The sequence below is a fragment of the Vibrio barjaei genome, from assembly GCF_001639065.2.
GTDB classification, from domain to species: domain Bacteria; phylum Pseudomonadota; class Gammaproteobacteria; order Enterobacterales; family Vibrionaceae; genus Vibrio; species Vibrio barjaei.
Map to the genome: position 1 here is coordinate 310 of NZ_LQXO02000008.1, position 57,671 is coordinate 57,980.

Annotated in this window: 49 protein-coding genes and 1 rRNA gene (2 of these 50 only partly in view); 28 read left to right on the top strand and 22 right to left on the bottom strand. The window is 45.6% G+C overall.

Annotated elements, in window-relative coordinates; all coding sequences use genetic code 11:
* The 5 genes from rrf to AWH66_RS04080 all read left to right on the top strand — a co-directional run.
* A 5S ribosomal RNA gene (gene rrf, locus AWH66_RS04060) occupies nt 1-32 on the top strand (it extends 78 nt beyond the left edge of the window).
* Nucleotides 33-197: 165 nt separating this feature from the next.
* On the top strand, nt 198-755 hold the full coding sequence (locus AWH66_RS04065; RefSeq protein ID WP_063604249.1) for an AAA family ATPase: 558 nt from the start codon (nt 198-200) through the stop codon (nt 753-755).
* A 14-nt stretch (nt 756-769) separates the two neighbouring features.
* The gene (locus AWH66_RS04070) at nt 770-1,717 is read left to right on the top strand and encodes a virulence factor BrkB family protein (protein ID WP_063604250.1); all 948 of its coding nucleotides are present in this window, start codon (nt 770-772) and stop codon (nt 1,715-1,717) included.
* Complete coding sequence (gene dtd, locus AWH66_RS04075) at nt 1,689-2,123, top strand: D-aminoacyl-tRNA deacylase (protein WP_006073346.1); 435 nt, start codon at nt 1,689-1,691, stop codon at nt 2,121-2,123. Before AWH66_RS04070 ends, dtd begins: the two co-directional genes overlap by 29 nt.
* A 37-nt stretch (nt 2,124-2,160) precedes the next feature.
* Complete coding sequence (locus tag AWH66_RS04080) at nt 2,161-3,081, top strand: bifunctional GNAT family N-acetyltransferase/hotdog fold thioesterase (RefSeq protein ID WP_063604251.1); 921 nt, start codon at nt 2,161-2,163, stop codon at nt 3,079-3,081.
* Nucleotides 3,082-3,100: 19 nt separating this feature from the next.
* Here AWH66_RS04080 and AWH66_RS04085 read toward each other — a convergent pair whose 3' ends face one another.
* The 4 genes from AWH66_RS04085 to hslR form a co-directional block, all read right to left on the bottom strand.
* Entirely contained in the window at nt 3,101-5,011 is a 1,911-nt protein-coding gene (locus AWH66_RS04085) for an AsmA family protein (RefSeq protein WP_063604252.1), read from the bottom strand.
* 109 nt (nt 5,012-5,120) lie between these two features.
* Nucleotides 5,121-6,749 (bottom strand): phosphoenolpyruvate carboxykinase (ATP), encoded by a 1,629-nt coding sequence (gene pckA, locus AWH66_RS04090; protein ID WP_038223898.1) that lies wholly within the window; start codon nt 6,747-6,749, stop codon nt 5,121-5,123.
* A gap of 348 nt (nt 6,750-7,097) precedes the next feature.
* A complete protein-coding gene (hslO, locus tag AWH66_RS04095) occupies nt 7,098-7,973 on the bottom strand; it encodes an Hsp33 family molecular chaperone HslO (protein WP_063604253.1) in 876 nt (291 codons plus the stop codon).
* 15 nt (nt 7,974-7,988) lie between these two features.
* Nucleotides 7,989-8,375, bottom strand: a complete 387-nt coding sequence (gene hslR, locus AWH66_RS04100) for a ribosome-associated heat shock protein Hsp15 (protein ID WP_006073354.1) — start codon at nt 8,373-8,375, stop codon at nt 7,989-7,991.
* Nucleotides 8,376-8,666: 291 nt separating this feature from the next.
* Between hslR and gspC the strand changes: the two genes are divergently transcribed.
* From gspC to AWH66_RS04160, 12 genes are read left to right on the top strand one after another with little or no spacing between them, the layout of a single operon-like run.
* Entirely contained in the window at nt 8,667-9,593 is a 927-nt protein-coding gene (gene gspC / locus AWH66_RS04105; protein WP_143081460.1) for a type II secretion system protein GspC, read from the top strand.
* Nucleotides 9,594-9,624: 31 nt separating this feature from the next.
* The gene (gene gspD / locus AWH66_RS04110) at nt 9,625-11,649 is read left to right on the top strand and encodes a type II secretion system secretin GspD (protein ID WP_063604254.1); all 2,025 of its coding nucleotides are present in this window, start codon (nt 9,625-9,627) and stop codon (nt 11,647-11,649) included.
* A gap of 2 nt (nt 11,650-11,651) precedes the next feature.
* Nucleotides 11,652-13,145, top strand: a complete 1,494-nt coding sequence (gspE, locus tag AWH66_RS04115) for a type II secretion system ATPase GspE (protein WP_063604255.1) — start codon at nt 11,652-11,654, stop codon at nt 13,143-13,145.
* A complete protein-coding gene (gene gspF, locus AWH66_RS04120; RefSeq protein WP_063604256.1) occupies nt 13,146-14,375 on the top strand; it encodes a type II secretion system inner membrane protein GspF in 1,230 nt (409 codons plus the stop codon).
* Between the two features lie 59 nt (nt 14,376-14,434).
* The gene (gene gspG, locus AWH66_RS04125; protein ID WP_063604257.1) at nt 14,435-14,878 is read left to right on the top strand and encodes a type II secretion system major pseudopilin GspG; all 444 of its coding nucleotides are present in this window, start codon (nt 14,435-14,437) and stop codon (nt 14,876-14,878) included.
* Nucleotides 14,879-14,928: 50 nt separating this feature from the next.
* Nucleotides 14,929-15,534, top strand: a complete 606-nt coding sequence (gene gspH / locus AWH66_RS04130) for a type II secretion system minor pseudopilin GspH (protein ID WP_063604258.1) — start codon at nt 14,929-14,931, stop codon at nt 15,532-15,534.
* Nucleotides 15,482-15,874 carry a type II secretion system minor pseudopilin GspI gene (gene gspI / locus AWH66_RS04135; protein ID WP_063604259.1) on the top strand — a complete coding sequence of 131 codons (393 nt, stop codon included), beginning with the start codon at nt 15,482-15,484 and terminating at the stop codon, nt 15,872-15,874. The genes gspH and gspI overlap by 53 nt, the downstream gene beginning before the upstream one ends.
* A complete protein-coding gene (gene gspJ, locus AWH66_RS04140) occupies nt 15,864-16,559 on the top strand; it encodes a type II secretion system minor pseudopilin GspJ (RefSeq protein WP_063604260.1) in 696 nt (231 codons plus the stop codon). Before gspI ends, gspJ begins: the two co-directional genes overlap by 11 nt.
* Nucleotides 16,560-16,567: 8 nt before the next feature.
* Nucleotides 16,568-17,581, top strand: coding sequence for a type II secretion system minor pseudopilin GspK (gene gspK / locus AWH66_RS04145; protein WP_038222770.1), 1,014 nt, complete (start codon nt 16,568-16,570; stop codon nt 17,579-17,581).
* A complete protein-coding gene (gspL, locus tag AWH66_RS04150; protein WP_063604261.1) occupies nt 17,550-18,791 on the top strand; it encodes a type II secretion system protein GspL in 1,242 nt (413 codons plus the stop codon). The genes gspK and gspL overlap by 32 nt, the downstream gene beginning before the upstream one ends.
* An 8-nt stretch (nt 18,792-18,799) precedes the next feature.
* Nucleotides 18,800-19,294 (top strand): type II secretion system protein M, encoded by a 495-nt coding sequence (locus AWH66_RS04155; RefSeq protein ID WP_063604262.1) that lies wholly within the window; start codon nt 18,800-18,802, stop codon nt 19,292-19,294.
* Nucleotides 19,295-20,053, top strand: coding sequence for a type II secretion system protein N (locus AWH66_RS04160; RefSeq protein ID WP_063604263.1), 759 nt, complete (start codon nt 19,295-19,297; stop codon nt 20,051-20,053). It abuts the gene before it with no gap.
* 77 nt (nt 20,054-20,130) lie between these two features.
* On the opposite strand, the gene cysQ is transcribed toward AWH66_RS04160, so the two are convergent.
* The 4 genes from cysQ to AWH66_RS04180 all read right to left on the bottom strand — a co-directional run bounded on the left by cysQ (nt 20,131) and on the right by AWH66_RS04180 (nt 23,087).
* A complete protein-coding gene (gene cysQ / locus AWH66_RS04165) occupies nt 20,131-20,949 on the bottom strand; it encodes a 3'(2'),5'-bisphosphate nucleotidase CysQ (RefSeq protein WP_063604355.1) in 819 nt (272 codons plus the stop codon).
* A 10-nt stretch (nt 20,950-20,959) separates the two neighbouring features.
* Nucleotides 20,960-21,517 carry an ADP compounds hydrolase NudE gene (nudE, locus tag AWH66_RS04170; protein WP_063604264.1) on the bottom strand — a complete coding sequence of 186 codons (558 nt, stop codon included), beginning with the start codon at nt 21,515-21,517 and terminating at the stop codon, nt 20,960-20,962.
* Nucleotides 21,518-21,702: 185 nt separating this feature from the next.
* The gene (nfuA, locus tag AWH66_RS04175) at nt 21,703-22,290 is read right to left on the bottom strand and encodes a Fe-S biogenesis protein NfuA (RefSeq protein WP_063604265.1); all 588 of its coding nucleotides are present in this window, start codon (nt 22,288-22,290) and stop codon (nt 21,703-21,705) included.
* Nucleotides 22,291-22,406: 116 nt separating this feature from the next.
* Nucleotides 22,407-23,087: a ComF family protein gene (locus AWH66_RS04180; protein WP_240495596.1), complete on the bottom strand. Its 681-nt coding sequence runs from the start codon at nt 23,085-23,087 to the stop codon at nt 22,407-22,409.
* A gap of 61 nt (nt 23,088-23,148) precedes the next feature.
* Between AWH66_RS04180 and bioH the strand changes: the two genes are divergently transcribed.
* Together bioH and AWH66_RS04190 are read left to right on the top strand one after the other, a co-directional pair.
* The gene (gene bioH, locus AWH66_RS04185; RefSeq protein ID WP_063604267.1) at nt 23,149-23,940 is read left to right on the top strand and encodes a pimeloyl-ACP methyl ester esterase BioH; all 792 of its coding nucleotides are present in this window, start codon (nt 23,149-23,151) and stop codon (nt 23,938-23,940) included.
* A 149-nt stretch (nt 23,941-24,089) separates the two neighbouring features.
* The gene (locus tag AWH66_RS04190; protein ID WP_063604268.1) at nt 24,090-24,539 is read left to right on the top strand and encodes a hypothetical protein; all 450 of its coding nucleotides are present in this window, start codon (nt 24,090-24,092) and stop codon (nt 24,537-24,539) included.
* A gap of 67 nt (nt 24,540-24,606) precedes the next feature.
* Here the strand turns inward: AWH66_RS04190 and AWH66_RS04195 are convergent, their stop codons facing one another.
* Entirely contained in the window at nt 24,607-26,928 is a 2,322-nt protein-coding gene (locus AWH66_RS04195; protein WP_063604269.1) for a Tex family protein, read from the bottom strand.
* A gap of 273 nt (nt 26,929-27,201) precedes the next feature.
* Here AWH66_RS04195 and AWH66_RS04200 point away from each other — a divergent pair, with 273 nt between their 5' ends.
* Nucleotides 27,202-29,091: a putative ATP-dependent zinc protease gene (locus AWH66_RS04200; RefSeq protein ID WP_063604270.1), complete on the top strand. Its 1,890-nt coding sequence runs from the start codon at nt 27,202-27,204 to the stop codon at nt 29,089-29,091.
* Between the two features lie 61 nt (nt 29,092-29,152).
* Here the strand turns inward: AWH66_RS04200 and AWH66_RS04205 are convergent, their stop codons facing one another.
* On the bottom strand, nt 29,153-30,283 hold the full coding sequence (locus tag AWH66_RS04205) for a CNNM domain-containing protein (protein WP_063604271.1): 1,131 nt from the start codon (nt 30,281-30,283) through the stop codon (nt 29,153-29,155).
* A 318-nt stretch (nt 30,284-30,601) separates the two neighbouring features.
* Here AWH66_RS04205 and hupA point away from each other — a divergent pair, with 318 nt between their 5' ends.
* On the top strand, nt 30,602-30,874 hold the full coding sequence (gene hupA, locus AWH66_RS04210) for a nucleoid-associated protein HU-alpha (RefSeq protein WP_006073404.1): 273 nt from the start codon (nt 30,602-30,604) through the stop codon (nt 30,872-30,874).
* A 207-nt stretch (nt 30,875-31,081) separates the two neighbouring features.
* A complete protein-coding gene (locus tag AWH66_RS04215) occupies nt 31,082-31,774 on the top strand; it encodes a DUF1481 domain-containing protein (RefSeq protein ID WP_063604272.1) in 693 nt (230 codons plus the stop codon).
* Nucleotides 31,775-31,856: 82 nt separating this feature from the next.
* Here the strand turns inward: AWH66_RS04215 and purD are convergent, their stop codons facing one another.
* A complete protein-coding gene (gene purD / locus AWH66_RS04220) occupies nt 31,857-33,146 on the bottom strand; it encodes a phosphoribosylamine--glycine ligase (protein ID WP_063604273.1) in 1,290 nt (429 codons plus the stop codon).
* 85 nt (nt 33,147-33,231) lie between these two features.
* Nucleotides 33,232-34,824 carry a bifunctional phosphoribosylaminoimidazolecarboxamide formyltransferase/IMP cyclohydrolase gene (gene purH, locus AWH66_RS04225; RefSeq protein ID WP_063604274.1) on the bottom strand — a complete coding sequence of 531 codons (1,593 nt, stop codon included), beginning with the start codon at nt 34,822-34,824 and terminating at the stop codon, nt 33,232-33,234.
* 287 nt (nt 34,825-35,111) lie between these two features.
* Between purH and zntR the strand changes: the two genes are divergently transcribed.
* From zntR to AWH66_RS04245, 4 genes are all read left to right on the top strand, one after another.
* Complete coding sequence (gene zntR / locus AWH66_RS04230; RefSeq protein ID WP_006073412.1) at nt 35,112-35,507, top strand: Zn(2+)-responsive transcriptional regulator; 396 nt, start codon at nt 35,112-35,114, stop codon at nt 35,505-35,507.
* A 172-nt stretch (nt 35,508-35,679) separates the two neighbouring features.
* Nucleotides 35,680-37,272, top strand: a complete 1,593-nt coding sequence (cadC, locus tag AWH66_RS04235) for a lysine decarboxylation/transport transcriptional activator CadC (RefSeq protein WP_063604275.1) — start codon at nt 35,680-35,682, stop codon at nt 37,270-37,272.
* Nucleotides 37,273-37,684: 412 nt separating this feature from the next.
* Nucleotides 37,685-39,031: a cadaverine/lysine antiporter gene (gene cadB / locus AWH66_RS04240; RefSeq protein WP_062461656.1), complete on the top strand. Its 1,347-nt coding sequence runs from the start codon at nt 37,685-37,687 to the stop codon at nt 39,029-39,031.
* A 102-nt stretch (nt 39,032-39,133) separates the two neighbouring features.
* The gene (locus AWH66_RS04245) at nt 39,134-41,272 is read left to right on the top strand and encodes a lysine decarboxylase CadA (protein ID WP_063604276.1); all 2,139 of its coding nucleotides are present in this window, start codon (nt 39,134-39,136) and stop codon (nt 41,270-41,272) included.
* 149 nt (nt 41,273-41,421) lie between these two features.
* On the opposite strand, the gene AWH66_RS04250 is transcribed toward AWH66_RS04245, so the two are convergent.
* The 10 genes from AWH66_RS04250 to AWH66_RS04295 form a co-directional block, all read right to left on the bottom strand.
* Nucleotides 41,422-43,065: a methyl-accepting chemotaxis protein gene (locus AWH66_RS04250; RefSeq protein WP_063604277.1), complete on the bottom strand. Its 1,644-nt coding sequence runs from the start codon at nt 43,063-43,065 to the stop codon at nt 41,422-41,424.
* Nucleotides 43,066-43,352: 287 nt separating this feature from the next.
* Nucleotides 43,353-43,649 (bottom strand): DNA-binding transcriptional regulator Fis, encoded by a 297-nt coding sequence (gene fis / locus AWH66_RS04255; RefSeq protein ID WP_006073423.1) that lies wholly within the window; start codon nt 43,647-43,649, stop codon nt 43,353-43,355.
* A 23-nt stretch (nt 43,650-43,672) separates the two neighbouring features.
* Nucleotides 43,673-44,641 (bottom strand): tRNA dihydrouridine synthase DusB, encoded by a 969-nt coding sequence (gene dusB, locus AWH66_RS04260; protein WP_063604278.1) that lies wholly within the window; start codon nt 44,639-44,641, stop codon nt 43,673-43,675.
* A 200-nt stretch (nt 44,642-44,841) separates the two neighbouring features.
* Entirely contained in the window at nt 44,842-45,723 is an 882-nt protein-coding gene (prmA, locus tag AWH66_RS04265; protein ID WP_063604281.1) for a 50S ribosomal protein L11 methyltransferase, read from the bottom strand.
* Nucleotides 45,724-45,829: 106 nt separating this feature from the next.
* The gene (accC, locus tag AWH66_RS04270; RefSeq protein ID WP_063604283.1) at nt 45,830-47,173 is read right to left on the bottom strand and encodes an acetyl-CoA carboxylase biotin carboxylase subunit; all 1,344 of its coding nucleotides are present in this window, start codon (nt 47,171-47,173) and stop codon (nt 45,830-45,832) included.
* Between the two features lie 15 nt (nt 47,174-47,188).
* Nucleotides 47,189-47,656 carry an acetyl-CoA carboxylase biotin carboxyl carrier protein gene (accB, locus tag AWH66_RS04275; RefSeq protein ID WP_063604286.1) on the bottom strand — a complete coding sequence of 156 codons (468 nt, stop codon included), beginning with the start codon at nt 47,654-47,656 and terminating at the stop codon, nt 47,189-47,191.
* Between the two features lie 61 nt (nt 47,657-47,717).
* A complete protein-coding gene (gene aroQ / locus AWH66_RS04280) occupies nt 47,718-48,167 on the bottom strand; it encodes a type II 3-dehydroquinate dehydratase (RefSeq protein WP_063604288.1) in 450 nt (149 codons plus the stop codon).
* A gap of 275 nt (nt 48,168-48,442) precedes the next feature.
* The gene (gene acs / locus AWH66_RS04285; protein WP_063604290.1) at nt 48,443-50,392 is read right to left on the bottom strand and encodes an acetate--CoA ligase; all 1,950 of its coding nucleotides are present in this window, start codon (nt 50,390-50,392) and stop codon (nt 48,443-48,445) included.
* Nucleotides 50,393-50,576: 184 nt separating this feature from the next.
* The gene (locus AWH66_RS04290) at nt 50,577-51,203 is read right to left on the bottom strand and encodes a 3'-5' exonuclease (RefSeq protein ID WP_063604292.1); all 627 of its coding nucleotides are present in this window, start codon (nt 51,201-51,203) and stop codon (nt 50,577-50,579) included.
* A 24-nt stretch (nt 51,204-51,227) separates the two neighbouring features.
* Nucleotides 51,228-53,054 carry a putative nucleotidyltransferase substrate binding domain-containing protein gene (locus AWH66_RS04295; protein WP_063604293.1) on the bottom strand — a complete coding sequence of 609 codons (1,827 nt, stop codon included), beginning with the start codon at nt 53,052-53,054 and terminating at the stop codon, nt 51,228-51,230.
* Between the two features lie 232 nt (nt 53,055-53,286).
* On the opposite strand from AWH66_RS04295, the gene AWH66_RS04300 reads away from it, so the two are divergent.
* Both AWH66_RS04300 and AWH66_RS04305 read left to right on the top strand, forming a co-directional pair.
* Nucleotides 53,287-54,474 carry a 3-phenylpropionate MFS transporter gene (locus AWH66_RS04300; protein ID WP_063604294.1) on the top strand — a complete coding sequence of 396 codons (1,188 nt, stop codon included), beginning with the start codon at nt 53,287-53,289 and terminating at the stop codon, nt 54,472-54,474.
* A gap of 71 nt (nt 54,475-54,545) precedes the next feature.
* On the top strand, nt 54,546-57,671 hold the 5' portion of the coding sequence (locus AWH66_RS04305) for a hybrid sensor histidine kinase/response regulator (RefSeq protein ID WP_063604295.1). The gene runs 300 nt beyond the window's last position; 3,126 of the gene's 3,426 nt are visible here — the first part of the coding sequence; its start codon is at nt 54,546-54,548; its stop codon lies off the right edge, out of view.

A 57,671-nucleotide genomic window follows, 5' to 3' on the forward strand; every position in this document is an offset into this window, starting at 1 on the left:
ACTTTTTTTCTACGCCCCAGCAATTGCTGGGGCGTTTTCGTATCTATTACCTACCAAGTATCATACTCCCTTCAAGTTCGTACCAGTGCCGTTTAGATTTATTGTTTAAGTCCGTCTATCTTCTTAAAACTGCTAGCTTTTATCAAATCAAAACAGTGTTAGACTCGTTACTATCTTTATCTACCAGTAATATTACGATGGAACGACATAGTCCTTTTATTATTACAGGCGGGCCAGGATCCGGTAAGACAACTCTGCTTGATGCTTTAGCCGCTCGTGATTATAAGACGTTTGAAGAAGTACCTAGAAAGCTCATAGCGGAGCAGTCCAAACTAGAAAATGGAATACTTCCTTGGAATCAATTAGCTGCTTTTGCTGAACTATGCTTTAAGGATATGATGAATCAAAAGCAGACAGCGTCGACAAGCGATCAACTGAGCTTTTTGGATCGTGCTATTCCGGATATATGTGCCTATTTAACCTTTGGAAACGAGGCGGTTCCGCCACGAGTAACGGAACAAGCTAAGGTAGGATATCAGGCCCTAGTTTTTACTTGCGAACCTAACACTTCGACATACGTTCAAGATGACGTTCGACCTTATCCGTTTGAAGAAGCATTAGAGATTCATCGACAATTGATAGAGCAATACCAGTCTCTAGGATACCGCTGTATATCAGTGCCTTTTTTAAAACTAGAGCAACGAGTAGAGTTTGTTTTGGCCGAGTCTTATGCTCATTTGGGCCAGACAGGATAGCAAGGATTAATTAGATGCCAATCAAAAGCCCAGATGTGGTTATTAAGAGACTGTTATTTGTTGGGCAAGAAACCCTAAATTTCTCCCGTTATTTAGCCCAAAGAATGTCTCACGATAGGATTAATGTGAATGCAGGTTATCTTGCCTATATCACTTTGCTATCAATCGTCCCTCTTTTGACGGTACTGCTTTCCGTACTGTCCTCATTTCCTGTTTTTTCCAATACGGGAGAAGTGCTTCAAGACTTCATTATTCAGCATTTTGTTCCTGCTGCCGGAGATGCTGTGTACTCTGCGTTAGTCGAGTTTGTATCAAATACCGGTAAAATGACGGCAATAGGTAGTGCTTTTTTATTTATCGCGGCTCTCATGTTGATTTCTAATATTGATAAGAATCTCAACTATATTTGGCGTGTCAGAGTTAAGCGCCGCATGGTTTTTTCATTTTCGATGTACTGGATGATACTAACCCTTGGACCAATTTTAATCGGTGCAAGTATAGTTGGTACTTCCTATGTGACCTCTTTGAAAGCTCTAGAACATAATGTGGTTAGCGGTGCTTTTAGCCTCTTCATCGCGTGGTTACCAGCAATAATGGCGTTCTTTGCGTTTATCGGGCTGTACATGTTAGTTCCAAACAAAAAAGTACACTTCAGTCATGCTGTTGTTGGCTCAATAGTCGCTACCTTATTGTTTGAAATAAGCAAAAAGGGGTTTGCTTATTACATCACGCAGTTTCCGTCATATCAGCTTATCTATGGTGCTTTAGCGGCGATACCAATCTTATTCCTGTGGATCTATTTGTGTTGGTTTATTGTACTTATCGGTGCGGAGTTCACGGCTGCGATGGGGGAGAAAGAACACTGGCTACCCGATTCGGGCATGTTACAATCTGAAGCTGTGACTGAAACGCGTGAGAACAAGGAAACCATAAGTGATAGCACTAATTCAAAGAGTGAGTGAATCGGCGGTAAAAGTTGACGGCGAAGTCGTCGGAGAGATCGGCAAAGGTTTATTAGTGTTACTTGGTGTAGAAAAAGACGATGATGAAGCGAAAGCAAAACGTTTGGTCGAGCGAGTCACGACATACCGTGTTTTTGAAGACGAAGATGGAAAAATGAATCTCAACGTCAAACAAGTCGGTGGTAGTGTTTTAGTCGTATCGCAATTTACCTTACCTGCAGATACAAAGAAGGGAACAAGAGCTGGGTTTTCGCGAGGGGCTCACCCTACTGATGCAGAGCGTCTGTATGATTACTTTTCAGATCATTGTTCTGAAGTTTTACCGACTGAACGTGGCCGTTTTGCTGCTGATATGAAAGTGTCATTAGTCAATGATGGGCCTGTTACCTTCTGGCTACAAGTATAATCGAGTAGAGCATTAGTTTGCATGCGAAAGGATATCTATGTTTAAGCTTATTACTCCTAAAACTGACAACCAGTTAGCTAAGTACTACCAATTTAGATGGCAGATGCTAAGAGAGCCGTGGCGACTACCAGTTGGTTCTGAACGTGATGAATACGATGAAATGAGTCATCACCGTATGATAGTGGATGGTCGAGGAAGACCTATGGCTATCGGACGTTTATATATTACGCCTGATAACGAAGGCCAAATTCGTTATATGGCGGTAAAAAGCAATCGCCGTGATAAAGGGATGGGCTCTCTTGTTTTAGTAGCATTGGAATCATTTGCACGTCAAGAAGGGGTGAAGCGCTTAGTCTGTAATGCCCGCGAAGATGCAATTTCATTCTACGAGAAAAATGGATTCACTAGCCAAGGTGAACTTAATGATCAGAAAGGTCCTGTTCGTCACCTACAAATGGTTAAACAGCTTGACCCTTTGGCTAAAGTATTAAGAAGACCTGAATGGTGTGCTGAGCTGCAAGAGCGTTGGGAGCAACAGATACCAATCAGTGACAAAATGGGTATTAAGATTAACCAATATACCGGTTATCGTTTTGAATGTGGTGCGCAGCTTAACCCAAATCTTAATCCACACAATACCATGTTTGCAGGTTCAGCTTTTACTCTTGCAACACTGACTGGATGGGGAATGACTTGGCTGCTTATGCGCGAGCGCGGTTTACACGCTGACATAGTGTTGGCAGACAGCCGCATTCGCTATCGTCATCCCGTTGAAATGAGCCCAGTATCGGTGACTTCTCTCGATGGTATCAGTGGAGACCTTGATCGATTGGCGACAGGCAGAAAGGCACGCATCATCATCAATGTTACGATCTACAGTGGCGATGTGCCGGCCGTCGAGTTTGTCGGTACTTATATGCTGCTACCAAACTATAAAGACACGCTACTTTCCACATAACAATCTCAATCGCAGCAGGTTATGGTTGAGCCTGCTGCGTTTTTTGAACTGCACATTTCACTTTTTCAAGCTCGACGTGACCAGTTAACAACTCAACATGATATTGAGATCCGCACTCGGAATGCAATGTTAAGTGAAGTGAACGTAGTGGGTCCTTTCTCAGGTCGATAGTGCTCTCTGTTTTCCCATTCCATTCTTGGCTCGAGACCTCGAATGCGGCAAGGGTCAGTTGCCCTCTATCTGCACTTAACTTAAATGGTGATAGAAAAACGTTATTAGTATCGGTTTCTTCAGTTGTCATCTTAGTGTTGTAGAAATTGGCTTCAAGAGAGCCCGATAAAGTGTGCTGTAACGATAACTTGTCTGCCGTAAGAGCATTTACTGACAGCGCCACATCGGCTAAGCCGGAAATTTGTATTTGTTTACTGTCAGTTAAGTAATTGAGTAGCTCGACAGGGGCTGAATATGCTTCAGCATCAATTCGTAAAGGCTGACTTGGCGCAGCAAAGTCAAGTTCTGCAGAGGCGCTGATGTATCCTTTGTCATAAGGGATAAACAGCCGGTTGAGTTGCCACTTTCCATCAGTGCTTTTGGTTTCAACGGCCACTTGGTTGGCGATTGTTTTATCGATACTAGCGCTATTAGCTGACGCAATAGCACTTCCCTGCCAAAAGCCCCAACGATAATCTTTTTTGATAAGTAGCTCTTCAGCTTGTAGGTTTAGACCAGTGACTTGCCAATAAGGCTTTCGAGCAAGTTGAATCCATTGACTACGGTTGATATTCAGCGAGTCGATAGAGAGCTGTTTAAGATCGCTGAGATGCAAGTGAGCAAACAGATCCGTTAAAGAGTGATTTTGCTGTTCTTGGTAATACTTGATGCCATCTAAATCGACTTTGTTCAATGCTATTGAATTTGGTGTTAACGTACCTGCTATTTGAATCCGACCTTGTTCAAGATTGGTATCGAGATCTTTGATGTCGAGTTTATTTGGTGAAAAGCTGAGCTCTAGAGTTGGCTCTATGAAATCAAATTGTTGCCATTGAAGCTTGTCAGCATCGAGTGAGAGATACGCTTGACTTTGTGTCCATATCGAACGAGTGAGGTCGATGTTTTCTAACGACGCACTGACGTTTTCTGCATGCGCTCCTTGGTAGGTAATATCAGAGTTTAAAAGATCCAAACTGTTAATATGGCCAATCACAGACGTGAGTGTACTTAACGGTCCTTGGCTGAGTTCTGACAAATCGAATTTTAGCTTATTGATAGTGGTGTTGACTAAAGACCAATGACCATTCTCAATTTGCGCTTGAGTGGTGACTTGCGCCTCTTTCCATGTGAATGAGGCGCCATAGATTTTCGTGTCGTCGCCTGCTAGAGAGCCATCAACGAGAAGCTCATTAATAGCTTCGCCTTGATAGTAAAGCTGGGAAGCACGAACTTGAAAGTCTGCTTTAGTACTTTCGATTGATGTACCCGCTTCAAGGTTTCTTAGCTGAAGCTGTAGATCATTGATGATCACGTCATGTCCAGAATAATCCACATGATCAAGAGCGATGTTGTTGATCTGGTAATCGGCTAATGCATCTAGGCCCAACGTAAAGTTTGATAGGTTGGCACCACTAACATACAACTCGTTAATGTGTAGTAACTTTGATGTCGACGTTGGTAGTGAAAACCACACCGATAGTTTGTTGACACTAATGGAGTCGTGCTCAGCTTTTGAAAAGTTGGCATTCGAAAAATCGATTCTATTAGGGTAGTGATAGCTTATCGCCTCACTATCCACGTTGATGTTCAATGTTTGCTGCAGAGCATAGGTGATAATGGGTTTGGCATACTGTGTATGCAAGACACCAAAAACGATCAAAACCGAAAGTAAGCCAAGCGCAAGCAATGCTATCCAAAGCGCAATTATCTTTCTTATCACGAAGTTATTTTCCTACCTTCCAACATAAACAATAATTTAGCGTGAATAACACGAAAAAGCCCCTCAAAAAGAGGGGCTAGGGTTAAAAAGTTGAACGTTTATCTAACAATTAGTCCAATTGAGGGCCTGCGGCTACCAATGATTTACCTTCTGCATTATCAGTATACTTGTCAAAGTTATTGATAAAGCGTTTCGCTAGATCTTCGGCTTTGCTCTCCCATTGTAGTGGATCTACATAGGTGTCTCTTGGGTCCAAGATAGTTGGATCTACGCCCGGAAGCGAAGTCGGTACCTCTAGATTAAACACAGGAATACTCTTGGTTTCTGCTTGTTCAATAGAACCATCTAGAATCGCATCAATGATACCGCGTGTATCTTGAATCGAGATACGTTTGCCACTGCCGTTCCAACCTGTATTCACAAGATAAGCTTCTGCGCCTGCTGCTTCCATACGCTTCACTAGAACCTCGGCGTACTTAGTTGGATGTAGCGTAAGGAATGCTGCCCCGAAACATGCTGAGAATGTTGGTGTTGGCTCTGTAATGCCACGTTCAGTACCAGCTAACTTCGCTGTAAAGCCTGAAAGGAAATGGTACTTAGTTTGCTCAGGTGTCAATTTAGAAACTGGTGGAAGTACACCGAACGCATCTGCCGACAAGAAGATGACTTTATTCGCATGACCACCTTTCGATACTGGCTTCACGATATTTTCGATATGGTGAAGTGGGTAAGAGACTCGAGTGTTCTCTGTCTTCGAACCATCGTCAAAGTCGATAGAGCCATCGTTGCGAACAGTAACGTTCTCTAACAGCGCATCTCGACGAATCGCGTTGTAGATGTCTGGCTCAGCTTCTTTCGAAAGGTTGATTGTTTTCGCATAACAACCACCTTCGTAGTTGAAAATACCGTCATCATCCCAACCGTGCTCATCGTCACCGATCAGTGCGCGTTTTGGATCGGTTGATAGCGTTGTTTTACCCGTACCTGATAGGCCAAAGAAGACAGCCACGTCACCTTCTTCGCCCATATTCGCAGAACAGTGCATGGATGCGATATCTTTTAGAGGAAGGAAGTAGTTCATCATTGCGAACATACCTTTCTTCATTTCACCGCCGTACCAGGTACCGCCGATAAGCTGCATTCTTTCCGTTAGGTTGAATACAGTGAAGTTTTCAGAGTTGAGTCCTTGCTCTTCCCATTTTTGGTTAGTGCACTTAGCACCGTTCATTACAACGAAGTCTGGCTCAAACGTAGCGAGCTCTTCTTCTGTTGGACGGATGAACATGTTCTTAACGAAGTGAGCCTGCCAAGCCACTTCTGTGATAATACGAATGCAGAGTCGAGTGTCTGGGTTCGCACCGCAATATCCGTCAATGACGAATAGGCGTTTGTTAGAAAGTTGACCTGTAACGAGCAGTTTTAGGTCATCCCATGCCTCTTTAGACATAGGTTTGTTGTCATTTTTGACTTTATCGGATGTCCACCACATGGTGTCGCGAGTTGTGTCATCATTAACGATAAATTTGTCTTTTGGTGAGCGACCAGTAAAGATACCCGTATCTACAGCGACGGCGCCAAGTTCAGTGACTACGCCTTTCTCGTAGCCTTCTAGACCTTCGCGAGTTTCCTCTTCAAATAACTGTTCGTAGCTTGGGTTGCGTACAATGTCAGTTACGCCAGTGATTCCGTACTTGGTAAGATCGATTTGTGCAGCCTTATTAATGTCCATAACGGTCATAGGTGCTCCTTATTGGATTTTTGTAGGGATTTTAAAATTTTTTTGTAATTCGTTATTTATTATTTGTTTTTTATTTTGAACTCCATGCTAGCAACGGCGACCCGAGAAAACAGGGATATAGTTCAAAAATTACTCATCAGTTATTGATGGTTTTAAGTGTTTTGTCACATATTGAAATTAGGCTAATTCTCCCCAAAGCAAACCTTTGCGTTAGATCAAATGTAACACATGATTTACGTCTTTTGTTAGTGCATTTGCGTTAATAATTTGCGTATTTGTTAAATAAAACGAACAAAAAAAGCCAGATCACATCTGATCTGGCTTTTATTCATTTTTACACTCTAAAAATTAGTGTACGGTCTTGTTATCCGATTGGGCGTCTGCGTAAAGTGCTTTGATTTCTGGCTCGTCAAATGCGTAGGTTGAACCGCAGTAATCGCAGTGCAGGGCAACTTCGCCATCTTGAGCCAAAATGTCAAAAATTTCTTCCTGAGCGACAGTGACGATAGCTGCGCCACTACGTTCACGTGAACAACCACAGAAAAATTCCACTTCTTTTGGTTCGAATAGCTGTACTTTATCTTGGTTATATAGACGGTAGAGCAACTCATTGGCTTCTAAACCAAATAACTCTTCATCTTTTACAGTATTCGTCAGCTGCTCTAGATGCTCGAAATCTTCTGGCGAACCGGTACCATCAGGCATAACCTGAAGAAGCATACCCGCTGCATGCTTGTGACCAGCAACTTCACCAGTACGGATCCATAAACGAGTCTTCAACTGTTCAGAACGCTCGAAATAGCCCTCTAGTACTTCTGACAAATTGTCACCTTCCAATCCGACAACGCCCTGATAGCGCTCGCCTTGATCTGGAGTAATGGTGATAACTAGGTAGCCTTTACCCATCATGTCGTGGATTGAAGCATCATCAGCGATCTCACCTTCCCAGCGAGCAACACCACGTAGTTTTTGGTTGTGGTCCCCATTAATCACCGCTAAGGAAACAGGGCCATCTCCTTGCAACTGCATGGTAATTGAACCTTCGAATTTCAACGTTGCTGTTAGCAGACTTGTCGCAACAAGTAACTCACCTAGAAGAGTTTGCAGTGGAGCTGGGTATTCTTTGCTGGATAGTATCTCCTGATAGGCGCTATCCAATTGCACGAGCTCTCCGCGCACTGATAGCTCTTCAAAGAGGTAGCGATTTAATGTGTTGTTAGCCATTTAGGAAACTCCAGCTTATTGATGTTTAAACTTAATAATGTCGCGACGCTGTTTCTTATCAGGTCGGCGCTCAGGGCTTGGGTTGTGAGCATTTAGTTTTCTGCGCAACGCGTTATCTTCTCGTTTGGCAATACTCTCTGATGTTTCGGAGTAGAGAGTTTGGGCTTCCGGTGCACCTCTGCGCTGATCTGAAATACGCTCAATAGTCACTGTCTTTTCTTCATTGCCTTGTCTAAGGGCGATGACAGCGCCTAATTCTACAATTTTACTTGGTTTAGAACGTTGTCCATTATAGTGGACTTTGCCACCATCGACCATGTTGCGAGCGATGCTTCTTGTCTTGTAGAAGCGGGCGGCCCACAGCCATTTATCGAGGCGAACGGCTTTTTCTTCGGAACTCATACTGAATCCTGCTATCTAACTCAATACCAGTGCTCTTGTGCCCAATAAACTGACAGTTTTAAGTAATTACTGACAAATTGAGGAGAGCTGCTGATAGGTTTATCATGCTAATATTCCTCTAAATGGAGTTTAGATCTAATTATTTCAACCCCATTCCGCGGATTGCACTACAGTCATAACAGATATGCTATAGTCAGATGATTAACCATACAAAAAACGATTGCTGATAATTTAGCAATAACAATTAATTACACAGTCAGTAAATGTTTAGTAGGGCAGGAAGTTAGGAGAGTGAAAGGAATATCCATATCGGCTGCGAGTATCAACACCGCTTCTATATCTTCATTTTTTCGTCGTTGTCTGCAGTATCAATCTCAAATTAGCCTAACGCTTACTCTAACCATGTTAGTGGTGTCCGCTTGGATTGCTGGCGTTTTACTGTGGCAATTGTTTCCTCAAACTCACTCTGTCAGTCAATGGGTTGCGCCCGTTGCTGTTAATAACCAAGCGCAAACTCAATCTAATAATTTGCACTCTTCCGATATCAACAAAGCTAATATCTTTGGACAGTACAATCGCGAGCAAAAAGTAGTACAGGCGCCAGTGGTGACTGATGCACCCAAAACACGTTTGAACGTGGTTTTAGTAGGTTCGGTAGTAAGCAGTAATCCTGACTTGAGCCTTGCAGTGGTTGCCAATCGAGGCAAGCAAGGAACATATGGGATTGGAGAACAGATTGAAGGCACGCGAGCGACGGTGAGCGCCGTGATGATAGATCGAATCATTATTTCCAACTCCGGACGTGATGAAACGGTGATGTTAGAAGGCTTGGAATATAAAAAACTTGAGTTGAAGACGGCGCCACAGGTGGCTGCCTCCAATATCGCGGGAAATAATCCCATAGATTCAGAAGAAAAGCTGACAGCAATCCGAAGAGCGATCACTCAAGATCCACAACAGATTTTTCAGTATGTCCGACTTTCCCAAGTGAAAAGGGATGGTCAGGTAAAAGGTTACCGAGTCAGTCCTGGACGAGATCCAGAGTTGTTTAATGCCGTAGGACTTCAAAATGGTGATATTGCCGTTGCACTTAATGGTGCCGATCTCACTGACCCCGCTGCGATGGGGAAAATTTATCAGTCCATTTCCGAGCTTACCGAACTTAATTTAACGGTAGAGCGTGACGGGCAACAACATGACATATTCATTCAGTTTTAGTTATGCGTAAGGCATTACAAGGGAGCAACAAGTGAAAAGTTGGCTTAAAACAAGTACCTGGTTATTGATGGGGAGCCTGATGGCTGCGCCAGCGGTATCAGCCAATGAATTCAGTGCCAGTTTCAAGGGAACTGACTTACATGAGTTTATCAATATCGTTGGACGCAACCTCGATAAGACCATCATTGTTGACCCATCAGTGCGCGGTAAAGTCGATGTGCGTAGCTATGATGTTCTAAATGAAGAGCAATATTACAGCTTTTTTCTTAATGTCCTAGAAGTCTATGGTTTCGCTGTCGTAGAGATGGACAACGGAATTCTAAAGGTTATCAAAGCAAAAGATGCTAAGACCTCCGCGATTCCCGTAGTCGGTGATTCCGATAACGTCACAGGAGACAGTGTCGTGACACGTGTTGTTGCGGTGAAGAATGTTTCGGTAAGAGAGCTTTCTCCTTTGTTGCGCCAGCTAAATGATAATGCTGGTGCGGGTAATGTGGTTCATTATGACCCTGCGAACATCATTCTTATTACTGGCCGAGCCGCGGTTGTTAATCGTCTGGCAGATATTATTCGCCGTGTAGACCAAGCGGGTGATAAAGAAGTGGAAGTGGTTGAGCTAAAGAATGCCTCAGCTGCAGAAATGGTTCGTATTGTTGATGCTCTGAACAAAACCACAGACGCCAAAAATACGCCCGCACTCTTACAACCCAAGCTGGTGGCGGATGAGCGAACTAACTCTATCTTGATATCTGGTGACCCTAAGGTTCGTGAACGCCTGCGTCGTTTGATTAATCAACTTGACGTTGAGATGGCGACCAAAGGTAACAACCGAGTTCAGTATCTTAAATATGCCAAAGCTGAAGAACTTGTGGATGTCTTAAAAGGGGTGTCTGATAACCTGCAGAAAGAGAAGCAGTCTGGTTCTACGTCAGGTAGTGGAGCAAACCGCTCTGAAGTGATGATCAGTGCACACCCGGATACCAACGCGCTTGTGATTACTGCGCCGCCAGACATTATGAAAGCCCTGTTAGAGATCATTAAGCAGCTAGACATACGTCGTGCGCAGGTTCTAATTGAAGCGCTGATTGTTGAACTTGCAGACGTTGATGGCGCTAACCTTGGCGTGCAATGGGGTAATGCTTCGTCTGGAAGTGTGGTTCAGTTCTCTAATACTGGAGCGTCCATAGGCAATGTCATGATCGGTATGGAAGACGCAAAAGATAAAACAACGACGGAAACACGTACCGATGCCAACGGTAATCCATATAACGTAGAGACTAAAACATCTGGTGATTATACCAAGCTTGCTAGTGCACTCAGCGGTGTCCAAGGTGCCGCTGTGGGTATTGCTCTTGGCGATTGGACGGCTCTTATTACTGCCGTTTCCAGTACCTCCAACTCAAACATTCTGTCTTCTCCTAGCATTACCGTTATGGATAACGGCGAAGCGTCGTTTATCGTTGGTGAAGAAGTGCCAGTATTGACTGGCTCGACAGCAGGTTCAAACAACAGTAACCCATTCCAAACGGTTGACCGTAAAGAAGTGGGTATCAAGCTTAAAGTGGTCCCGCAGATCAACGAAGGTAACTCGGTTCAGCTTAATATTGAGCAAGAAGTATCGAACGTTCTTGGCGCGAATGGTGCGGTAGACGTACGCTTTGCTAAGCGTCAGCTAAACACTTCGGTGATGATCCAAGATGGCCAGATGTTAGTTTTGGGTGGTTTGATTGATGAACGTGCCGCTGAAAGTGAATCGAAAGTCCCTTTCTTAGGCGATATTCCTTATTTAGGTCGTTTGTTCACTTCCACTAGTACAACGGTTGAGAAAAAGAACCTAATGGTCTTCATTAAACCTACGATTATCCGTGATGGCATGACGTCTGATGGTATCACTCAGCGTAAATATAACTACATTCGTGCAGAGCAGTTATTCAAAGCGGATAAAGGCTTGAAGCTGATGGATGACGGCTATATTCCAGTATTACCTGAGTTCAATAATACCACGCGCTACCCATCTGAAATTCAAGCATTTTTTGATCAGATAGAAGCGAAGTAATTATGGACACTATCCAGCATCGCCCTTTGGTGACTCGCCTGCCGTTTAGCTTTGCTAATCGCTTTAAGGTGGTGTTCGAATCTCTTGAATCAGACGCCGTGCTCTACTATGTAGAGCCACTGGCGCTGAATGCATTGCAAGAAGTTAAGCGAGTGTTCCGTCAACCTTTTTCCTTACATGCTCTTTCTTCTGAGGAGTTTGATTCAAAGCTTACTCAAGCTTATCAGCGCGACTCGTCTGAGGCTCGTCAGTTGATGGAAGATATTGGTGCTGACAGTGATGACTTTTTCTCTTTAGCTGAGGAATTACCACAAGATGAAGATTTGTTGGAATCGGATGACGATGCACCGATAATCAAGCTAATCAATGCCATGCTTGGAGAGGCCATCAAAGAAGGTGCCTCGGATATTCATATTGAAACCTTTGAAAAAGTACTGTCGATTCGATTTCGTATTGATGGGGTACTGCGTGATGTGTTGGCGCCAAGTCGTAAGTTGGCACCGCTGTTGGTGTCACGTGTCAAAGTTATGGCGAAACTGGATATTGCGGAGAAGCGAGTTCCCCAAGATGGTCGTATTTCATTACGTATTGGCGGTAGAGCAGTAGACGTTCGTGTCTCTACAATGCCATCGTCACATGGTGAGCGAGTGGTGATGCGTCTACTAGATAAAAACGCGACGCGCCTAGATTTGCATAGTTTGGGTATGACACCAGCTAACCATGAAAACTTTAGACACCTGATTAAGAGACCACATGGCATCATTTTGGTGACCGGTCCAACTGGTTCTGGTAAATCCACTACTCTGTATGCGGGTCTGCAAGAGATCAACAGTAATGAGCGCAACATACTGACCGTTGAAGATCCTATTGAATTTGATATTGATGGTATCGGTCAGACGCAGGTTAATCCCAAAGTAGACATGACCTTCGCTCGAGGTTTGCGTGCCATTCTACGTCAAGACCCCGACGTGGTGATGGTGGGTGAAATTCGAGATCTTGAAACGGCCCAAATTGCTGTTCAAGCTTCATTAACGGGTCATTTGGTGATGTCTACACTGCATACCAATACGGCTGTTGGTGCGATTACGCGAATGCGTGATATGGGCATCGAACCGTTTCTGATTTCCTCTTCTCTACTCGGTGTTCTTGCGCAGCGCTTGGTCCGTACCTTATGTAATGACTGTAAAGCGCCTTATGCAGCGGATGGCGCGACTAAGCAGTTATTCGGGCTGGACGAGCATGAAGAGCTGGTGCTACATAAGGCAGTCGGCTGTGAGAAGTGTAACCACAAAGGCTATCGTGGGCGTACTGGTATCCACGAACTATTGATGGTTGATGAAACAGTACAGACCCTTATCCATGATGAGGCGGGCGAGCAGGCGATTGAAAAAGCGGTACGCTCACATACTCCGAGTATACGAGATGACGGTTTCCATAAAGTAAAACATGGAATTACCTCTCTTGAAGAAGTCATGCGTGTGACCAAGGAAGCGTAAGTGGCAGCGTTTGAATATAAGGCTCTGAATGCCAAAGGAAAGCAAGTAAAAGGGTTAGTCGAAGGAGACAATGCTCGCCAAGCTCGCTTACGCCTGAAAGAGCAAGGTATGATTCCTATCGATATTGTCGAAGCGAAAGGCAAGTCGAGCAAAAGTGCCAATGGTGAAACGTCAAAACCAGCCTTTAAGAGGGGCATCAGTACGCCTGATTTAGCGCTTATTACACGTCAGTTATCGACACTAGTTCAATCGGGAATGCCGTTAGAAGAGTGTTTAAAAGCCGTATCAGAGCAATCAGAGAAGCCACGAATTCGTAGCATGCTTGCTGCAATACGCTCTAAAGTCACCGAAGGTTATACCTTGTCAGACAGTTTAGCGGAGTATCCGCATATCTTTGATGAGCTATTTCGTTCCATGGTTGCGGCTGGCGAAAAGTCGGGTCATCTAGACTCTATCCTTGAGCGTTTAGCCGATTATGCGGAAAACCGTCAAAAACTTCGCTCCAAACTGCAACAAGCAATGATCTACCCTGTGGTACTGGTGGTGTTTGCCGTTGCCATAGTGGCGTTCCTCCTAGCGGCAGTGGTGCCTAAAATTGTCGGTCAGTTTGTTCAAATGGGACAAGAGTTACCTAAGTCGACGCAGTTCTTGCTCTCTTCTAGTGACTTTGTACAGCAATGGGGCATTGTCGTTGTCGCGGGATTTCTGGTGCTGTTCTACCTATTCAAAGCTGCATTGAAAAGACCAACAATACGAATGAGTTGGGATACCAAGGTGCTTAATCTCCCGTTGATTGGCAAAATAGCACGTGGTCTTAATACCTCTCGCTTTGCTCGAACATTGGCAATCTGTACCTCGAGCGCGATTCCAATTCTTGAAGGCATGAAAGTGTCAGTGGATGTGATGACCAATCATTTTGCTAAGAAGCAAGTGTCTAATGCCGCCGACAATGTACGCGAAGGCGCAAGCCTTCGTAAAGCACTGGAACAAACCAAACTGTTCCCTCCTATGATGCTGCATATGATTGCTAGTGGTGAGCAAAGTGGTGAGCTCGAGAGCATGTTAACGCGTGCCGCTGACAATCAAGATCAGAACTTTGAATCGACTATAAATATTGCTTTGGGAATTTTTACTCCCGCTTTAATCGCACTTATGGCTGGCTTGGTACTATTTATCGTAATGGCGACATTGATGCCAATTTTAGAAATGAACAATTTAATGTCTGGATAATCTAATCAGATAATGAAATCACAACCCTCTGTCTAGAGGCGTTTTCTTTGGAGTGAGAAATGAGAAAAACAAACAGAAAACAGGCTGGCTTTACGTTACTCGAAGTAATGGTGGTTGTCGTTATCTTAGGTATTTTGGCAAGCTTTGTTGTTCCTAACCTACTAGGCAACAAAGAGAAAGCGGATCAGCAGAAAGCCATTACCGATATTGTCGCGTTAGAAAATGCGCTTGATATGTACAAGTTAGACAACAGCGTTTATCCAACAACGGATCAAGGTTTGGAAGCACTAGTGACTAAACCGGGCAATCCAGAGCCGCGTAACTACCGAGATGGTGGTTATATTCGTCGTTTACCTAATGACCCGTGGGGCAATGACTATCAATATTTGAGCCCTGGTGACAAAGGCACTATTGACATCTTTACGTTAGGTGCTGATGGCCAAGAGGGTGGTGAAGGCGTAGCAGCCGATATTGGCAACTGGAACATTCAAGATTTTCAGTAATAGGTAATCAGTAGGGCGAGTTTTCGCCCTACCTTTTTCAGTGGTACGTCATGCGCTCTCTCATGCGACAACATCATCAAGGCTTCACCTTACTGGAAGTGCTCCTAGTATTGGTGTTGTTATCCATCAGTGCCGTCGCTGTCATTTCGACGTTACCTCAGCCGCAAGACGAACAAGTGAAACAACAAGCTCAGCGCTTATTTCAAAGGCTTCAGCTCTTCAATGAAGAGGCCATGTTAGCTGGAAAGGACTTTGGAATACGGGTTGATGAAGATAAAAAGCAGTATGTGTTTCTGGAGCTCCAAGCTGACGGCTGGCAAAGAGTGTCATTGAATCAGATTCCTGAAGAAACCACGCTGCCGGAAGATATGAATGTCAAACTCGATTTGAGCAATGGTGTCTGGGGTAGTGACGACCGATTGTTTGAACCCGGCACTTTGTTTGATGAAGATATGTTTGCTGACGTCGAGAAAAAGAAAAAAGTAGAAAAACCGCCACAAGTTTTTATTCTTTCGAGTGGAGAAATTACGCCTGGTGTCTTTGTTTTAGCGCCAGTAAATCGAGCGCTTAAAGCGCAGTCTTGGTATGTACAAATCCAAGATAATGGTTCGTTGCAGCTTATGGACGACAAGGACTGGAATGAAATCAAACGCTAGAGGAATGACCCTACTTGAGGTATTGATTGCCCTTGCTATCTTTGCAACGGCGGCCATTGCGATCATTCGTTCCGTGAGTCAGCATATCAATACCTTGAACTATCTAGAAGACAAAGCCTTTGCCGCAATGGTGGTGGATAATCAAATGGCCAAAGTTATGCTGGATACGTCTGCGCTTAAAGCCCAAAAAGGGAGCGAGAAATTGGCGGGACGCGAGTGGTTTTGGAGCGTCACTCCCGTAAAAACATCCGATAATTTACTTAAAGCCGTTGATGTGAGTGTTGCACTAGACAAAAAAGCCAGTCCCATCGTGACGGTGAGGAGCTACGTTGATAGGTAAGCGTTCTCAAGGCTTTACACTGATTGAAGTATTAGTGGCTATCGCCATCTTCGCCAGTCTTAGTGTTGCCGCTTATCAAGTGGTTAACCAGGTGCAGCGCAGTAACGAACTCTCACAGGAACGCAGCGCTCGTTTGCAAGAAATCCAGCGAGGGTTTGTCTATCTAGATAGTGACTTCAGGCAAATGGCGCTTAGGCAGTTTAGACACGAGGGAGAAGCACCGTTAAATCGCTTGATCTTGTGGCAGCAAAACTTATTGGAGTCTGAAGGAAAAGGGTTACTTTTTACTCGCCTAGGGTGGCTCAATCCGCAAAATCAATTTCCGCGTGGTGAAGTAGCGAAAATTGGCTACCGACTAAAACAGGGTAAACTAGAAAGAGTATGGTGGCGCTACCCTGACACGGCAGTGGGTGAGCCTCCTGTGGTACTCCCTATCTTTAGCGGCGTAGAAGACTTTGACATGCGTTTTTACAATGGGGAAACGTGGCTTAAGGAGTGGCAAGCTGACTTGTCACTGCCATTAGCTGTGGAGATTAAACTTACCTTCGAAGATTATGGCGAGATAACCAGGATTTACCTGACTCCGGCAGGTACCATCAACGCATCATCGGCACCTAATAATGGTGATGGGAATCAAGATGGCAGTGGGAATCAAGGTGGTAATAACCAAGGAGGCAACTCGTGAAGAGAGTGATGCCTAACTCCCAAAAAGGGGTTGCCTTGATTGTTATTCTGCTGCTTTTAGCCATCATGGTATCAATAGCCGCTACGATGTCGGAGCGCTTGTTTAGTCAGTTCACTCGAGCCTCGAATCAGGTTAATTATCAACAGGCCTATTGGTATGCCATTGGTGTTGAGGCCTTGGCCTCTGTTGCGATAAAAGAGAGCTACAAAGATAACAAAGACAGTATTAATCTGAATCAGCCTTGGGCTCTTGAGGAGCGCACTTATCCCCTAGATTATGGTCAAGCAACTGGCTACATTCGAGATATGCAGTCATGCTTCAATGTAAATGCTCTGGCGAATGTGACACCGAATGCTAATAGCGCCACTAAGCCATTTTTGGTGCGTTTCTTTCAGCGATTGCTGGAAGAAAGTGAAGTAGAGAATTACCAAGCCGAACAAATTGCTGATTCGACATGGGAATTTATCAATAAGGAAACGACAGTTCGCTCCGTGTCTGGAGTTGGAGACAGTTACTACGAGTCTTTGTCGCCAGCGTACGTTGCCGCTAATGGCCTAATCGCTGACAGTTCTGAGCTGAGAGCAATTAATCAGATGTCTGGTGAGGCTATGTTGAAAATTGCTCCACTAGTATGCGCGTTACCGACATCCAGTTGGCAGCTCAATGTTAATACGATTTCGGTCGAGCAAGCACCATTACTTGCTGCGTTATTTGCACCGAATTTGTCGGTGGATAATGCCAAACAGCTTATTGAAAACCGCCCCTTTGATGGGTGGTCTGGTGTGAATCAGTTTTTAGCAGAGCCACAAATGGGTGCGGTGGATGACAATACAAAGCAGCAAGGTTCTCCTTTCCTGACTGTGGACAGTGTTTACTTTGAGTTAGATGCGCAGGTAGTTGTGGACGAATCAAGACTGCGATTAAGAACCTTATTTTTTAGCCAAGATAGGCAAGATGTGACGGTAGTGCGCCGTCGATTTGGAGGATTTCGTGAGCGAGTTTTTAACCGTTCGCCTGAATAGTCAGCCGACTAGCCCTGTACATTGGGCGGTTTGGTCGACCAATCAGCAAGAAGTGATAGCGAGTGGTGTGCTAGACAGTTTAGCGCAGCTCGAAGAGATCAAGGAATACGCGCAGCAGCGTGTCACAATGCTTATGCTATGTGCACAGGATGTTCACTTCGCTCAAGTTGAGATCCCTGCAGGTGGAGCTAGGCAGTTTGAAACCATGCTGCCATTTCTTGTAGAAGATGATATTGCTCAAGATGTCGAGCAGCTTCACTTTACGATTCTTAATAAACACGCTGACAAAGCGGCAGTGTGTGCGGTTGATAAGCGCTATTTATCTGATGTGCTTGAGGCGTTTTTGCAACATGGTATTGAAGTTAAAAAGGTCGTTCCTGATGTTTTAGCTTTGTCCAAGACACAACATGTTTCTGCGATTGAAATGGATGAGCAGTGGCTGTTTCGTACCTCTGAATGGTCGGGTATGACGGTTGATAACAACTGGCTTGAAGCGGTTATTAAGTCGGATTATTTATCCTCTCGGGAGCAGCAAGATCAAGAAGAGTCTGCTGTAGTAGTCGTAGAGAGCTATTCAGAAGAGCCTACAATTGTTACTTCGTATTCTGACCATGTCTCATGGCAAACGTTGCCAGCAGAACCAGCCATGGTACTACTTTCAAGAGGAGTGGTGGATAGCGGTGTTAGTTTACTCAGTGGTGACTTTAAACCTAAAGCCTCTTTCTTAAAACATTGGAAAGTCTGGAAGAAAGTAGCTATTGCAGCCTCAATACTTATCGTTGCTCTGATTGCGGAGCAAGTGGTGCTTGTTAATCAGTATGAATCTCAAGCAGCAGCTTACCGAGCGGAAAGTGAACGTATTTTCCGAAGTGTGTTTCCAGATAAACAACGCATTCCAACAGTGAGCTATCTGAAGCGACAGATGCAAGATGAGCTAGGCCGATTAGGTGGCTCCGATATTTCCAGTGCGTCGGTACTGGAGTGGTTATCGAAATTGCCTGACACCGTGGGTCAAGTGAATGGCATGCAAGTTGAGAGTTTTACCTTTGATAGTAATCGTAATGAAGTTCGTATGAGTGTCACCAGCAAGGATTTTGAAAGTTTTGAAGCAGCAAGAATAAAACTGGAAACGCAGTTCGATGTGTCACAAGGTCCCCTTAACCGCAATGGTGAAGTGGTGATGGGTAACTTTGTGTTGAAGGCAAAATAGGGTCAATAATGAAAGGTCTACTTCTTAGCGCACAAAGCTGGTGGCTTAGCATCAGTCAAAGGGAACAGCGACTAGTATTGGCATGTTCTGTTATTGCCATTATTGGGATCATCTATTGGGGGATACTCGCCCCGTTTGCTCAGCGAACTGAGAATGCTCAAATGCGTATTCAGTCAGAGCGTCAATTGTTGTCTTGGGTGAGTGAACAAGCCGATACCATTATTGAAAAACGCCGTGCTGGCGGTGTGGTTGTCTCCAAGCAACCTTTAAATCAGGTTATCACATCGTCAACAAATCGATTTAATGTCGAGTTGATTCGTATGCAGCCTCGTAACGACCAGCTGCAAGTCTGGATCAAACCGATCCCGTTTGAGTTCTTCGTAAATTGGTTGTTTTATTTACAGGAAAACCACGGAGTGACAGTGGAAAATATGGATATTGATAAGGCGGATTTGAGTGGTGTGATAGAAGTGAACCGTCTGCAATTTAAAAGAGGTAGCTAAGTGAAACGAGTCATTAAGTACGCGTTACTTTGCACCAGTGTATTTACTGCTAGTGCTATCTATCACTTGCCTGCAAGCGTGGCATTGAGCTTCTCACCGTTGCCTCAAGGTGTGTTGATTGATAGCGTAGAAGGAACGGTTTGGCAGGGGCGAGCTCAAAATGTACGAGTTCAGAACTACCAACTAGGAGAGCTTAATTGGTCCTTCTCATGGTCGAGTTTGCTAACTCTGTCTCCAGAGTATGCCGTTAGATTTGGCCGTGGTAGTGCGCTTGGTCTCTCTGGCAAAGGGAACGTCGGTATTAGCTTCTCAGGACCTTATGTGGAGACCTTGTTAGCTTCGATACCGGCTGATACCGTTCTACAATATTCTCCTATGCCCGTGCCCGTTACGGCTGGGGGGCAGCTTGAATTGGCGATCAAATCGTTGCAATACCAATCTCCTTGGTGTGGAACGGGAGAGGGTAGTCTGTCATGGAGTGCAGGCTATATTGAAACCCCTGTCGGCAGTTTAAGCTTTGGGCCGACTATTGTAGATTTGGCATGCAAAGACAATGTGCTAACCGCGAAAGGCAGCCAATCTAGCAAGCAAGTCTCTAGTGAGTTCTCAGGGCAGCTGACGCCGAATCGACAATATCAATCCAGCGCGTGGTTTAAGCCGGAAGGCGATTTCCCTGCGACCATGCGTCAGCAATTGAGTTGGCTAGGTAGCCCTGATAGTCAAGGTCGTTACTCCTTTAATTATCAAGGACGATTCTAGGAACTAGAGACTAAGTAGTTTGTTGAGTTAACAAGTAAAAAGGAGGCTTAGCCTCCTTTTTTCATTTATTGTAGTTTCTATTTCTGAATGAGAATCTTATCCCAAGCCAGCGATTGGTCACCAATTACAATAAAGTTTGGATTTTCCAACGTCTCTCTTTGGTTGTAGGACAGTGGGCCTAATTCGGTGCTTAAGATGGCGCCGCCAGCTTCTTCGACAATGCATTGGGTTGCCGCGGTATCCCATTCACCTGTAGGGCCTAAGCGCAGGTAACAGTCCACTGCGCCTTCCGCCACTAAACACGCTTTTAATGCCGCAGAACCAAGAGGAACCAAATCATAGTTCCACGCAGAGCTCATTCTTGCTGTAACACGATTGATATTTTGGCGGCGACTAATCGCAATCGCGATGGATTGATCTTGAGTATCATGTTTGAGGACATTAATTCTTAAGCTTTCATCCATGGATGGGATTTTCCAAGCCCCTTTATTCTCGTAGGCGTAGTAAGTCACACCTGACACGGGCGCATAGACGATTCCCATAATCGGCTTATGATTGTGAACTAGTGCAATAATCGTAGCGAAATCGCCACTGCGAGCAATGAATTCTTGAGTACCATCAAGCGGGTCAACAAGCCAATAGGTATCCCATTGCGAACGTTGTTCAAGGCTAATATCTGCTGCTTCTTCAGACAGTACAGGGATATCTGGTGTTAACTGACTGAGCTTTTCAACAATCAGCTTGTGAGCTGCGAGGTCGGCGGTGGTGACTGGAGTCTCATCTTCTTTGGTAAAAGCCTCATATTGCTTGTTTTCATAGATGTCTAATATGAGCTGCCCAGCAAGGCGAGCAATGCTGATGGCGTCGGGAATGAGGTGGGAGAAATCTTTATTCAGTGCCGTCACGTTATAGTCCTAGTTCTGACTTCATTCTTAACATCAGCAGTAATGCGGTAATACTGCGCGCTTCGGAGAAATCCATATGAGACAGGAGCTCGTCTGCCTGAGCCAATGGCCATTTCACTATTTCTAAAGGCTCTGGTTCATCGCCTTCAAGCTGCTCAGGATATAGATCTTGAGCAACGAACAAGGTCATGCGACTTGAAAAATAAGACGGCGCTAAGATCACTTCTTTAAGCGGAGTTAGTTTATTTGCCCCAAAGCCGATTTCTTCTTTCAACTCTCGCACCGCTGCTTGCTCTGGTGACTCGCCAGGGTCGATAAGCCCTTTAGGAAAACCTAGCTCGTAACGCTCTGTGCCAGCGGCATACTCTCGTACCAATAAAATATCACCATGCTCTGTAATGGGAACCATCATGACCGCATTACGACCACTTGGTTTCATTCGCTCATAAGTGCGCTTGGTACCATTAGAAAACGCTAAGTCTAACGCCTCAATCTTAAATAGCCGAGATTCGGCAACGGTCTTTTGGGCTAAGATTTCAGGTCCTTTTTTGGACGGCATGGCTTATCTCCTTAGCGTTGTTCCACGTAGTTGAGTGATGTGAGCCTGTGGAACAGAAATTATTGTATTGCTTAATATATATAGGAATTGATTCATCGCCAAATAGAACCATAAAAAAACAGAGCGCAAAGGTTTCCCTTGGCGCTCTGCTCGAACTTTATGGCCGTGTGAGGCGAAAAAGTCACTTAGTAGTATGAGTGCTCGCCACGATCATGCTCGGTCATATCTCTAACCGCTGTGAGTTCACCAGAGAATTCTTGAAGAAGCTGTTTTTCAATACCTTCTTTCAGGGTCACGTCAACCATTGAGCAACCGTTACAACCACCACCAAACTGAACGATAGCAATGCCGTCTTCGGTAATTTCCATCAGACTAACGTGGCCACCGTGACCAGCAAGCTGTGGGTTTACTTGAGTTTGGATCGCATACTCGACACGTTCCATCAATGGCGCATCGTCAGAAACTTTGCGCATTTTCGCGTTTGGTGCTTTTAACGTAAGCTGCGAACCCATTTTGTCAGTGACGAAGTCGATCTCAGCATCTTCAAGGAAGGGTAGAGATAGCTCATCAACATAAGCGGATAGGACTTCGTATTTAAATTCGGTGTCGTTTGACTCAATCGCTTCTGGTGGGCAATAAGACACACCGCATTCAGCGTTTTGAGTGCCTGGGTTAACGACAAAAACACGGATGTTCGTACCCTCTGGCTGTTGAGCCAGTAGTTTGGCAAAGTGGCTCTGCGCACTTTCTGTAATAGTAATTGGATTTGACACGACGAATACCTGAGTATAGTTGTAGGTTATTACCGCTATTCTACTCCTGTCGTGAGTAGATGCCAAAATTATTTGTCTGTATTGTGTGCAACTTGAGGTTGCAGTGGTTTACCAACTCATTTTGGCGTGCGGCACAAGCAGTAAATATCGATTTTTTCGACCCCTACATCAAGCAATAATTCGCTTAAATGTCTGACAGTTGCGCCAGTTGTGACCACATCATCAATTATCGCAACGTGACTTGCTTTCGGTCGCTGACGTAATGAAAACGCTTGTCGAACATTACGCAGTCGTGCGGTTTTATCTAAGGTTTTTTGCATTGGGGATCGAGCGTGTTTGAGAAATACATCGGGCATGAGTTGAGTTTGAGGAGCGGACTTGGCTATCTCGTTAGCGAGCACTTCACTAAGGTTAAATCCCCTTAATAGATATTGATGCCAGCTCATTGGTACCGTGACCACCATGGGAGCGGGGTGAAGAATCAAATCGCTGAGCATTTGAGCTAAAGGAGGAAGTAGCCAATAGCGTTTCTGCCGCTTTATCTGCTGGATGAGCGTTGAAAGTGGGTATTGGTAGTCACCCAAACAGTACATTTGATGCCATGGAGGCGGTGATTTTAGGCACTGGCCACACTTATCGGCCTGTGTCTCTAACTGTAAACCGCAGCAACGGCAGCGTTTAATGTGTAACGCCATTTGTCGATGACAATGTGGGCACCATAAATGGTGCCCCATGGTTGAGTCGATACGCAAACCACATAGATGACACAGCGAGGGTATTGGAAGTGACAGTTTCATTGGTCTAATTTGACGTTTGAGAATATCTGTTTAGCATGAAGCAAAACAACCCCAACATAGTATGAATTCGGTAGGAGATAACGTGAGCTCAGCATCAAAAGTACATTGGCATTCTGAAGGTCAGGGACCCGATATCGTTTTGCTTCATGGTTGGGGCATGAATGGCGCGGTATGGTCAAAGTGCAGTGCCGAACTGGCTCAGTCTTTCACCGTGCATAGCGTTGATTTACCCGGTTATGGTTTCAGTCATGATGTTGAGTATCAGTCCCTTGAGCAGTTTTGTGAGTTGTTACTGGCGGATGCTCCCGACAAGGCCATTTGGTTGGGGTGGTCTTTAGGCGGGTTGGTGGCGACTCATATAGCTCATTATTATCCGCAAAGAATCTCGCAGTTAGTGACGTTAGCAAGCTCGCCCAAGTTCTCTGAAGGTGAACAGTGGCGCGGGATTAAAAAGGATGTATTGGCTGCGTTTACTGAACAGCTAACAGAAAATTTCAAGCTAACCATTGAACGATTTATGGCACTGCAAGCCATGGGCAGCCCAAGCGCTCGTCAAGATGTGAAACAACTAAAAGAAGCGGTGTTATCACGGCCTATGCCTTCTCAAAAAGCATTGATGCTGGGGCTGAATTGGTTGGATTCCCTCGATCTGCGCCAACAGTTGGGAGAACTATCGATGCCAGTTCACCGTTGGTATGGTCGATTAGATGGTTTAGTGCCAGTGCGCGTTGCAAAACAGCTAGATGGACTCACATCCGGTCATCAATCACATGTATTTAAGGATTCTTCGCACGCTCCGTTTATTACCGAGCAAAGCAGTTTTATCGATAAGGTACAGGCGTTAGTTCGCTGATATTTGCAGGATTTTTACACAAAATCGGTAAAGCTTTATGCATTTTGTCCGATACTGTATTGAGATGATTGACGATAATTCAATCAGCGAAAGATAAGGCTAAGTGTAGAGGTATTGGCTGTAATCACTCATTACAGAGGAGAGTGACCATGATCGTGTCACCCAACAGTGTAAGTGCCCCGGTTATTGCACCGTCCGTGAATCCGCAGACAGAGCAAGTGGCTCGTGACAATAAAGTGAGAGAGCCGATCATTGCTCCCGTGGAACTGGCGAGAACCAATGCTGAACGACGCATCAACGAAGATGAAAAGCGCCGTAAGCGCAGCGCCTGGGATCCTGCTGAGCACCCTGAGTATGAAACGGAAGAAGAGGATTCTCAGCCGCATAATCCGGTAGAAAATTGGTTTCGGTTATTGTCGCTTAATACCTATAGTCATTCGCAAGGGAAAGGCTATGCCATGCGCTTTCGTTTGCCGAAGAAAATAGTTGATGCAGCGATACTCGAAGGGAAGATGGCCAAACGTCGCACCGTGATTCGTTATCATTACGGCCATGCAGTAGCGCCTAATACACCATCTGATATTCTTGCGGTTACTTAATTGAACGGTTCGATATGACGTGAATCAAAAAGAGCACCCTAAGGTGCTCTTTTGTTATTGATAGAAACTACTTTTTCGCCTTGGCAAACGCCGCTGCGAATGCGCCGCCCATAGCGCTATTACCGGATTCCTGACGAGGTTTGTGTTGACGTTGTCCGCCTCGAGGCTCTCTCGGCTTTTGAGATGAGCTGCGGCTAGTTCTGTTATCTTGTCCCGGTTCATCGTTTAAACGCATAGAAAGGCCGATGCGCTTACGGGCCGCATCCACTTCCATCACCTTAACTTTAACGATATCACCTGCTTTAACTACTTCGCGAGGGTCGGCGACAAACTTATCCGTTAGGGCCGAAATATGTACCAATCCATCCTGATGCACACCAATATCCACAAAGGCACCAAAGTTAGCGACGTTAGACACCACACCTTCTAGCACCATACCCGGTTCTAAATCGGAGATCTTGTTGACCCCTTCGGCAAAGGTTGCGGTCTTAAACTCAGGTCGAGGGTCACGGCCTGGCTTATCCAGTTCGCGGATAATATCAGTGACGGTTGGCAAACCAAATGTCTCGTCGGTGTAATCAATGGCGTTAATGGACTTCAAAAAGCTGCTATCACCGATAATCGTTTGCACTTTACGGCCAGTTTTCTCAGCAATTGTTTTGACCACTGGATACGCTTCAGGGTGTACCGAAGATGCATCAAGAGGGTTTTTGCCATTCATAATGCGAAGGAAACCTGCGCACTGCTCAAAAGCTTTAGGACCTAAACGGGCGACTTTCTTCAAGGTTGTACGGGCTTCGAAGCGGCCATTTTCATCACGATAGTCGACAATGTTTTGCGCCAGTGTTGATGAAAGTCCTGCCACTCGAGTGAGTAGCGCAGCTGAGGCCGTATTTACATCAACCCCAACTGCGTTTACGCAATCTTCGACGACGGCATCTAGGCGTTTAGCCAGCATGGTTTGACTTACATCGTGCTGATATTGACCAACACCAATAGACTTAGGGTCGATTTTCACGAGTTCAGCCAGTGGGTCTTGCAGTCGGCGTGCAATAGAGACGGCACCACGTAGTGACACGTCCATATTGGGGAACTCTTTGGCAGCAAGTTCAGAGGCTGAGTACACTGAAGCACCAGCTTCGCTGACGATAATTTTCTGAACTTTAAGATTACCACGTTTAATCACATCGGCAGCAAAGCTGTCTGTCTCACGTGAGGCAGTACCGTTACCAATCGCGATTAGGTCGACATTGTATTGACGCACTAACTGCTCAATGACCTGTGCTGACTTATCGTACTGCTTTTGCGGTGGATGAGGGTAGATCGTCTCTGTTGTTAACACTTTTCCTGTAGTGTCGACGACGGCAACTTTACAGCCTGTTCTCAAACCAGGGTCTAGACCTAGGGTTGCTCTTGGACCAGCTGGGGCGGCCATCAGAAGGTCTTTCAAGTTTGTGGCGAACACGGTAATGGCATCGACTTCAGAGCGTTCTTTGAGCGCGCCCATCAGTTCGGTTTCCATGTGCATTGATACTTTGATGCGCCATGCCCAACTGATGACTTGTTTGCGCCAAGCATCCGCCGGCGCTTGGCTTAGATGAACACCATAATGTTCTGCAATGATGGTTTCACAGTGAGACTCTCGCGCGTTTTCCTGATTAGCTGGATCGGCGTTGAGGGATAATTGCAAGAAGCCTTCATTGCGACCACGAAGCATGGCCAGTGCACGGTGCGACGGAACTTTGCTGATGGCTTCATCGTGTTCAAAATAGTCTTTGAACTTCTCGCCTTCGTGTTCCTTGCCTTGGATCACACGAGCACTAAGTTCCGCGTTACGATTTAGGTAGTGACGAATTTTCTCTAATAGGTCGGCATCTTCAGCGATTCGTTCCATGATTATAGCGCGTGCACCATCAAGAGCGGCTTTGCTATCTGCGACACCTTTTGACTCATCAACGTACTGTTGGGAAGCGTCTTCCGGAGTATGACTTGGTTGATTCCAAAGCAGATCCGCAAGTGGCTCTAGTCCTGCTTCAATGGCAATCTGCCCTTTAGTCCGACGTTTTGGCTTATATGGTAGATACAGATCTTCAAGACGTGTTTTGTTGTCGGCGTTTTCGATTTCAGCGCGTAATTCGGCACTGAGTTTGCCCTGCTCATCAATGGATTTCAGAATTGTCTGACGTCTTTCGTCCAATTCTCTCAGATAACTAAGGCGAGAATCCAAAGTACGTAATTGGGTATCGTCAAGCCCGCCTGTTACCTCTTTTCGGTAACGTGCAATAAAGGGTACGGTGTTGCCGTCATCAATCAAAGTGACAGCAGCTTCAACTTGCTTAGTGCTGACGCTCAGCTCTTTAGCAATCAGTTGACAGATAGCTTGGCTCATCCGTGTATTCTCTTGTTGTGTGTTAGGGAAAGGACGGTCCTTTCTTCGATATCTATAGGATATAAGGGCTTGAGCTAAGTTTTGCAATTGCTCGGTTATTTTTCTCTATCACTTAGCCGTGAAACACCTCAGTAATTTGCTAATTTATTGATAATCGCGTGGATATTCCGTTAATTTTCTGTAAAGTTAAAGATAGTTGGCAATGAATTACAGTGGCCGTTGTCTCAAGACAAACGGGGTATTAAAAGTCGGTCAATGAATGGATGTATTAAAATGAATAGAACAGCAACTAAGTTGGCGTTAATTCTCGCCTCTATGACCAGTGGGTGGGCTATGGCTGCACCAGATCTCTCTACTACTCAAGCACCTGTACTTTCTATCGAAGATAAACTCGTCTTAGGTCGCGTTGAGAGTGTGTACTATCAAGACATTAAAGCACTTGAAGGTATCCCTTTTGTTGGCAAGATTGACACCGGTGCTGACACCACGTCGATGCACGCTGAAGATATCCATGTCACCAGTGACAACCCAAAGTACCAAGGGTTAACTGATGAGAAGCTGTTGCAGACCATCGTAGATGAGTACGGCGGCTCTGCCAGTGACTGGTGGTTAGAAGAATTTGATAATGAAGAACGAAACTTCGGTGGGATGGTGACTTTTACGCTCCGTCACCCTTACACAGGAGAGAAAATCACTATGGAGCGACCTTTGACGCGCACCAGTGTGATTCGTAGCCGAACCAGTGCGACACCTATCTATCGCCCTGTGATTACCCTGCCGCTGACAATTGCAGGTAAAACAGTAGAAACCGAAGTGAACTTAACTGATCGAAGTGGTTTTAGTGCCCCTATCTTAATTGGTAAAACGTTCTTAGCTGACAACGCTTGGGTCATGGCGGGTTACGACTATTTGCAAGAACAGAAAGACGCTCAAGTTATTGGCCGTCGTGAGTCGGGTGAAGTTGATGGTGTGCCCGTCGATGTGAGCCTATCTTTGCAAAATAACTACAGCATTCTTAATGCGCAGAATATCGAAGTAAATAAAAAAGATAACAGCGTGAGTTTTGACTTGGCGGGTAAAGAAAACGCGAAAAAGCGCGTGACGTATCCACTGGTGAAAATGCTCTCTGTCAGTGGCAATGAATACCCAGTTATTTTTGTGCCGTTCAAAGGTGGTAAAGACTTTGAGCAGACGATTCAGGTTTATTTAAAAGATCGCTCTAAATACAGTACTCAGCTTCGGTTAGGCTTAGATACACTTAGTAAAAATTTTATTGTCGATACGGGTGCCAAAGATAAGCTGGACAAGAAGAAGCAAAGCTTTGAGTCTCGCATGAAGAATAAACCGCTGGTGGTTTCACCTGTGGAAAGTCTGATTCTTGATGGCTACCAGTTAAACGCTGAACCTTCTTTTGCGGTTAGCACGCCACTATTAAAAGTCGCTAGCTTTGAAATGATTGAAGCTAAAGGTCGTGACAAAGTCGAGTACTACTTATCGAACGACCAAGGTAACGAAGAAAAAATCCGCAAGACCATTCTTCGTAAAATTAAAGTGGGTGACACAGTGCGTCCGGTTGTCGACGGGGAGTTCATCGTTGGCGATAGAGAAGTGACGGTTGAATTTGCGTTGGAAGCTCTGGATAGTGATGAAGGTGAAGAGCCTTATTTCATCATTGGTAAGAAAGCGACGAAAGCTGGTGTATTGGTGAATACTCGAAGCGAAAATCTGCTGGATGCCTACCCCATCTTCACCGCAGGTCATATTGAGAATGCAACGGTAGAAGGTTTACAGTTCCCTGTGAAGCTTGATACCGGCGCTGATGTTAGCTCAATGAATGCGTTGGATATTAAACAGTTCAAGAAAGACGGTAAAGACATGGTGACCTTCACTTATGCCAATGATATGGGGATGAAACAAGAATTCACCCGTGAAGTGGTGGATGTGATGCGCATTAAAGCGAAGGCGGGTGAGAAAGCCAATGTACGCCCAGTGGTTGAAATGCGAGTGAAACTTGGCGATGTCGAGAAGACGGTCCGAGTCAACTTACAAGACCGCTCTCGTTTCCACTACAGTATGATTTTAGGGAAAAACTTCCTTAAGTATGGCGTGGTGGTCAGTAGTGATGAGAACTTCCTATTAGGAAATGATATTGGCAGTCACTAACTCAAACGTAAGCCAATAAAAAACGGCAGCGTCTAGGCGCTGCCGTTTTATTTTTTAGCGATTATTGCTGTTCATCTTTTTTGATGTCGGCATCGGGCTTCTTTTCTGACTCTGAGCTGTTGTCGACTTCTTCGTGGTCTTCCTCATCAGACCCATCGATCATACTGTGCTTCTCTTTCCAGTGTTCCCAACGCTGGTAAGCCAGTTCTTGCATGTCTGTGGTTTTGTCTGCTTCGTCGACGATCTCTTGGCCTAGTAAGTGCTCAAAAATATCTTCTAGCGTAATAATGCCTTGAATTGTGCCATATTCATCCACAATCATTGCAATCTGTAGGCGTGCAGCCATCATTTGCTCAAATGCCTTAGGCAACATAATCGTGTTAAACAGCACGTGGATAGGGCGCATTACAGAGCCCAACTGCTTTTCACCACTGCCTTGTTGCTGCAACTTGAACAATTCCAGACGGTGTACAAACCCGAGGATATTGTCTTTTTGTTGGCTATAGACCAGCGGACGAGAGAAAGGTGTCTCTTTATGCTGGTCCAAGAATTCATTGATGGTCATTTCAGCTGCAATGCGGAAAACCACCGGGCGCGGTGTCATGACTTGCGTTACCGGAATATCTTGAATATTAAGAATATTGTTCAAGATATTGGATTCACCCTCAGCAAACTCACCACTTTCTTTTGCCAACATCGCCATCGCAGACAGCTCATCACGCATTTTTGGCGCTTCATGGCCACGAGCCAGACGCTTAGTGATCTGCTCGGAGAACCAAACAAATGGAGTTAGTGCCCACACCATCCAACGCAAAATCGTGGCTGCTGTAGGAGCAAGCTGACGCCAATAGGTTGCACCAATGGTTTTCGGGACGATTTCTGACAACACTAAAATACCTAATGTCAGTACCGCTGAGAAAACGCCTAGCCATTGACTACCAAACACTTTAGCAGCTTGTGCACCTGCCGTTGCCGCGCCGATGGTGTGTGCGATGGTGTTAAGCGTCAAAATAGAAGCCAATGGTCGATCGAGTTCAGCTTTAAGCTTGCTAAGCTTGTTTGCTGCAGGATGCTCTTGTTGTCGAAGCTGGGCTAGGTAGCTTGGTGTAATACTAAGTAACACCGCTTCAAGCACAGAACAGATAAAAGAAACACCGATAGCGATCGCTATGTAAACCGTTAAAAGAAACATTCATTTCCTAATATGTGCACACATCAACCTAACTTTGCTGCAAATGAGCCTGTGCATTGTTGGTGAGTGCTTAAAAAACAGTAGCCGCGCAATAGATTTATCAGGCTTATTAATTGTACGGCAGTGCATTTATGGGACTTTATGCAATAAATTACAAGGTTTCAAACTCAATCTTCGCGTAACAAATTGTGAGTTATTGCTCATAAAACGGTTAAATCTCGGTCATAAGTGAGAAAGATCGGCTACAAACCTTTGCCAGATGGGGGCTTTATGATTTAGAGTGGGCTCTAACTCGATAACATGAAGAAGGGAAACCTAATGAACAAGACCCAATTAATCGACTTTATCGCTGAGAAAGCAGACCTATCTAAAGCACAAGCTAAAGCAGCGCTTGAAGCGACGCTTTCAGGTGTTTCTGAAGCGCTAACTGAAGGTGACCAAGTTCAACTAATTGGTTTTGGTACGTTCAAAGTAAACCACCGTGCAGCACGCACTGGTCGTAATCCAAAAACTGGTGAAGAAATCCAAATCGCTGCAGCGAACGTTCCAGCTTTCGTAGCTGGTAAAGCGCTAAAAGACGCAGTTAAATAATTTCTACAGCACCGATGAGTTTTCATCGGTGCTGTTTTCCTTCCCCTGCGGTTGATCGATAAACGTGTTAGCCGATGTAATGCGCTTATCCATCAATCTCTCTCCAATACTCTGAATTGAAGTGAACGCCTTGTCATTCACGCTGTCCTACTGTAAGTAGAAGCTGTTGTTTGCCTACGTTGCTTTTGTTTGAGGTTATAGACATCAATGAAGAAAATTCTGTTGGTATCACTATTAGTCGCAACGATCGCTGGTTGCTCCTCTTCTCCTTCACCATCTCTGAATCAGTATTCGGAATACACAGGTGGTCAAACGTTAGGGGATGCAACGAGCTTGTATTGGTATACTGAGCGACTGACAAAACCGTTCAGCGCTGCTGACTATGTCAATATGAATGACTATGGTTGGTATAAGTCCAATTATCGTTGGAGCGGTGACACATTACGTGAATTTGTGCGAGAAGGGGTGCAGAATGAGCTGGAGTCAGGTTCAGTCAATTACCGTATTCACGTTCGTTTCAATAAAGATGGCGAAGCTATCTACCAACAATACCGTCGTAATGGCAAAGTACTACCCATCAAACGCGCTCAACTAGAAAACTACCAGCGTGAAGCAGATCTGCTTGTAGAAAGAGTAAAAGAGCAGGACAGTGATGGTTTAGAACTTATTCAAGGTCATTGGGATGGAAAATCGCTGGAAACCTGTAGCGGCATTGAATTTAACAATATTAAGTTTGAACAAAGTTTGCCAGACTTTGTTGTGCAACGTTTGGCTGAAGTGGAAAGCTATGTTGCGTTTTTAGGTAGCACTCGATTGAGTGGAGCAAAAGTAGAGCAATTGCTGATGCTCTCTGATGGTTCGACCGATTGCATTAAGCGTCCAGTGCTAGCCACTGAATAACCAGCACAACGTGACCAGACAGCAGGATAAAATAAAGGCGCTCTATTGAGCGCCTTATTGCTATTTAGCTATAGAACGAAGGTTACTCGCCTTGCTCGCGTGCAATGGCACGATAACCGATGTCATTGCGGTGGAACATGCCGTCCCAGCTGATCTTTTTAGTCAGCTCATAAGCGCGCGCTTGAGCTTCAGATACAGTGTTGCCTAGGGCTGTCGCACATAGTACGCGACCACCGTTAGTCACAACGTTGCCGTCTTTGTCTGCCGTACCAGCGTGGAATACTTTCTCGCCTTCCACTTCTGTCGTTGGTAGACCAGAGATAACATCACCTTTGTTGTAAGACGCTGGGTAGCCACCGGCTGCTAGAACGATACCGATAGAGGCACGTGGATCCCACTTAGACTCAACTTGGTCTAGCTTCTTGTCGATTGCAGCTTGGCAAAGCTTAACCATGTCTGATTGCATACGCATCATGATAGGTTGTGTTTCTGGGTCACCGAAGCGGCAGTTGTATTCGATAACTTTAGGTGTGCCGTCTTTGTCGATCATTAGACCCGCGTATAGGAAACCTGTGTATGGGTTACCTTCAGAAGCCATACCGCGAACCGTTGGATAGATAACTTCTTCCATGATGCGGTTGTGGATTTCTTGAGTAACCACTGGAGCAGGAGAGTATGCACCCATACCGCCAGTGTTAGGACCGGTGTCCTTATCACCAACACGTTTGTGGTCTTGGCTCGTTGCCATTGGCAATACGTTTTCGCCATCAACCATCACGATGAAGCTCGCCTCTTCGCCGTCTAGGAACTCTTCAATAACCACGCGGCTACCAGCGTCGCCAAACGCGTTGCCAGCTAGCATGTCTTTGATTGCCTCTTCCGCTTCTTCAAGCGTCATCGCAACGATAACACCTTTGCCTGCGGCAAGACCGTCAGCTTTAACAACGATTGGTGCGCCTTGCTCACGAACGTAAGCCAGTGCAGGCTCAATTTCAGTGAAGTTAGCGTAAGCACCCGTTGGGATAGCGTGACGAGCTAAGAAGTCTTTAGTGAACGCTTTTGAGCCTTCTAGCTGAGCTGCTGCTTGAGTAGGACCAAAGATCGCAAGACCTGCTTCTTGGAATGCATCAACAACACCAATCACAAGCGGTGCTTCAGGGCCAACAATCGTTAGCTCGATGCTTTTCTCTTTTGCAAATGCAACCAGACCTTGAATGTCTTCAACATCAATTGCAACGTTTTCTAGCTTAGGCTCAAGCGCAGAGCCTGCGTTACCTGGTGCTACGAAAACAGTTTCAACATTTGGATTCTGAGCCACTTTCCAACCCAGAGCGTGCTCACGACCACCAGCACCAATAATTAGAACGTTCATTTAATAATCCTTTCAAAATTTGGATTACTCTAAGCAGTTGGTGTTGCAGCGCTAACGTGGCTACCGCACCAAATGCGGCGAGTAATTAGTGACGGAAGTGGCGCATGCCTGTGAAGATCATCGCCATGCCATGCTCATCAGCGGCTGCGATAACTTCGTCATCACGCATAGAGCCACCTGGTTGGATAACGCACTTGATGCCAGCTTCTGCTGCAGCGTCAATGCCATCACGGAACGGGAAGAACGCATCTGATGCCATTACACAGCCTTCAACCTGTAGACCTTCGTCAGCAGCTTTGATACCAGCAATTTTTGCAGAGTACACGCGACTCATTTGACCAGCACCTACACCGATAGTCATGTCGCCTTTCGAATAAACGATCGCATTTGATTTCACGTACTTAGCAACTTTCCAGCAGAATAGTGCATCTTTCAGCTCTTCTTCGGTCGGTTGACGCTTAGAAACTACTTTAAGGTCATCAAGTGATACCATGCCTTGGTCACGGTCTTGAACTAGAAGACCACCGTTAACGCGTTTAACGTCAAAACCAGTTGTCTTAGTTGTCCACTCGCCACACTCTAGTAGGCGAACGTTTTTCTTCGCTGCAACCACTTCTACTGCTTCAGCTGAAACAGAAGGAGCGATAATCACTTCAACAAATTGACGCTCAACAATTGCTTTCGCTGTTTCTGCATCTAGTTCTTGGTTGAACGCGATGATGCCGCCAAACGCTGACGTTGGGTCAGTTTTGTATGCACGGTCATACGCTTCTAGGATGTCTTTACCTAGCGCAACACCACATGGGTTCGCGTGCTTAACGATAACGCAAGCAGGTTCTGCAAACTCTTTCACACACTCAAGTGCAGCGTCAGTGTCGGCGATGTTGTTGTAAGACAGGGCTTTACCTTGGATTTGGCGAGCGGTAGATACAGAGGCTTCTTCTGGGTTTGCTTCTACGTAGAATGCCGCGTCTTGGTGGCTGTTCTCACCGTAGCGCATGTCTTGCTTCTTCACGAACTGTTGGTTAAACGTGCGTGGGAATTTAGACTCTTCGTCACCTTCTTTGTTTTCACCGTAAGATGGAACCATAGTGCCGAAGTAGTTAGCGATCATGCCGTCGTAAGATGCCGTGTGCTCGAACGCTGCGATAGCGAGGTCGAAACGTGTCTCTAGGGTAAGAGACTTGTCGTTTGCGTCCATTTCAGCAATAACGCGGTCGTAGTCGTGTGCGTTAACAACGATAGTCACGTCTTTGTGGTTTTTCGCAGCAGAGCGAACCATAGTTGGACCACCAATATCGATGTTCTCAACGGCGTCTTCTAGTGTGCAGCCTTCTTTAGCAACCGTCTCTGCGAATGGATAAAGGTTAACGACAACCATATCGATAGGGTTGATACCGTGTGTCTCCATAACTGCATCGTCTTGACCACGACGACCTAGGACACCACCATGAACTTTAGGGTGCAGAGTCTTGACGCGACCATCCATCATTTCAGGGAAGCCTGTGTAGTCAGATACTTCAGTTACTGCGATGCCTTTCTCTGCAAGTAGGCGAGCTGTACCACCTGTTGATAAGATATCAACACCACGTTGTGCTAGCGCTTCGGCAAACTCAACAATACCAGTTTTGTCAGATACGCTGATAAGAGCGCGGCGAATTGGACGAGCGTTATTCATGCTTCTGTCTTCCTCAAAATCACGGAGTTAACGTTGCTGTATGTAGGTGTTTATACCTACAGCATAAAGATAGTTGCCAAAATAGCGTGGCTTGCACCATCATAGGGACAGGTCACTAATACTTTGGTAATTATCCTTGGACAAAAAAGCATCATTTGTATCGATGGCGCGTATTCTAACCAATCTATTACAAAAAAGCTCGCGCAATCGTTTGGCATCGCAAAAAAAAGTGCAAAAAAAAAGGATTATAGGCCAGTTTTGTAACAAAGAGGTTAATTTAAACGGTTATGTTTCAGATAGGTGAGTTAGCAAAACGCTGCAAAGTCACAGCGGATACGTTGCGATTTTATGAGAAAAACCAACTTATCGCGCCCGCAGGGCGCAGTGAATCCGGATATCGTCTTTATAATGAAGAGAGCCAAAAGCAAGTCAGCTTTATTTTAAAAGCCAAAGAGCTTGGTTTAAGCCTGGACGAAATCAAAGAACTGCTAGGCATTAAACTTGAAGCTACCGAGCATAGCTGTGCAGAGGTGAAAGCTATCACCTCTGCCAAACTTAGCATCATCGATGAGAAAATAGCGGAGCTAACACGTATTCGGACCGCGTTGAAAAAAATCAATGACGCGTGTTGTGGGCATGGCCATGATGCCAGTCATTGCTCTATATTAGCGGCGTTGGAATAACCACACCTCATAGGCATCCGCGAGGCGACCAACCTTAGTTTGCACCTTTGATCATCGGCATTGTATAGGTGAAAACTCTCAAGACCTCTATAATCGCGCCTTTCCACCGTCATCCGCTGGTAGCGTGGGGCTATAAAGTGCGGGGACGTGTATGTGAGAGACGAAAATTCATATGGTAGAGGTCTATTTTCAAATCAACGACTGGGTTCTCAGTGTTGATGAAAATAAGCTGTATCGACAAGATAGGGAAGTCTCTGTTGAACCACGCTTAATCAATCTATTACATTTCTTAGCCGAACACTCTGGCCAAGTCTACTGTCGCGACGAACTGATTCGTTACGTTTGGGACGGCGCCATTGTCACTGATCAGGTTGTGACTCAATCTGTCTTTGAACTGCGAAAAATCCTCCGAGATGGTCGTGAAGAGAATCTCCATTATGTCGTAACGGTGCCAAAACGTGGCTACAAACTGGTGGCTGCTGTAACACCGATGACGCCGGAGCAATTTCTTCAATATCGAGCTTCCTCTGTTACCCCAGCAAGCTCGGAGACATCGACGTTACACTCTCAAGTCGATCCAATAGTTGTGGTGAGTGACACCGACGCTCAGGAAGCGATCGCCTTTCCGGCAGCGCCATTGACTCGAGCTCTGTACCAGAAGCAGAAGGCAACGCGAAGTAAAAAGCCCAAACGACTGTTAAGTCCTTGGCGTTTAGGGGTGATCAACGCAATTTGGGTTGGTATTTTGGTGGCCGCGATTGGCATTTTTACCTACCAGCAGTCGGAGGTGAGCATAACTCAGGTTATCGATACGCACCTTATCGAGTTTGAATTTCAAGATGGTATCCGCAGTTTGGGACGCAGCTATGAACTGGCGGATGGTTTTGCTCAAAAGTTGATGTCAGATATTACTCAAGTCAGTGGCTATCGGGTGATGTTGCATAAAACGGCATTCAAAACGGGAATTGTCCCCGGTAAAACTGTACTGGTAAGAGTAGATGAAGACGATGGCCGCGACTTTCTTGAATTGGAATATCGAGATAACTCCTCCGAAAAAGTGCTGTTTAGCCGTCAATATGCCTTAGCCGACAAGCATTTGAAATCTGTACTCAAACAAAGCTCCTTAGATTTGATGCGAGTGCTTAATGTAGCCAATGCTGAGCAACGTGCGGTGACCATGATGGCTGGAGTACCTAGTGACCCTGAAGCACTAGGGTTATTTATTCGTGCTAACCATTATTTGAATATGTCTGATGTTAGGCAGTTCCAATATGGCATTGATTTGTTGGAAAAGGTGGTAGAACAGGAACCTGATAACGCCTATGTACAGTCTGAGCTGTTGGCCGCCTATTATGTTAGAGGTGCTTTAGACGATACCAGCCCTTTAGCCCAAGAGAAGTTAGGCAAACTCACTGGTGCACTGAAACAATACCTTGCGACATCGAATGGACCGATACAACCGCGAATTTATGAGGCACTGTCTTTACATGAAACCATGGTGGGAGACCAAGAGCAGGCTGTCGCTTACCTGAACCAAGCGCTTCAACTTCGTGATTCTGTATTGGCTTATATCATTAAAGGTAAGCACGCTGAGTTATCAGGGGATGTGGACAGTGCAAGTGAGGCCTACAGTGAAGCCTTTTATATTGATACTTCCGTGGAAACCTACCTGCTGTGTGAAAATCTGATTTTTTATAGCAATCTAAAACAGATTGATCACGCCATGTATCGTGCGGTTCATCCTTCTGTTGTGCGACTTATCTAATTTTTGCTCAACGTGTAGAGAATCAGTAGCACACTCATACTCAAATACTCGCCCTCCCTATTGGAGGGCGTTTTTGTATCTGGTATAGGGCTATCTTGATATCAGGAAAGCACGTTTTTGGTGATAAAGGCTTCACCTTGATATTTTTAGATTGGTTTAGCTTAGTAGTTTATGTCTTTTATCTTATTGTTTTTAAATGGTTTAATTTTTAGTTGGATAAGGTTTATATCAAGGTTGAACGTTTCTAGCTAATGGTTTTATTGATAACTTCAGATTGATTTATTTGCTTGAAATTGGGCGTAACCTGCATCTCGAAAATTCACGAGGTGTTGCTTAACCTTCTTAAGGTGACATCTCGAATCGGCTTCAGTTTGAACGTATGGCGTTCAAGTAGAACTAATTTGGAGATGTTATGTCATCGAATACAAAGAAAATCGGCCTCATTGCCTGTACTGGTGTTGTGGCGGGTAACATGATGGGCAGTGGTATTGCGTTATTACCATCGAGTCTGGCGGCTGTGGGTTCCATTTCACTCTATAGCTGGGTGATATGCATTGTTGGCGCGTTGAGTCTTGCATTTGTGTTTGCACGCTTGGCAACGAAGAACCCTCAAGAGGGTGGACCTATCGCATATGCCGGTGAAATTTCGCCTGTGTTTGGCTTCCAAACCGGTGTGCTCTATTACCACGCAAACTGGATCGGTAATTTGGCGATTGCAATTACTGGTGTTTCTTATCTTTCGGTATTTTTCCCAGTCTTAAACAACCCGATTCCCGCCGGCATTGCGACGATTGCCTCGGTCTGGGTATTTACCATGGTGAACTTGCTCGGTGGTAGTTGGGTCAGTCGCTTATGTACTTTGGGGCTTGTGCTTATCCTCATCCCTGTGCTTGGTACCGCGTTATTTGGTTGGACGCACTTTGAACCTGCGTTGTACAGCCAAAACTGGAATGTCTCTGCAGGCAGTGATAGTCACGCTGTTATCGCGGCGGTACTGATTTGTTTATGGTCTTTTGTCGGTGTCGAATCGGCAGCTGTGTCCTCCGGTATGGTGGATAACCCAAAACGTACTGTTCCACTAGCAACCATGTTAGGGACTGCTATTGCTGGTGTGATTTACATTGTGTCGACTCAAATGATCAGCGGTATGTTCCCTGCTTCTGAAGTCGCTGCATCTGGTGCACCGTTTGCACTAGCAACCACAGAGATCTTTGGTCACTGGACTGCGCCTTTCGTTGCCGCTTTCACTGCACTAGCGTGTTTTACTTCTCTAGGTTCTTGGATGATGCTGGTGGGTGAAGCAGGTAAACGTGCGGCGAATGACGGCAACTTCCCGAAAATTTATGGTGAAGTCGATAAAAATGGCGTTCCTAGAAAAGGTCTCATTTTAGCTTCCATCAAAATGACAGCGTTAATGTGTGTATTGATGGTGTTCAGTTCAAAAACTGCTCATGCGGCAGACCTATTTAATCAACTGACTACCGATGCCGTATTGCTCACTATGCTGCCTTACTTCTACTCCAGCATTAACTTGATTCGTTTTGAAGGTATGACGACTCGCAATGGTTTCGTGATGTTCTTCTCTGGTATCGCGTGCTTGTTCTGCATGGTGGCACTAGCTGGAGCAGAAGGAACAACATTAACAGCCACCTTCATCATGTCACTCATCATCTTGATGTTCTATAGCAAAAAAGCGGGTTTAGCTCAGTACATGGAGCAACACCCTAACGAACTGTCTTCGCAGCAAGCGAGTCACTAATTCTTCGCTGGTGCGAAGTGCACCAGCCCACTTATTCCTAGGCGCTCTATTTACTCACTGTCTTTAGCAGGGAGCGCCCTCATTCACCTTGGAGATGTCCAAATGAATATTTTCGCAATCCTTAATCACATGGGTGTGTTCTTCAAAGAAGAGCCAGTTCGTCAACTGCATGCTGCGCTAGAAAAAGCAGGCTATGACGTAGTTTACCCAGTTGACGACAAAGACCTTATTAAACTGATTGAAATGAATCCCCGCGTCTGTGGTGTACTGTTTGACTGGGATAAATACTCTCTCAATCTATGTGAGCGTATCAGCGCAGTAAATGAAAAGCTGCCAGTACACGCATTTGCTAATGACCAATCTACGTTGGATATTTCACTGACTGATCTGCGTTTAAATGTCAGTTTCTTTGAGTACGCTTTAGGTATGGCGGACGATATTGTCATCAAAGTGAACCAAGCAACGGAAGCGTACAAAAACGCTATCATGCCGCCATTCACTAAAGCGTTATTTAAATATGTCGAAGAAGGAAAATATACTTTCTGTACTCCAGGGCATATGGGAGGAACTGCATTCCAAAAAAGCCCTGCGGGAAGTATTTTCTACGACTTCTATGGTCCAAATACTTTCAAGGCCGATGTCTCTATCTCCATGCCTGAACTAGGGTCGTTGCTTGACCATTCCGGTCCGCACAAAGAAGCGGAAGAGTATATTGCGAGAACATTTAACGCGGATAGTTCTTACATTGTGACTAATGGTACATCGACATCGAACAAAATCGTCGGTATGTATTCAGCGCCAGCGGGCAGCACTGTGCTGGTGGACCGTAACTGTCATAAGTCATTAACTCATTTAATGATGATGAGCGACGTGACGCCGATTTACTTCCGTCCAACTCGTAATGCTTACGGTATCCTTGGGGGGATTCCTCAACGCGAGTTCAGCCGTGAGGTTATTGCTGACAAAGTGGCGAACACAGAAGGGGCTAGCGCACCGACTTATGCGGTAGTCACTAACTCAACGTATGATGGTCTACTTTACAATACCCAGTTCATCAAAGAGTCTTTGGATTGTAAGCACATTCATTTTGACAGTGCTTGGGTGCCTTACACTAACTTCAATGCTATTTATGATGGCAAGTGTGGCATGAGCGGTGAAGCAATGCCGGGTAAAGTGTTCTATGAGACACAATCGACTCACAAATTGTTGGCAGCCTTCTCTCAAGCTTCCATGATTCATATTAAAGGTGAATTCGATAAAGCCTCTTTCAATGAAGCATTTATGATGCACACTTCAACCTCACCACAATACGGCATTGTCGCCTCAACAGAAACGGCAGCGGCAATGATGCGTGGTAATACTGGTCGTAAGTTGATGCAAGACTCTATCGATCGAGCGATTCGTTTCCGTAAAGAGATCAAACGTCTTAGAGGTGAGAGTGAAGGCTGGTTCTTCGATGTATGGCAGCCTGACCACATCGACACAACAGAATGCTGGAAATTGGACCCTAAAGAGACATGGCATGGATTTAAAGATCTAGATGATGACCACATGTACTTAGATCCAATCAAGATCACCCTATTGACTCCGGGTATGAGTAAGTCTGGTGAGATGGAATCAACCGGTATTCCGGCTTCTTTGGTTGCTAAATATCTTGATGAACGCGGTATCGTGGTGGAGAAAACAGGCCCATACAACTTGTTGTTCTTGTTCTCCATTGGTATCGATAAATCAAAAGCAATGCAACTGCTGCGCGGTTTAACCGAGTTTAAACGCGGTTTCGACCTTAACCTAACCGTACGTACTATGTTGCCGTCACTATACCAAGAAGATCCTCATTTCTATGAAGGCAAACGCATCCAAGATGTGGCTCAGGGTATTCATGATCTAACAATGAAATACCAATTACCAGAATTGATGTACAAAGCATTCGATGTTCTGCCTGAAATGAAAGTCACCCCACATACCGCTTGGCAACAAGAGCTACGTGGTCAAATTGAGGAGATCAACTTAAAAGAGATGGTGGGTCGTGTCAGTGCCAATATGATCTTGCCTTATCCTCCAGGTGTGCCACTTGTGTTACCAGGTGAAATGGTGACTGATAGTTCACGTCCTGTGTTGGATTTCTTGGAAATGCTGTGTGAAATCGGCGCGCATTACCCTGGCTTTGAGACTGATATTCACGGTGTGTATCGTCAGAAAGATGGCAGTTATACCGTTAAAGTCTTGAAAGGCGAGTGAATAGATTGATGAAGGCATCTGATGTCGCTTTGCATGCTCCATCTCGATGAACTCATCTTAGAAAGTGGCCGCTACCCCAATTGACGACCGCTTAATATCAAAGGCGAACAGCGTGACTGTTCGCCTTTTTCTATTCTTCGTACTTAAGGCTAAGAGACTTTAAAGGTGCTTATACCAGAACTGAGCTGATGGCCGTTTTCCATTAACCGCTCACTGGCTTGAGCCAGTTTTTGAGCTTCTAGTGCTGATTGATTACCGTGATCAGCAATCTGCGTTAGGTTTTGGCTAATTTCGTCGGTCGCTAAGGTTTGCTGTGAACTGGCTTCAGCGATTTGCTGATTCAGCGAAACGATAGCGTTCACTTGAATGTCGATCTCTTGCAGCGCAAGCTTGGCGTTGCTCGCTTGTTCTAATGTTTGTTGTGATTGTTGCTGAGTTTGTGTCATCGATTCACTTACTTGCGCCGCTTGATCTTGCAACTTCAGAATAATCAGTTCGATTTCGTCCGTGCTGCTTTGAGTGCGGGTGGCCAATGTGCGAACTTCATCTGCAACCACCGCAAAGCCTCGGCCCTGCTCTCCCGCACGCGCCGCTTCGATAGCGGCATTGAGCGCGAGCAAATTGGTTTGTTCAGCCACGCCACGAATCACCTCTAAGACAGACCCTACTTGTTGGGTGTCACTCGCCAGTAGCTTGATGTTGTTATCCGTTTCCGTAAGACGCTCTGAGAGGGACTGCATGTATGACGCGGCAAGTTCTATCACTTCGCTACCTTGCTGTCCTTGTTCACTGGCTAAAGTGGCTGCATGAGCGGCATGCTGAGCAGAGTTGGCCACTTCTTGGTTACTGGCATGCAACTCGTTCATAGCGGACGCTACGGTATCCACAGCTTGCTGTTGCTGCTGCGATTGACTCGCCCCGTTTTGTGCCACAGCGTTAAGGGAAATGGCAGCTTGGGTGATGTTGTCGGTTACCGGTTTAATATCGCTAATGATGTGTTCCAACTTATGTGTGAAGCGGTTAAATGCAGCGGCAATATGACTCAATTCATCATTGCCTTGCTCTGGCAGCTTCTTCGATAGATCGCCGTCACCGCTGGCGATCTCTGTCAGTGCCTTTAATGTTTCGCGGCAAGGTTTCGCAATACTGCGGCTGATGAGGGTGGCACATGCCAACATAAAGCCCAGCGCAATCAAGACGGTTATCAAGATTTTCTGTATGGCTTGCCAGACTTGCGCTTGAACATCATCGATATAGACACCAGTGCCGATAATCCATCCCCAAGGCGTAAAGGTCTTGATATAAGAGACTTTTTCTACGGGGGTTTCTGAACCAGGCTTAGGCCAGAGATAAGGCACAAAGCCCGCTAGCTGTTGCTTTGCAACTTGCACCATCTCTACAAACAGTTTTTTACCACTGGGATCGGCAATTTGACTGAGATTCTGCCCGTTTAGTTGTGGCTTGATAGGATGCATGACCATGGTAGGGGTAAGATCGTTAACCCAAAAGTAATCGTTCCCTTCATAACGAAGACTCTGTATTGCTTTAGCAGCTGCTGCTTGAGCCTGCTGTTGACTCAATTGGCCGGACAATTGTTGTTGGTGGTAATGATCGACAAGCGTGTAGGCACTCTCAACTAAGTGGCGAGTTTTGGTTTTCTTTGCCGCTATCAGGGACTGTTGATAATCAACTAGGGCGAGAACGAGCGGGACCATCAGTGTGATGGAGACAATCGCTATCAGTAGATAGAGACGAGTTTGAATAGAGCTACGGCGCAAAAATGTGGCATTCATCCTAAGAACTCCTTTTTCTTAAAGGTGAACGCATTACCAACAGGGCAGTTGGCATGCTGACTTTCATTGTTTGTTATTGTGTGGCCAGTCTGACAAGGTTTTGTCGTTATTGTGCGTTCTACGATACGTGATGGTGAAACATCCGGCTATTCCCTAATGGTCTAAGATTTGACCCAAGTTCCGCTTTATCGAATGCAATATGGCTGATAACAGCAGAGTTGTGATCTACAGACAATAAAAAAGCCAGAGCTAGGCTCTGGCTTTTTCACAAAAACAATCACAATGGATTAGTTCATGCCGTATTTCTTAAGTTTCTTACGAAGAGTACCGCGGTTGATACCCATCATAGTTGCTGCGCGAGTTTGGTTACCGCGAGTGTACTGCATGATGGTGTCTAGTAGCGGCTGTTCTACTTCCGCTAGAACTAGTTCATACAATTCAGTGACGTCTTGACCATTTAATTGAGCAAGGTAGTTCTTTAGAGACGCTTTTACAGAGTCGCGTAGAGGCTTCTGTGTGATCTGGTCTTGAGATGTTACTGTAGTAACTGTCAATGGTTCTGAAGTCAAATTTTGTTCGAACATAATCGGTTTAGCTCTTCTCGTAATTATGATGCAACGTTTTCAAAATAGCCTTGCAATGCGTTCAGCTGCTCATTAGCCGCTTCAATCGCGTTGAAGGCACGGCGGAACTCACTGGCTTGTTCATGTTCTTTTAAATACCAGCCAACATGCTTACGAGCGATGCGTGGACCTAAATATTCACCATAAAACTGATGAAGTGCCTGAACATGACCTAGCAAAATGCCTTGTACGTCCTCGGTGGGACGCTCTGGCATCAGTGTACCGTTTTCCAAATAGTGTCGGATTTCCTCAAAAATCCATGGCCGTCCTTGGGCCGGACGTCCAATCATCAAAGCGTCTGCACCGGTATAATCCAGTACGAATTTCGCTTTCTCAGGGCTATCGATATCACCGTTAGCAATAACCGGTATAGAGATAGCGTTTTTAACCGCTTTGATGCTGTCGTATTCTGCCTCGCCTTTGTACATACAAGTTCTGGTTCGACCGTGAAGGGCGAGTGCTTGTATGCCGCAGTCTTCGGCTAGTTTTGCAATTTGGACACAGTTTTTATTGTCTGTATCCCAGCCCGTACGGGTTTTCAATGTCACAGGGACATCTACGGCATCAACCACAGTACGCAGAATATCTTCGATAATGTCTGGGTACTTAAGCAGAGCTGAGCCCGCGAGCTTTTTATTCACTTTTTTAGCAGGGCAACCCATGTTGATGTCGATGATTTGCGCACCGTTCTCAACACTGAATTGTGCCGCCTCAGCCATAAGCTTGGGATCGGCACCTGCTATTTGCACCGAGCGAATACCAGATTCACCCTCGTGCACCATGCGTTGCTGTGACTTAGCTGTTTTCCACAGTTTCGGGTTGGATGACATCATTTCACTGACCGCCATTCCCGCACCGTAACGAAGGCACAACTCTCGAAACGGTCTATCCGTAACACCCGCCATAGGCGCCACAATCAGATTGTTCTTAAGTTGGTATTGTCCGATTCTCAAAACATTGCCACAGGTTTACACAAGCAAGGGCGCGCATTTTACGCATTTTTTCGGTGCGTGAAAAGACTAATATTTGAGCATTTACAATTTGTTTCTGCAAATTGCCTGATTTTCAGACGTTTAGTGGTAAAACTATTCTGTATCAACAAAAAAAAGCAGTACGTTAGCGAGCTAACGCACTGCTTTGTAAATAATAATGGTTACTTTTTACCCGAGATTCGACACCATTCATTGAGCTCAACGATTGGGTCGATAGTCATCTCATCACGGTAATAGTTCGCAACATCTTCTGCTTGGGTGTCTAATACGCCAGACATGGCAAGTTGGCCACCTTCTTTCACTAAGCCTTTAATGATGCCAGACAGGTCACGAAGAGGACCTGCAAGAATATTGGCAACGACCACATCGGCAATTAAGCCTTCCGGTTGGTTTTGTGGTAGGAATAGCTCCAATTGGTCAGCAACGCCGTTGCGCTCTGCGTTATCTTTCGATGCGGTTAGAGCTTGAGGATCGATGTCGATCCCGATGACTTTTGCAGCACCAAGCTTGATCGCGGCGATTGCTAGGATCCCAGAACCACAACCAAAGTCGATAACGGTTTTACCAGCAAGGTCTAAAGACTCAAGCCACTCAAGACAGAGAGCTGTAGTTGGGTGTGTACCTGTGCCGAAAGCCAGACCAGGGTCTAGCATCACGTTAACAGCATCTGGCTCTGGTACATCGCGCCAGCTTGGGCAAATCCACAGGCGTTCGCCAAACTTCATTGGATGGAAGTTTTCCATCCACTCACGCTCCCAATCTTTGTCTTCAAGCTGCTCAACTTTATGAGCAAAGCCCTCAGCGAGCATGTTTGACGCGTTGATTTGCGTCAAAATAAGCTTGGTGTCTGCTTCTGCATCGTACAGGGCTACGATGTCAGTATCGCCCCACAGACGAGTTTCGCCAGGTAACGGCTCAAAAACAGGGGTATCATGTGCATCCAGGAAGGTGACAGATAGAGCGCCTGTTTCTTCCATCAACATATCGCCGATTTGTTCAGCGTTTTCGTTGGTTGCATTTAGTTTGATTTGAATCCAAGGCATGAGTTGGGTCCTTGCTTGACGAATTTTGCGCAGAGTGTAGCAGATTCGTGTTAAGTGAGCATAAAAAAACCCACCGTAGTGGGTTTTTAGTATTTTTAGAAAGGGCTTAGCTCATGCCAAGCTTTTTCTCTAGGTAATGAATGTTGGCGCCACCGTGTTGGAAGTTCTCATCATTCATGATCGATTCTTGAAGTGTGATATTAGTTTTAATACCTTCCACAATCATCTCACTCAGTGCGTTCTTCATACGAGCAATGGCAACGTCGCGGTTCTCACCAAAGGTGATCAGCTTGCCGATCATAGAGTCGTAGTGAGGAGGCACAGTGTAGCCTGTGTAGATATGAGATTCCCAACGAACCCCCATACCACCCGGCGCGTGGAAACGCGTGATAGTGCCTGGGCATGGTAAGAAACGCTCAGGATCTTCCGCATTGATACGACACTCGATAGCGTGGCCACGAAGTTTGATGTCATCTTGAGTGAAAGACAGTGGCTGACCTGCAGCAACACGAAGCTGCTCTTTGATTAGGTCTACGCCCGTTACCATCTCTGTTACTGGGTGCTCTACCTGAATACGAGTGTTCATTTCGATGAAGTAGAACTCACCGTTTTCGTATAGGAATTCGAACGTACCCGCACCGCGGTAACCAATTTCAATACATGCACGAGTACAACGCTCACCGATGTACTTACGCATTTCTTCCGTAATGCCTGGAGCTGGAGCTTCTTCCACTACTTTTTGGTGACGACGCTGCATAGAACAGTCGCGCTCACCTAGGTGAATAGCGCCACCTTGACCGTCAGCAATCACTTGCACTTCAACGTGACGTGGGTTTTCTAGGAATTTCTCCATGTAAACCATATCGTTGTTGAAAGCGGCTTTTGCTTCTGCACGTGTCATAGCGATAGCTTCAATAAGCTCACCTTCGTTACGAACTACACGCATACCACGACCACCGCCGCCTCCAGAGGCTTTGATGATGACTGGGTAACCAATGCGCTTAGCGTGCGCTTTGTTCTTCGTTTCGTCGTCGTCTAAAGGACCATCAGAACCAGGAACGCAAGGAACACCTGCTTTCTTCATTGAGTTGATTGCCGAAACTTTATCACCCATCAGGCGAATTGTTTCTGCTTTTGGACCGACAAAAATGAAGCCGCTACGCTCTACTTGTTCTGCAAAGTCAGCGTTTTCAGATAGAAAGCCATAACCCGGGTGGATAGCAACGGCACCAGTCACTTCCGCTGCACTAATAATGCGTGGGATATTTAGGTAGCTATCGATGCCGCGTGCAGGACCAATACAAATGGTTTCGTCTGCTAGTAGCACGTGCTTGAGATCACGGTCAGCCGTTGAGTGAACCGCAACCGTTTTGATACCTAGCTCTTTACATGCTCGCAGAATACGTAGTGCAATTTCACCACGGTTCGCGATTACTAATTTATCTAACATAATGAGCGCTCTCTATTATTCGATAATTACTAGAGCTTGATCGAACTCAACAGGTTGGCCATCTTCAACAAGGATTGCTGCAATTACACCAGACTTGTCTGCTTCGATTTGGTTCATCATTTTCATCGCTTCAACGATACATAGAGTATCGCCAGCATTAACTTGTTGGCCTACTTTTACAAATGGTTTCGCATCTGGGCTTGGAGCGCTGTAGAACGTACCAACCATTGGAGAAAGAACTTGGTGACCAGCTGGAGCTGCTGGCTCCTCTGCTGATGCCGCTGGCGCTGCCGCCGCAGGAGCTGCTGCAGGTGCTGGCGCTGCTGGTGCAGGTGCTGCTGCGTATTGAATTGGTGCTGGTACTGAACTTACCGGACTGTTGCGGCTGATACGTACCGATTCTTCACCTTCAGAGATTTCTAGCTCAGCAATGCCAGATTCTTCTACAAGTTCAATTAGCTTTTTAATTTTACGAATATCCATGTTTCTTTCTCTTTATCTTGTGAGTAAGACGGCCTCAAATATTGAGCCGTAGAGTATTTGGTTATTTTGCTTTCAGGGCTTTTATGGCAGCTGAAAGCGCAAATTCATAGCCTTGCGAACCCAATCCGCAGATAACACCTTGGGCAACATCAGACAAATAAGAATGATGACGGAATGTTTCTCGAGCATGAACGTTAGATAAGTGCACTTCAATAAATGGGATTGAAACACCCAGTAAGGCATCACGTAGTGCAACACTCGTGTGCGTAAAAGCAGCAGGGTTAATAATGATAAAATCAATATTACCATGCGCAGCATGGATGGCTTCAATCAGCTCATATTCACGATTTGACTGGAGATGGGACAATTCAATATCCGCGAGTGATGCTTGATCAGTTAAGTTATCAACGATTTGCGCTAGTGTTTCATTTCCATAATGACCAGGCTCTCTTAGACCTAAAAGGTTAAGATTTGGTCCATTTAAAACTAGAATTCGTGACTTTGCTGCCATAATGTCGCCATCTTCGGTTAACGTGAAATAAACGTGATTTATTTCAAGTCTACATAAAAAAATGAGGGTCTGAAAAGCTCATAACCATCATATTTTTAAAAATTGACCAAGATTATAGCTAATTCACAGCATTTAGCAGCAATTTACTGGTCTAATCACCTATTGTCTGTCAGAAAAATTGCAACACAGAGCACATTTTGACGTCACCTTGATAAATCCTGATACAAAAAAACCGCCCGAAAAGTGGGCGGTTTGTTGATTACGTGTCAAATAAGTTAAGCAAGTTCGGCTTTTTCTGCAATGAGCTTATCTACGACGCTTGGATCTGCCAAGGTAGAGGTATCACCAAGGTTGCTGGTATCGCCAGTCGCAATTTTGCGTAGGATACGGCGCATGATTTTGCCTGAACGAGTCTTAGGTAACGAGTCAGTCCAATGAAGTACATCTGGAGTAGCGATTGGGCCAATTTCTTTTCTCACCCAGTCTTTCACTTCTTTATGCAGCTCTGCCGATGGGAATTCACCGTCATTAAGAGTGATATAAGCGTAGATAGCCTGACCTTTAATATCGTGTGGAATACCAACAATGGCAGCTTCAGCAATTTTATCGAAGGCAACCAAGGCAGATTCAATTTCGGCGGTACCCATACGGTGGCCTGAGACGTTTAGCACATCATCAACACGACCAGTAATCCAGTAGTAGCCATCTTCATCGCGACGAGCACCATCACCAGTAAAGTACATGCCTTTAAATGTAGAGAAGTAGGTTTGCTCAAAGCGGTCATGGTCACCATAAACCGTACGCATCTGACCTGGCCATGAATCTAGAATGACAAGGTTACCTTCGGTGGCACCGTCAATAACATTGCCCATATTGTCTACCAGAGCAGGCTGAACACCAAAGAATGGACGTGTTGCCGAGCCAGGTTTCAGTTCGGTTGCTCCTGGCAATGGGGTAATAAGAATGCCACCTGTCTCAGTCTGCCACCATGTGTCGACGATTGGTGATTTCTCATTGCCGATGGTCTTGTAATACCATTCCCAAGCTTCTGGGTTGATAGGTTCACCAACCGAGCCCATGATGCGCAGACTATCGCGAGTCGTGCCTTTGACAGCTTCATCTCCTTTAGCCATTAATGCGCGGATTGCTGTTGGGGCGGTATAAAGAATATTAACCTGATGCTTATCAACTACTTCACTCATACGACTTGTGTCAGGATAGTTTGGGACACCTTCGAATAGAATCGTTTTAGCCCCGTTTGCCAGTGGTCCATAAACCAAATAAGTATGGCCAGTGATCCAACCTACATCAGCGGTACACCAGAAGGTTTCACCTGGTTGATAATCGAAAACGTATTTAAAGGTCATGGTGGCGTACACGAGATAGCCACCTGTGGTATGAAGGACACCTTTTGGCTTACCAGTAGAGCCAGAGGTGTACAGAATAAACAGTGGGTCTTCCGCTTTCATTTCTTCTGGAGGACAAACGTCAGAAGCTTGCGCTGTTGCTTCATGCCACCAAACGTCACGGTGCTCGTGCCATTCGACATCGCCTCCGGTGCGTTTTAGTACCATTACTTTACTAATGGTTTTTACATCTGGATTGGTCAGTGCTTCATCGACATTTTTCTTAAGTGGAACAGCACGCCCACCACGTACTCCTTCGTCCGCTGTAATAACGACCTTGGCATCGGAGTCGATAATGCGTCCAGAGAGCGCTTCAGGCGAGAAACCACCGAATACCACCGTATGAACTGCACCAATACGAGTACAAGCTAACATAGCGATGGCGGCTTCTGGCACCATTGGCATATAGAGGCAGACGACATCGCCTTTGTGAACCCCTTGAGCTTTTAGTGCATTAGAGAACTTACACACTTCTTTATGAAGCTCGTTGAAAGTTAGAGTCTTGTCATCTTCTGGGTTGTCGCCTTCCCAAATAATGGCAACCTCATCACCTTTATCCGCTAAGTGACGGTCGATACAGTTGGCAGATACGTTCAGAGTGCCGTCTTCAAACCAGCGAATATCAACGTGTCCGGTATCGAATGAGGTTTGCTTTACTTTGGTAAATGGCTTAATCCAGTCAACGATTTTTCCATGCTCACCCCAGAAGGCTTCAGGATCGCTGATGGATTGTTGGTACATGGATAGGTAAGTGTCGTCATCCGCGTGAGTGTTTGTTTTAATATTTTCTTTTACCGGATAAACATGAACTTCACTCATTGCTTCTCTCCTTGTGAATTGAGCTTTTTTGACTAGGGCTGAACTAGATCGTGTATTAACTCTCGGCTAGATTGCGGTATTCAGCAATTAGACTTTAGGCTTAGTATAGGAAAGACAAACAAAATTAATGACTTACAAGCCGACGTTATTGAGAGCTAAGTCGCATTCTGACTGATTAGCATAATTAGCTCTGTGGGCGAAAGGGTGGAAGTGAGCCCCGAGTCAGCTTGAGATAGACCATGGCGGCGGCTTTTGCGTCTTCCAATGCGTCATGTTTGTGATAATTAGGAATCTGCAAATGTCGACAGATAGCCTCCAAACTCAGATCGAAGTAGCCATTGGGAAGCAGCTTGAGTAGTTTATCATTGTAGATCTGACTGACTTCAATGAGCTCATTGGGTAGGGGGAACCCAAGGTGTTTTTTAGCTGCGCGATCAAGAATCTTCTTATCATAACGGATGTGATAGCCTACCAGAGGTCGATTACCAATAAAGTTCAGCAGTGCTGATATTGCTTGCTTTTCGCTAATGCCGTGTTTGAGCTCATCGTGAGTAATATGGTGGATCTTCACTGAGTCTTCTCCTAGCGATTTGGGTGCAGACAAACGCACTTCAAATGGGTCACTGGTGATTATCCGGTTATCAATAATTTTAGTTGCGGCGATGGTGACAATCTCTGCCACACTTGGGTCTAGACTTGTCGTCTCACAATCTAAAGACACATACTCATTGTGTTTGGGGCGTGCAAATAAGTGCCGATGTGGTGAGTGCCGTAAATGATAGCGCCAATAGGCTCTTGAGATAATATTCATGGTACTGCCTTGCTCCGCTGAAATTTAGTGGCGTATTTGGTAGTGATACCCCAGCCACTGTTTAAATTTTTTCACGACATGGAATCCATGGCGCAGTAAATCTCGCTCTGGTCTTTCTAGATCATTAAGTTGAATGGCATTGCTAATATCGTGATGAGACAACTGCTGTTGCAGCCTGAGTTTAAAGAAATGCTTGAGCGCTTCGGCCAAGTTTTCTGCGGTGGAGGTTTCCAATACTCGCTTATTGACCAGTTGTTCGATGCGATCAAAGGTGTTGGTTTCGTTGATACCATACTCAAGGCTGATGGCACGTACCCCGTGAACTATCGGGAAGATACCGCCTTGTTTAAGATCCACACCTTGTTTTGATGATTTAACATTACCAAACAGAGTCAGAGGCACTGCAAAGTTGAGGGCTGGGCGAGTGAATTCGGTAAGGATTGCCTCTTGACCTTCCATCTGCTGCTGCAAGTGTTGCTTAACTGGTGTTAACAATTCGGCGTTCCCTGCAACAGCTCTCGCGTCGGCCAAAATTGCGATTTCCATAACACTTTCACTATCAGCGCTACTAACGAGTTGTTCTATGCGCTTTTTCCATTCGCTGGTGGTGTTGACCCAATGAGCATTGCTGACCATAACGTTGCCAGGGCAAAGTGGGTAACCTAGCCTGGCCAGTGTATGATTTAACTCCTTGAGCGCGCTGTCTTTATTAGGCCAATCAATACCGTCTTCTAAGATAAGCGCGTTATCTTGGTCAGTTTTTAGAATCTGTTCTCCACGACCTTCTGAGCCCATGACGATAAGACAGCAGTGACCGTGCATCGCAGGTGGCAGAATAAGCTCAAACGCGCGCTCAATGATTTGCTCGTTGATAGCAGAAACCAGCTCCATCATAAATCGAGTTCGGATGCCGTTAGTCACGAGACTATCGACCAGTTGCTGTTGTCTATTAGACGCTAATGCCAGTTCATCGACATTGTTGGCTCTGGCGATACTGAGTGACAGCACATGCGAGTGTGTGGAGAAAGCACTGAGGATTTGGGTCATATCGAGCATGCCCACCGCTTTCTTCCCTTCGCACACCATTAGTCGTTTTACCCGCTGTCGAGTCATAGTTACCATTGCATTGAAAAGGAACTCTTCTTTGTCGACTTGATGAACTGGAAAAGTAGCAATTTCACTGATTGGAGTGGTGTTAGGTAGGTTTTCTAGCACGATGGCATGGAGCATATTGGTGCGAGTGACTATGCCGTAAGGCAGGGTATTAGGGTGGCGCTGTTGAGTGTCTGTATCCAGATTCAGTTCAATTAATGCGGCGTCGACACCATGATTGAGCAGCTGCTGAGTGACGTCAGTAATGGTTAAGTCAGGCTCTAGAATTAACGGAGGGTGGTAGATGTCTTCGTCGACTTTGGTCAAGATGAACTCAGCAAGGTTTTGCTGTTTCTGTGCTTCTTCTATTAGCTGCTGACGGGTGGCCAAACTGGTATCAAAGTAGGCCGAAAATTGCCCGTTGCTATGATAAAGAGATAAGAATACCTCTTTAGGTAACAAGTAAACTAAGGTGTCCTCTAACGCGACATAATTGTGTTTCACGTTATCGCCCAGTAAAGCACGGACGTCGAAGAGATCATCGTAGGTATAATGAGCAAATACTTCTTGGTTGTGTTCATCGCGTTCTTCGACAGAGCCTTTAATAATGATATGTAAACTGTCGCTGGGTGAGCCAGCACGCAGCATGACGTCCTTATCTCGAAAATACGCGACATCTAAGGCTGTTCTTAGCTGATCTTGTTGCTGTTCGGTAAGTCTGTCGAAAGGAGGTGACGACATATTGAATTTATCAGGCATAAAAACGAGCTCCGTAACCGTGGCTATGCTGATAGTCTGGCAAAATTAACGACAAGCTCCAGACGACTTTAGTCGAATATTGGCCACGTAATATTTAAGGCATTTTGATATGGGGAAATTCATTTCTATAAACAATTCCCTTTTTTGCAAACGTTTCGCATTGCATAATGGGCGCGATCTTATTCAGAGCGTCTCTTTGCTCTCTTTCCTGTCGTTGTTTTAGGTTGCTGCTATGTTGAGTCCATCCCCATTCGCTTGGGTATCCCAATATTTATTTGGTTTCTTTTTTGCCTACGGTGTTTATCTGCCTTTTTGGGCGTTGTGGTTTGAAGACCAAGGGGTATCTGCAGCAGATGTCGGCATGTTGATGGGATTAGGCTTTGCGACTCGCTGCGTTGCAAACCTATTGATTACTCCACGAATTCACAAGGCAGAAAGTCTGTTACCGGCACTACGCTGGGCAACGTTAGCATGCACCATTTTTGTCGCTGCTCACCTAGCAGCAGGCCCGAGTTTTATGATGCTAGCCTTGGTCACTGTCTTGTTTAACCTCAGCTTTGGCCCGGTTGTGCCTTTATCCGATGCGATGGCTAACCACTATGCGAATCGCAGTATGTTGGATTATGGCCGTACCCGACTTTGGGGTTCTATTGCCTTTATAGCGGGTTCTTCTGTGGTGGGTTACTTAGCCTCACAGTTTGGCGCGAATATGATTGTTTACACCGCGATTGCTGGTTTCGTGTTCTCGATGTTGCTGGTGATGCGCAGTCCAGCGACTATGCCAGTTTCTCAACATGAAGATGATGCGGTTAGGCCAAAGCTGACATTACTGTTAAAAGATTGGTCGGTGATACGCTTTTTGGTGCTTATTGCGCTTATTCAGGGAAGCCATGCCGCTTATTACAGCTTTAGCTCTATTTATTGGAAGGAAGCAGGCCACCCAGAAAGCCTAATTGGCTATTTGTGGAGCCTAGGTGTGGTATCGGAAGTGCTATTGTTCGCTTTCAGTAAGAAATGGTTTGCAGGATGGTCGCTACGCACTCTGTTTGTTATTTCTTCTGTGGGTGTCATGGTTCGTTGGGGTTTGACTGCTTCAACGACCGCCGTTGGCGCACTTGTCGTTATCCAGTTACTGCATGGTGTGACCTTCGCGATCGCTCATATTGCTGCCATTCAATACATCCAAAAGTCTGATGCCAACAAGATGGTGGCATTGCAGGCTCTGTATAACGCCATCCCACTAGGTGCCTTTATCGCGTTGATGATGGCAGTCAGTGGCTGGGGCTACGAACTGTGGGGAGCCAATGTATTCTGGGGGATGGCGGTGATGGGCTTCCTCGCACTGTTTATTAAAGTTGAGCCGAAAAACAAAGGCGTGCGAGATATCAACGAAAATTCTCAGCCTGAGCCACAGAATTGAGGCTGAACATTTGTGAAAATTAGTGATAGCCCTTTAAATAATAGTTAAGGAATTTAAAGGGATATCACAACATGCAAGGATGGGTAGTCGTCCCCGTTTCACTGGCGTACTTGGGGGTTTTGTTTCTTATTGCGTGGTATGGAGACAGACAAAAGAAATGGTTGTCTAACTGGCGACCTTGGGTATATAGCTTGTCTATTGCTGTGTATTGTACTTCGTGGACCTTTTACGGAACCGTTGGTCAAGCCAGCTCCAATCCTTGGGCATTCCTACCCATTTATATCGCACCCATTATTGTCTTCACATTAGGCTGGCGCGTTATTGCCCGCCTTATTTTGATAGCAAAGCGCGAACACATCACTTCAATCGCAGATTTTATTGCCGCACGGTATGGCAAGTCTCAGGGCTTAGCGGTAGTGGTGACGCTAATTGCGGTAGCCGGCATCTTACCTTACATAGCATTACAGCTTCGCGGTATTACTATGGGGCTGGATGTCGTCGCACCAAATCTGGCTGATGAACTGGGCTATCAAGACAATCATATTTCGTGGTTTGTTGTTGGCGCGCTAGCGATCTTTACCATGCTGTTCGGCACTCGTCATATCGATAATACCGAGCACCATCGTGGTATGATGATGGCTGTTGCTTTTGAATCAATTATCAAATTGGTGGCGTTCCTCGTTGTTGGCTTTTTCATTCTTTACTTGGCATGGCAACGCCCAGATATCCATCTTGGTGAGCTGGCATCGAATACCTATCAACCCCCTAATATTCCTACCTTGTTAATTCATACTGGCCTGACCATGATGGCGATCGTGTGTCTGCCGCGCCAGTTCCACACGATTGTAGTGGAGAATGAGCGCGCCCAAGATTTACATACTGCAAGGTGGCTGTTCCCCGCGTATTTGGTCTTAATGGGGATATTTGTGTTGCCAATTGCTTGGGTAGGACAAGGCTTATTGATGGGGACGTCTCCGGATACCTTTGTCATCAGTATTCCTAAGTTTGCAGAGGCGAACAACATCGCCTTATTGGCGTTTTTAGGAGGCACATCAGCCGCCAGTGGTATGGTAATTGTGTCTACCATCGCATTGGCTATTATGGTGTCGAATGATCTGGTGATGCCATTATTGCTGCGCCGAATTAAACTGGCTCACCGCTCACACCGTCATTTATCCGGTCTGCTGCTTATTATTCGTAGAGCACTCATTTGCTTGCTGTTGTTTGGCGCTTGGGCGTTTTATCAGGCGCTGGACACAATACACTCTCTATCGGCGATTGGCTTTCTGTCATTTTCGGCTATTACTCAGTTTGCACCTGCTTTGATAGGGGGGATGTACTGGCGTCTTGGTAATCGAAAAGGGGTGTATGTCGGACTGTTTGTTGGGTTCGCAATTTGGCTGATCACCCTGATGAGTGAAACCGGGCTGTTAGCTGGCGATGCGACCAATAACCTACTTTTACGAGTGATTACGCCACCCGATATTCTCTCATCTCTACATATTGAAAGCTCTGACTGGGGCATGCTGATTAGCGTCGTGTTGAATGCTATTTGCTTTGTAGTGATTTCACTGGCCACTCGTTCAAGCCTAACGGAAAGACTGCAATCGGCTTCGTTTGTTGGTACGCCACTTCCTGAAAGTGAGAATCTAAGCTTATACCAAAGCCGCGTTACAGTGGCGGAACTGGAGATGCTTGCCTCTCGGTTTGTTGGCAGAACCAGAGTTAGAAGTGCATTTCGTCAGTTTTGGAAACAGCAGGAAAAGCAGCCTTTACACAACCAGCAAGCTTCTGCAGAGCTAATTCGTCATACCGAACGTGTTTTAGCCGGGGTGTTTGGTGCGTCATCGGCCAAATTGGTGTTAACGTCAGCCTTGCAAGGACGAAATATGCAGCTTGAGGAAGTGGCGACCATTGTCGATGAAGCGTCGGAGCTTTATCACTTTAGTCGTGGCTTGTTGCAAGGGGCAATTGAGCATATTGGGCAAGGCATTGCGGTGGTAGACAAACAGCTTAGGTTGGTAGCGTGGAACCGTCGATACCTCGAGCTATTTAGCTTTCCTGCTGGTTTAATCCAGGTTGGCAGGCCCATTGCAGATGTCATTCGTCACAATGCAGAACAAGGCTTATGTGGACCAGGTGATCCTAATGAGCACGTTCGCAAACGCATTTATTATCTGGAACAAGGCTCTCCTCATACGTCGTCTCGAGTGCGTTCCGATGGTAGCGTGATCGAAGTTCAAGGTAACCCTATGCCCGGCGGCGGTTTTGTCATGAGCTTTACTGACATTACGGTATTTAGAGAAGCGGAAAGTGCACTACGTGATGCGAATGAACGACTTGAAGAGCGAGTGATTGAACGCACGCAAGAGCTCGAACAGCTCAATAAACGGTTGGTATTTGCCACCAAAAAGTCGGAATCGGAATCGCAATCAAAAATGCGCTTTTTAGCTGCGGTGAGCCATGACCTAATGCAGCCACTAAATGCTGCTCGTTTATTTGCCTCTTCTTTATCGGAGGCAAGCAAGGATGATGAAACACGTCAGCTCTCTTCTCATATCGAAAGTGCATTGGGAGCCGCCGAGGAGTTGATTGGTGATTTGCTGGATATTTCACGCCTTGAGTCTGGGAAGTTGCAGACTAACGTGCGCGGGTTTCAGCTGTCGGAAGTCTTTAACAACCTGAAAGCGGAATTCAGTGCGATCTCTATCGGCCAACAGATTGATTTCTCGGTCGTCTCTTCATCGCTCATCGTAAAATCTGATCCAAAATTGCTGCGCCGCGTGTTACAGAACTTCCTCACCAATGCGTTTCGTTATAACCCAGAAGGCAAGGTGCTGCTAGGTGCAAGAAGAGTTAACGGGCGAGTAAGAATTGATGTCTGGGATGATGGCATTGGCATTCCTGAAGACAAGCAAAAAGAGATCTTTAATGAGTTTACTCGGGTAGACCAAGCACGCGCGGATCAAGGCCTTGGGTTGGGGCTTGCGATATCACGCGGTATTGCAAGAGTGCTTAATCACCAGATATCGATGCGTTCGTGGCCGGATAGAGGAAGCGTTTTCTCGATAACTCTGGATGTCGCGACTGAAGTGGCTCCGGCTGCCGACAAAGCAAGAGTGGCACCAGATGCGGGGTTAAGTCATCTCAAAGTACTATGCGTGGATAACGAACCCGATATTTTAGTCGGTATGCAA

Coding starts and splice junctions, on each gene's coding strand:
- AWH66_RS04065 (WP_063604249.1), top strand. CDS start 198: ATGGAACGACATAGTCCTTTTATTATTACAGGCGGGCCAGGATCCGGT.
- AWH66_RS04070 (WP_063604250.1), top strand. CDS start 770: ATGCCAATCAAAAGCCCAGATGTGGTTATTAAGAGACTGTTATTTGTT.
- AWH66_RS04080 (WP_063604251.1), top strand. CDS start 2,161: ATGTTTAAGCTTATTACTCCTAAAACTGACAACCAGTTAGCTAAGTAC.
- pckA (WP_038223898.1), bottom strand. CDS start 6,749: ATGACCGTTATGGACATTAATAAGGCTGCACAAATCGATCTTACCAAG.
- hslO (WP_063604253.1), bottom strand. CDS start 7,973: ATGGCTAACAACACATTAAATCGCTACCTCTTTGAAGAGCTATCAGTG.
- hslR (WP_006073354.1), bottom strand. CDS start 8,375: ATGAGTTCCGAAGAAAAAGCCGTTCGCCTCGATAAATGGCTGTGGGCC.
- gspE (WP_063604255.1), top strand. CDS start 11,652: ATGGACACTATCCAGCATCGCCCTTTGGTGACTCGCCTGCCGTTTAGC.
- gspG (WP_063604257.1), top strand. CDS start 14,435: ATGAGAAAAACAAACAGAAAACAGGCTGGCTTTACGTTACTCGAAGTA.
- gspH (WP_063604258.1), top strand. CDS start 14,929: ATGCGCTCTCTCATGCGACAACATCATCAAGGCTTCACCTTACTGGAA.
- gspI (WP_063604259.1), top strand. CDS start 15,482: ATGGTTCGTTGCAGCTTATGGACGACAAGGACTGGAATGAAATCAAAC.
- gspK (WP_038222770.1), top strand. CDS start 16,568: ATGCCTAACTCCCAAAAAGGGGTTGCCTTGATTGTTATTCTGCTGCTT.
- AWH66_RS04155 (WP_063604262.1), top strand. CDS start 18,800: ATGAAAGGTCTACTTCTTAGCGCACAAAGCTGGTGGCTTAGCATCAGT.
- nudE (WP_063604264.1), bottom strand. CDS start 21,517: ATGCCGTCCAAAAAAGGACCTGAAATCTTAGCCCAAAAGACCGTTGCC.
- AWH66_RS04180 (WP_240495596.1), bottom strand. CDS start 23,087: ATGAAACTGTCACTTCCAATACCCTCGCTGTGTCATCTATGTGGTTTG.
- bioH (WP_063604267.1), top strand. CDS start 23,149: ATGAATTCGGTAGGAGATAACGTGAGCTCAGCATCAAAAGTACATTGG.
- AWH66_RS04190 (WP_063604268.1), top strand. CDS start 24,090: ATGATCGTGTCACCCAACAGTGTAAGTGCCCCGGTTATTGCACCGTCC.
- AWH66_RS04195 (WP_063604269.1), bottom strand. CDS start 26,928: ATGAGCCAAGCTATCTGTCAACTGATTGCTAAAGAGCTGAGCGTCAGC.
- AWH66_RS04200 (WP_063604270.1), top strand. CDS start 27,202: ATGAATAGAACAGCAACTAAGTTGGCGTTAATTCTCGCCTCTATGACC.
- AWH66_RS04205 (WP_063604271.1), bottom strand. CDS start 30,283: ATGTTTCTTTTAACGGTTTACATAGCGATCGCTATCGGTGTTTCTTTT.
- hupA (WP_006073404.1), top strand. CDS start 30,602: ATGAACAAGACCCAATTAATCGACTTTATCGCTGAGAAAGCAGACCTA.
- AWH66_RS04215 (WP_063604272.1), top strand. CDS start 31,082: ATGAAGAAAATTCTGTTGGTATCACTATTAGTCGCAACGATCGCTGGT.
- purD (WP_063604273.1), bottom strand. CDS start 33,146: ATGAACGTTCTAATTATTGGTGCTGGTGGTCGTGAGCACGCTCTGGGT.
- purH (WP_063604274.1), bottom strand. CDS start 34,824: ATGAATAACGCTCGTCCAATTCGCCGCGCTCTTATCAGCGTATCTGAC.
- zntR (WP_006073412.1), top strand. CDS start 35,112: ATGTTTCAGATAGGTGAGTTAGCAAAACGCTGCAAAGTCACAGCGGAT.
- cadC (WP_063604275.1), top strand. CDS start 35,680: ATGGTAGAGGTCTATTTTCAAATCAACGACTGGGTTCTCAGTGTTGAT.
- cadB (WP_062461656.1), top strand. CDS start 37,685: ATGTCATCGAATACAAAGAAAATCGGCCTCATTGCCTGTACTGGTGTT.
- AWH66_RS04245 (WP_063604276.1), top strand. CDS start 39,134: ATGAATATTTTCGCAATCCTTAATCACATGGGTGTGTTCTTCAAAGAA.
- AWH66_RS04250 (WP_063604277.1), bottom strand. CDS start 43,065: ATGAATGCCACATTTTTGCGCCGTAGCTCTATTCAAACTCGTCTCTAT.
- fis (WP_006073423.1), bottom strand. CDS start 43,649: ATGTTCGAACAAAATTTGACTTCAGAACCATTGACAGTTACTACAGTA.
- prmA (WP_063604281.1), bottom strand. CDS start 45,723: ATGCCTTGGATTCAAATCAAACTAAATGCAACCAACGAAAACGCTGAA.
- accC (WP_063604283.1), bottom strand. CDS start 47,173: ATGTTAGATAAATTAGTAATCGCGAACCGTGGTGAAATTGCACTACGT.
- accB (WP_063604286.1), bottom strand. CDS start 47,656: ATGGATATTCGTAAAATTAAAAAGCTAATTGAACTTGTAGAAGAATCT.
- aroQ (WP_063604288.1), bottom strand. CDS start 48,167: ATGGCAGCAAAGTCACGAATTCTAGTTTTAAATGGACCAAATCTTAAC.
- acs (WP_063604290.1), bottom strand. CDS start 50,392: ATGAGTGAAGTTCATGTTTATCCGGTAAAAGAAAATATTAAAACAAAC.
- AWH66_RS04290 (WP_063604292.1), bottom strand. CDS start 51,203: ATGAATATTATCTCAAGAGCCTATTGGCGCTATCATTTACGGCACTCA.
- AWH66_RS04295 (WP_063604293.1), bottom strand. CDS start 53,054: ATGCCTGATAAATTCAATATGTCGTCACCTCCTTTCGACAGACTTACC.
- AWH66_RS04300 (WP_063604294.1), top strand. CDS start 53,287: ATGTTGAGTCCATCCCCATTCGCTTGGGTATCCCAATATTTATTTGGT.